General features: G+C 70.3%; 81 protein-coding genes and 1 pseudogene (2 of these 82 only partly in view). 12 read left to right on the top strand and 70 right to left on the bottom strand.

The genetic code is table 11. The features are described from left to right. From AMYTH_RS46165 to AMYTH_RS0132595, 5 genes are all read left to right on the top strand, one after another. A protein-coding gene (locus tag AMYTH_RS46165) for a hypothetical protein (RefSeq protein ID WP_051362887.1) crosses the window boundary here: on the top strand, window positions 1-643 show its 3' end. Its footprint begins 1,589 nt before the window's first position; only the last 643 of its 2,232 coding nucleotides appear in the window; its start codon lies beyond the left edge, outside the window; the stop codon is at window positions 641-643. A gap of 241 nt (window positions 644-884) precedes the next feature. Next, on the top strand, window positions 885-1,052 hold the full coding sequence (locus tag AMYTH_RS49195) for a hypothetical protein (protein WP_157360697.1): 168 nt from the start codon (window positions 885-887) through the stop codon (window positions 1,050-1,052). Between the two features lie 60 nt (window positions 1,053-1,112). Continuing rightward, entirely contained in the window at window positions 1,113-1,277 is a 165-nt protein-coding gene (locus AMYTH_RS49190; RefSeq protein ID WP_157360696.1) for a hypothetical protein, read from the top strand. A 22-nt stretch (window positions 1,278-1,299) separates the two neighbouring features. Continuing rightward, window positions 1,300-1,458 carry a hypothetical protein gene (locus tag AMYTH_RS49185; RefSeq protein WP_157360695.1) on the top strand — a complete coding sequence of 53 codons (159 nt, stop codon included), beginning with the start codon at window positions 1,300-1,302 and terminating at the stop codon, window positions 1,456-1,458. Between the two features lie 411 nt (window positions 1,459-1,869). Then, window positions 1,870-2,178, top strand: a complete 309-nt coding sequence (locus AMYTH_RS0132595; protein ID WP_027933748.1) for a hypothetical protein — start codon at window positions 1,870-1,872, stop codon at window positions 2,176-2,178. A gap of 53 nt (window positions 2,179-2,231) precedes the next feature. Here the strand turns inward: AMYTH_RS0132595 and AMYTH_RS0132590 are convergent, their stop codons facing one another. From AMYTH_RS0132590 to AMYTH_RS49170, 27 genes are all read right to left on the bottom strand, one after another. Further along, entirely contained in the window at window positions 2,232-2,582 is a 351-nt protein-coding gene (locus AMYTH_RS0132590) for a hypothetical protein (RefSeq protein ID WP_027933747.1), read from the bottom strand. Between the two features lie 11 nt (window positions 2,583-2,593). Continuing rightward, complete coding sequence (locus AMYTH_RS47280) at window positions 2,594-3,295, bottom strand: peptidoglycan-binding domain-containing protein (RefSeq protein ID WP_051362886.1); 702 nt, start codon at window positions 3,293-3,295, stop codon at window positions 2,594-2,596. Next, complete coding sequence (locus AMYTH_RS49180; RefSeq protein ID WP_157360694.1) at window positions 3,295-3,438, bottom strand: hypothetical protein; 144 nt, start codon at window positions 3,436-3,438, stop codon at window positions 3,295-3,297. The genes AMYTH_RS47280 and AMYTH_RS49180 overlap by 1 nt, the downstream gene beginning before the upstream one ends. A gap of 15 nt (window positions 3,439-3,453) precedes the next feature. Continuing rightward, window positions 3,454-4,071 carry a hypothetical protein gene (locus tag AMYTH_RS46155; RefSeq protein ID WP_051362885.1) on the bottom strand — a complete coding sequence of 206 codons (618 nt, stop codon included), beginning with the start codon at window positions 4,069-4,071 and terminating at the stop codon, window positions 3,454-3,456. After that, the gene (locus tag AMYTH_RS0132570; RefSeq protein WP_157360693.1) at window positions 4,068-4,301 is read right to left on the bottom strand and encodes a hypothetical protein; all 234 of its coding nucleotides are present in this window, start codon (window positions 4,299-4,301) and stop codon (window positions 4,068-4,070) included. Before AMYTH_RS0132570 ends, AMYTH_RS46155 begins: the two co-directional genes overlap by 4 nt. Before the next feature lie 45 nt (window positions 4,302-4,346). Next, a complete protein-coding gene (locus AMYTH_RS0132565; RefSeq protein ID WP_027933745.1) occupies window positions 4,347-4,643 on the bottom strand; it encodes a hypothetical protein in 297 nt (98 codons plus the stop codon). Window positions 4,644-4,663: 20 nt separating this feature from the next. After that, window positions 4,664-5,176 (bottom strand): hypothetical protein, encoded by a 513-nt coding sequence (locus tag AMYTH_RS0132560; RefSeq protein ID WP_027933744.1) that lies wholly within the window; start codon window positions 5,174-5,176, stop codon window positions 4,664-4,666. A 26-nt stretch (window positions 5,177-5,202) separates the two neighbouring features. Continuing rightward, window positions 5,203-7,977, bottom strand: coding sequence for a hypothetical protein (locus AMYTH_RS0132555; protein ID WP_027933743.1), 2,775 nt, complete (start codon window positions 7,975-7,977; stop codon window positions 5,203-5,205). Further along, window positions 7,977-11,366 (bottom strand): hypothetical protein, encoded by a 3,390-nt coding sequence (locus AMYTH_RS0132550; RefSeq protein ID WP_027933742.1) that lies wholly within the window; start codon window positions 11,364-11,366, stop codon window positions 7,977-7,979. The genes AMYTH_RS0132555 and AMYTH_RS0132550 overlap by 1 nt, the downstream gene beginning before the upstream one ends. Before the next feature lie 135 nt (window positions 11,367-11,501). Then, window positions 11,502-11,939, bottom strand: coding sequence for a hypothetical protein (locus tag AMYTH_RS0132540; protein ID WP_027933741.1), 438 nt, complete (start codon window positions 11,937-11,939; stop codon window positions 11,502-11,504). A gap of 3 nt (window positions 11,940-11,942) precedes the next feature. Continuing rightward, entirely contained in the window at window positions 11,943-12,350 is a 408-nt protein-coding gene (locus AMYTH_RS0132535; protein ID WP_209440806.1) for a hypothetical protein, read from the bottom strand. A 10-nt stretch (window positions 12,351-12,360) separates the two neighbouring features. Further along, window positions 12,361-12,789 carry a hypothetical protein gene (locus tag AMYTH_RS0132530; protein ID WP_027933739.1) on the bottom strand — a complete coding sequence of 143 codons (429 nt, stop codon included), beginning with the start codon at window positions 12,787-12,789 and terminating at the stop codon, window positions 12,361-12,363. After that, window positions 12,789-13,559 (bottom strand): hypothetical protein, encoded by a 771-nt coding sequence (locus tag AMYTH_RS0132525; RefSeq protein WP_027933738.1) that lies wholly within the window; start codon window positions 13,557-13,559, stop codon window positions 12,789-12,791. The genes AMYTH_RS0132530 and AMYTH_RS0132525 overlap by 1 nt, the downstream gene beginning before the upstream one ends. Before the next feature lies 1 nt (window position 13,560). Next, window positions 13,561-13,803, bottom strand: a complete 243-nt coding sequence (locus AMYTH_RS0132520) for a hypothetical protein (RefSeq protein ID WP_037322850.1) — start codon at window positions 13,801-13,803, stop codon at window positions 13,561-13,563. Beyond that, window positions 13,800-14,267 carry a hypothetical protein gene (locus AMYTH_RS0132515; RefSeq protein WP_027933736.1) on the bottom strand — a complete coding sequence of 156 codons (468 nt, stop codon included), beginning with the start codon at window positions 14,265-14,267 and terminating at the stop codon, window positions 13,800-13,802. The genes AMYTH_RS0132520 and AMYTH_RS0132515 overlap by 4 nt, the downstream gene beginning before the upstream one ends. Next, entirely contained in the window at window positions 14,267-14,641 is a 375-nt protein-coding gene (locus tag AMYTH_RS0132510; protein ID WP_027933735.1) for a hypothetical protein, read from the bottom strand. The genes AMYTH_RS0132515 and AMYTH_RS0132510 overlap by 1 nt, the downstream gene beginning before the upstream one ends. Window position 14,642: 1 nt before the next feature. After that, the gene (locus AMYTH_RS0132505) at window positions 14,643-15,689 is read right to left on the bottom strand and encodes a hypothetical protein (RefSeq protein WP_157360692.1); all 1,047 of its coding nucleotides are present in this window, start codon (window positions 15,687-15,689) and stop codon (window positions 14,643-14,645) included. A gap of 96 nt (window positions 15,690-15,785) precedes the next feature. After that, entirely contained in the window at window positions 15,786-15,962 is a 177-nt protein-coding gene (locus AMYTH_RS49175) for a hypothetical protein (RefSeq protein ID WP_157360691.1), read from the bottom strand. Further along, window positions 15,959-16,387, bottom strand: a complete 429-nt coding sequence (locus AMYTH_RS0132495) for a hypothetical protein (protein WP_027933733.1) — start codon at window positions 16,385-16,387, stop codon at window positions 15,959-15,961. The genes AMYTH_RS49175 and AMYTH_RS0132495 overlap by 4 nt, the downstream gene beginning before the upstream one ends. A 17-nt stretch (window positions 16,388-16,404) precedes the next feature. Then, window positions 16,405-16,842, bottom strand: a complete 438-nt coding sequence (locus AMYTH_RS0132490; RefSeq protein WP_027933732.1) for a hypothetical protein — start codon at window positions 16,840-16,842, stop codon at window positions 16,405-16,407. A gap of 86 nt (window positions 16,843-16,928) precedes the next feature. Beyond that, on the bottom strand, window positions 16,929-18,326 hold the full coding sequence (locus AMYTH_RS0132485; RefSeq protein WP_027933731.1) for a phage major capsid protein: 1,398 nt from the start codon (window positions 18,324-18,326) through the stop codon (window positions 16,929-16,931). Beyond that, window positions 18,323-19,330 (bottom strand): head maturation protease, ClpP-related, encoded by a 1,008-nt coding sequence (locus AMYTH_RS46150; protein ID WP_051362884.1) that lies wholly within the window; start codon window positions 19,328-19,330, stop codon window positions 18,323-18,325. Before AMYTH_RS46150 ends, AMYTH_RS0132485 begins: the two co-directional genes overlap by 4 nt. Continuing rightward, window positions 19,330-21,438, bottom strand: a complete 2,109-nt coding sequence (locus AMYTH_RS0132475; protein ID WP_157360690.1) for a phage portal protein — start codon at window positions 21,436-21,438, stop codon at window positions 19,330-19,332. Before AMYTH_RS0132475 ends, AMYTH_RS46150 begins: the two co-directional genes overlap by 1 nt. Next, the gene (locus AMYTH_RS0132470) at window positions 21,435-21,644 is read right to left on the bottom strand and encodes a hypothetical protein (RefSeq protein ID WP_027933729.1); all 210 of its coding nucleotides are present in this window, start codon (window positions 21,642-21,644) and stop codon (window positions 21,435-21,437) included. Before AMYTH_RS0132470 ends, AMYTH_RS0132475 begins: the two co-directional genes overlap by 4 nt. 135 nt (window positions 21,645-21,779) lie before the next feature. Continuing rightward, entirely contained in the window at window positions 21,780-22,511 is a 732-nt protein-coding gene (locus AMYTH_RS0132465; RefSeq protein WP_027933728.1) for a DNA-methyltransferase, read from the bottom strand. Between the two features lie 164 nt (window positions 22,512-22,675). Next, entirely contained in the window at window positions 22,676-24,004 is a 1,329-nt protein-coding gene (locus AMYTH_RS46145; RefSeq protein ID WP_037322848.1) for a phage terminase large subunit, read from the bottom strand. Further along, window positions 24,001-24,438 (bottom strand): hypothetical protein, encoded by a 438-nt coding sequence (locus AMYTH_RS49170; protein WP_157360689.1) that lies wholly within the window; start codon window positions 24,436-24,438, stop codon window positions 24,001-24,003. Before AMYTH_RS49170 ends, AMYTH_RS46145 begins: the two co-directional genes overlap by 4 nt. Window positions 24,439-24,444: 6 nt before the next feature. Between AMYTH_RS49170 and AMYTH_RS0132450 the strand changes: the two genes are divergently transcribed. Then, window positions 24,445-25,020 (top strand): hypothetical protein, encoded by a 576-nt coding sequence (locus tag AMYTH_RS0132450; protein ID WP_209440805.1) that lies wholly within the window; start codon window positions 24,445-24,447, stop codon window positions 25,018-25,020. Here AMYTH_RS0132450 and AMYTH_RS0132445 read toward each other — a convergent pair. Genes AMYTH_RS0132445 through AMYTH_RS0132420 form a run of 7 tightly spaced genes read right to left on the bottom strand, consistent with a single transcriptional unit; the run spans window position 25,017 to window position 28,068 of the window. Next, window positions 25,017-25,280 (bottom strand): hypothetical protein, encoded by a 264-nt coding sequence (locus AMYTH_RS0132445; protein WP_027933726.1) that lies wholly within the window; start codon window positions 25,278-25,280, stop codon window positions 25,017-25,019. The two genes, AMYTH_RS0132450 and AMYTH_RS0132445, sit on opposite strands and share 4 nt — an antisense overlap. Next, a complete protein-coding gene (locus tag AMYTH_RS0132440) occupies window positions 25,277-25,819 on the bottom strand; it encodes a hypothetical protein (protein WP_027933725.1) in 543 nt (180 codons plus the stop codon). The genes AMYTH_RS0132445 and AMYTH_RS0132440 overlap by 4 nt, the downstream gene beginning before the upstream one ends. A gap of 23 nt (window positions 25,820-25,842) precedes the next feature. After that, a complete protein-coding gene (locus AMYTH_RS46140; protein ID WP_051362883.1) occupies window positions 25,843-26,289 on the bottom strand; it encodes a RusA family crossover junction endodeoxyribonuclease in 447 nt (148 codons plus the stop codon). Further along, window positions 26,286-26,924, bottom strand: a complete 639-nt coding sequence (locus AMYTH_RS49165) for a hypothetical protein (protein WP_157360688.1) — start codon at window positions 26,922-26,924, stop codon at window positions 26,286-26,288. The genes AMYTH_RS46140 and AMYTH_RS49165 overlap by 4 nt, the downstream gene beginning before the upstream one ends. Then, window positions 26,921-27,202 carry a hypothetical protein gene (locus AMYTH_RS0132430; RefSeq protein ID WP_027933724.1) on the bottom strand — a complete coding sequence of 94 codons (282 nt, stop codon included), beginning with the start codon at window positions 27,200-27,202 and terminating at the stop codon, window positions 26,921-26,923. The genes AMYTH_RS49165 and AMYTH_RS0132430 overlap by 4 nt, the downstream gene beginning before the upstream one ends. Further along, window positions 27,195-27,806 (bottom strand): hypothetical protein, encoded by a 612-nt coding sequence (locus tag AMYTH_RS0132425; RefSeq protein ID WP_157360687.1) that lies wholly within the window; start codon window positions 27,804-27,806, stop codon window positions 27,195-27,197. The genes AMYTH_RS0132430 and AMYTH_RS0132425 overlap by 8 nt, the downstream gene beginning before the upstream one ends. A gap of 55 nt (window positions 27,807-27,861) precedes the next feature. Further along, window positions 27,862-28,068 carry a hypothetical protein gene (locus AMYTH_RS0132420; protein ID WP_027933722.1) on the bottom strand — a complete coding sequence of 69 codons (207 nt, stop codon included), beginning with the start codon at window positions 28,066-28,068 and terminating at the stop codon, window positions 27,862-27,864. A 225-nt stretch (window positions 28,069-28,293) separates the two neighbouring features. Here AMYTH_RS0132420 and AMYTH_RS46135 point away from each other — a divergent pair, with 225 nt between their 5' ends. After that, window positions 28,294-28,494, top strand: coding sequence for a hypothetical protein (locus AMYTH_RS46135; protein WP_051362882.1), 201 nt, complete (start codon window positions 28,294-28,296; stop codon window positions 28,492-28,494). Window positions 28,495-28,566: 72 nt separating this feature from the next. After that, a complete protein-coding gene (locus AMYTH_RS47275; protein ID WP_051362881.1) occupies window positions 28,567-29,043 on the top strand; it encodes a helix-turn-helix domain-containing protein in 477 nt (158 codons plus the stop codon). A gap of 137 nt (window positions 29,044-29,180) precedes the next feature. On the opposite strand, the gene AMYTH_RS49160 is transcribed toward AMYTH_RS47275, so the two are convergent. From AMYTH_RS49160 to AMYTH_RS46085, 31 genes are all read right to left on the bottom strand, one after another. After that, window positions 29,181-29,519, bottom strand: coding sequence for a hypothetical protein (locus AMYTH_RS49160; protein WP_027933721.1), 339 nt, complete (start codon window positions 29,517-29,519; stop codon window positions 29,181-29,183). Next, the gene (locus AMYTH_RS0132400; RefSeq protein ID WP_027933720.1) at window positions 29,516-30,076 is read right to left on the bottom strand and encodes a hypothetical protein; all 561 of its coding nucleotides are present in this window, start codon (window positions 30,074-30,076) and stop codon (window positions 29,516-29,518) included. Before AMYTH_RS0132400 ends, AMYTH_RS49160 begins: the two co-directional genes overlap by 4 nt. Next, window positions 30,073-30,489, bottom strand: a complete 417-nt coding sequence (locus AMYTH_RS47270) for a hypothetical protein (RefSeq protein WP_027933719.1) — start codon at window positions 30,487-30,489, stop codon at window positions 30,073-30,075. The genes AMYTH_RS0132400 and AMYTH_RS47270 overlap by 4 nt, the downstream gene beginning before the upstream one ends. Window positions 30,490-30,500: 11 nt before the next feature. Beyond that, on the bottom strand, window positions 30,501-30,758 hold the full coding sequence (locus AMYTH_RS0132390) for a hypothetical protein (RefSeq protein WP_027933718.1): 258 nt from the start codon (window positions 30,756-30,758) through the stop codon (window positions 30,501-30,503). After that, on the bottom strand, window positions 30,755-30,991 hold the full coding sequence (locus AMYTH_RS0132385) for a hypothetical protein (protein WP_027933717.1): 237 nt from the start codon (window positions 30,989-30,991) through the stop codon (window positions 30,755-30,757). Before AMYTH_RS0132385 ends, AMYTH_RS0132390 begins: the two co-directional genes overlap by 4 nt. Next, entirely contained in the window at window positions 30,988-31,236 is a 249-nt protein-coding gene (locus tag AMYTH_RS0132380; protein WP_027933716.1) for a hypothetical protein, read from the bottom strand. Before AMYTH_RS0132380 ends, AMYTH_RS0132385 begins: the two co-directional genes overlap by 4 nt. After that, window positions 31,236-32,375 carry a hypothetical protein gene (locus AMYTH_RS0132375; protein WP_027933715.1) on the bottom strand — a complete coding sequence of 380 codons (1,140 nt, stop codon included), beginning with the start codon at window positions 32,373-32,375 and terminating at the stop codon, window positions 31,236-31,238. The genes AMYTH_RS0132380 and AMYTH_RS0132375 overlap by 1 nt, the downstream gene beginning before the upstream one ends. Beyond that, window positions 32,372-32,647: a DUF7352 domain-containing protein gene (locus AMYTH_RS0132370; protein WP_037322845.1), complete on the bottom strand. Its 276-nt coding sequence runs from the start codon at window positions 32,645-32,647 to the stop codon at window positions 32,372-32,374. Before AMYTH_RS0132370 ends, AMYTH_RS0132375 begins: the two co-directional genes overlap by 4 nt. Continuing rightward, complete coding sequence (locus AMYTH_RS46120; protein ID WP_051362880.1) at window positions 32,647-32,991, bottom strand: hypothetical protein; 345 nt, start codon at window positions 32,989-32,991, stop codon at window positions 32,647-32,649. The genes AMYTH_RS0132370 and AMYTH_RS46120 overlap by 1 nt, the downstream gene beginning before the upstream one ends. Before the next feature lie 3 nt (window positions 32,992-32,994). Continuing rightward, entirely contained in the window at window positions 32,995-33,516 is a 522-nt protein-coding gene (locus AMYTH_RS0132360; RefSeq protein ID WP_027933713.1) for a hypothetical protein, read from the bottom strand. Beyond that, on the bottom strand, window positions 33,513-33,761 hold the full coding sequence (locus AMYTH_RS49155) for a zinc finger domain-containing protein (protein ID WP_157360686.1): 249 nt from the start codon (window positions 33,759-33,761) through the stop codon (window positions 33,513-33,515). Before AMYTH_RS49155 ends, AMYTH_RS0132360 begins: the two co-directional genes overlap by 4 nt. Beyond that, window positions 33,758-33,997: a hypothetical protein gene (locus AMYTH_RS0132355; RefSeq protein ID WP_027933712.1), complete on the bottom strand. Its 240-nt coding sequence runs from the start codon at window positions 33,995-33,997 to the stop codon at window positions 33,758-33,760. The genes AMYTH_RS49155 and AMYTH_RS0132355 overlap by 4 nt, the downstream gene beginning before the upstream one ends. Further along, a complete protein-coding gene (locus AMYTH_RS47265; protein ID WP_027933711.1) occupies window positions 33,994-34,248 on the bottom strand; it encodes a hypothetical protein in 255 nt (84 codons plus the stop codon). Before AMYTH_RS47265 ends, AMYTH_RS0132355 begins: the two co-directional genes overlap by 4 nt. Further along, a complete protein-coding gene (locus AMYTH_RS0132345; protein WP_027933710.1) occupies window positions 34,245-34,580 on the bottom strand; it encodes a hypothetical protein in 336 nt (111 codons plus the stop codon). The genes AMYTH_RS47265 and AMYTH_RS0132345 overlap by 4 nt, the downstream gene beginning before the upstream one ends. Then, window positions 34,577-35,539, bottom strand: coding sequence for a hypothetical protein (locus AMYTH_RS47260; protein ID WP_051362879.1), 963 nt, complete (start codon window positions 35,537-35,539; stop codon window positions 34,577-34,579). Before AMYTH_RS47260 ends, AMYTH_RS0132345 begins: the two co-directional genes overlap by 4 nt. Next, window positions 35,539-35,895, bottom strand: a complete 357-nt coding sequence (locus AMYTH_RS47255) for a LexA family protein (protein ID WP_027933709.1) — start codon at window positions 35,893-35,895, stop codon at window positions 35,539-35,541. The genes AMYTH_RS47260 and AMYTH_RS47255 overlap by 1 nt, the downstream gene beginning before the upstream one ends. Before the next feature lie 308 nt (window positions 35,896-36,203). Next, entirely contained in the window at window positions 36,204-36,437 is a 234-nt protein-coding gene (locus AMYTH_RS0132330; protein WP_027933708.1) for a hypothetical protein, read from the bottom strand. Then, the gene (locus tag AMYTH_RS51335; protein WP_051362878.1) at window positions 36,434-36,811 is read right to left on the bottom strand and encodes a response regulator transcription factor; all 378 of its coding nucleotides are present in this window, start codon (window positions 36,809-36,811) and stop codon (window positions 36,434-36,436) included. The genes AMYTH_RS0132330 and AMYTH_RS51335 overlap by 4 nt, the downstream gene beginning before the upstream one ends. Continuing rightward, window positions 36,808-37,350: a hypothetical protein gene (locus AMYTH_RS0132320; protein ID WP_027933707.1), complete on the bottom strand. Its 543-nt coding sequence runs from the start codon at window positions 37,348-37,350 to the stop codon at window positions 36,808-36,810. The genes AMYTH_RS51335 and AMYTH_RS0132320 overlap by 4 nt, the downstream gene beginning before the upstream one ends. Further along, a complete protein-coding gene (locus AMYTH_RS0132315; RefSeq protein WP_157360685.1) occupies window positions 37,350-38,057 on the bottom strand; it encodes a hypothetical protein in 708 nt (235 codons plus the stop codon). Before AMYTH_RS0132315 ends, AMYTH_RS0132320 begins: the two co-directional genes overlap by 1 nt. After that, complete coding sequence (locus AMYTH_RS49150) at window positions 38,054-38,224, bottom strand: hypothetical protein (protein WP_157360684.1); 171 nt, start codon at window positions 38,222-38,224, stop codon at window positions 38,054-38,056. The genes AMYTH_RS0132315 and AMYTH_RS49150 overlap by 4 nt, the downstream gene beginning before the upstream one ends. Then, on the bottom strand, window positions 38,221-38,514 hold the full coding sequence (locus AMYTH_RS0132305; protein WP_027933705.1) for a hypothetical protein: 294 nt from the start codon (window positions 38,512-38,514) through the stop codon (window positions 38,221-38,223). The genes AMYTH_RS49150 and AMYTH_RS0132305 overlap by 4 nt, the downstream gene beginning before the upstream one ends. A 2-nt stretch (window positions 38,515-38,516) precedes the next feature. After that, entirely contained in the window at window positions 38,517-38,648 is a 132-nt protein-coding gene (locus tag AMYTH_RS50970) for a hypothetical protein (RefSeq protein WP_267283908.1), read from the bottom strand. After that, window positions 38,645-39,490 (bottom strand): exonuclease domain-containing protein, encoded by an 846-nt coding sequence (locus tag AMYTH_RS46095; protein WP_063630412.1) that lies wholly within the window; start codon window positions 39,488-39,490, stop codon window positions 38,645-38,647. The genes AMYTH_RS50970 and AMYTH_RS46095 overlap by 4 nt, the downstream gene beginning before the upstream one ends. Then, window positions 39,490-40,608: a hypothetical protein gene (locus AMYTH_RS47245; protein ID WP_051362877.1), complete on the bottom strand. Its 1,119-nt coding sequence runs from the start codon at window positions 40,606-40,608 to the stop codon at window positions 39,490-39,492. The genes AMYTH_RS46095 and AMYTH_RS47245 overlap by 1 nt, the downstream gene beginning before the upstream one ends. A 4-nt stretch (window positions 40,609-40,612) precedes the next feature. Next, complete coding sequence (locus AMYTH_RS0132285) at window positions 40,613-41,479, bottom strand: PD-(D/E)XK nuclease-like domain-containing protein (protein WP_027933704.1); 867 nt, start codon at window positions 41,477-41,479, stop codon at window positions 40,613-40,615. Window positions 41,480-41,576: 97 nt separating this feature from the next. Then, window positions 41,577-41,987 carry a hypothetical protein gene (locus tag AMYTH_RS0132275; protein WP_027933703.1) on the bottom strand — a complete coding sequence of 137 codons (411 nt, stop codon included), beginning with the start codon at window positions 41,985-41,987 and terminating at the stop codon, window positions 41,577-41,579. Further along, complete coding sequence (locus tag AMYTH_RS0132270) at window positions 41,984-42,601, bottom strand: hypothetical protein (protein WP_027933702.1); 618 nt, start codon at window positions 42,599-42,601, stop codon at window positions 41,984-41,986. Before AMYTH_RS0132270 ends, AMYTH_RS0132275 begins: the two co-directional genes overlap by 4 nt. 86 nt (window positions 42,602-42,687) lie before the next feature. Next, a complete protein-coding gene (locus tag AMYTH_RS49145; protein WP_157360683.1) occupies window positions 42,688-42,861 on the bottom strand; it encodes a hypothetical protein in 174 nt (57 codons plus the stop codon). Window positions 42,862-42,893: 32 nt separating this feature from the next. Beyond that, complete coding sequence (locus AMYTH_RS0132260) at window positions 42,894-43,079, bottom strand: hypothetical protein (protein WP_027933701.1); 186 nt, start codon at window positions 43,077-43,079, stop codon at window positions 42,894-42,896. Next, window positions 43,076-43,318 carry a helix-turn-helix domain-containing protein gene (locus tag AMYTH_RS46085; RefSeq protein ID WP_167344623.1) on the bottom strand — a complete coding sequence of 81 codons (243 nt, stop codon included), beginning with the start codon at window positions 43,316-43,318 and terminating at the stop codon, window positions 43,076-43,078. The genes AMYTH_RS0132260 and AMYTH_RS46085 overlap by 4 nt, the downstream gene beginning before the upstream one ends. 54 nt (window positions 43,319-43,372) lie before the next feature. Between AMYTH_RS46085 and AMYTH_RS49140 the strand changes: the two genes are divergently transcribed. Then, entirely contained in the window at window positions 43,373-43,999 is a 627-nt protein-coding gene (locus AMYTH_RS49140; RefSeq protein ID WP_157360682.1) for a helix-turn-helix domain-containing protein, read from the top strand. 76 nt (window positions 44,000-44,075) lie between these two features. Then, window positions 44,076-44,465, top strand: a complete 390-nt coding sequence (locus AMYTH_RS0132245) for a hypothetical protein (protein ID WP_027933699.1) — start codon at window positions 44,076-44,078, stop codon at window positions 44,463-44,465. 21 nt (window positions 44,466-44,486) lie between these two features. On the opposite strand, the gene AMYTH_RS0132240 is transcribed toward AMYTH_RS0132245, so the two are convergent. From AMYTH_RS0132240 to AMYTH_RS48200, 3 genes and pseudogenes are all read right to left on the bottom strand, one after another. After that, window positions 44,487-45,893, bottom strand: a complete 1,407-nt coding sequence (locus tag AMYTH_RS0132240) for a recombinase family protein (RefSeq protein WP_051362876.1) — start codon at window positions 45,891-45,893, stop codon at window positions 44,487-44,489. Window positions 45,894-45,897: 4 nt separating this feature from the next. Beyond that, window positions 45,898-46,233 carry a recombinase family protein gene (locus tag AMYTH_RS46080; RefSeq protein ID WP_037322841.1) on the bottom strand — a complete coding sequence of 112 codons (336 nt, stop codon included), beginning with the start codon at window positions 46,231-46,233 and terminating at the stop codon, window positions 45,898-45,900. 35 nt (window positions 46,234-46,268) lie between these two features. Further along, window positions 46,269-46,394: pseudogene (locus AMYTH_RS48200) on the bottom strand (VOC family protein); the annotation flags it as partial. Window positions 46,395-46,488: 94 nt separating this feature from the next. Here AMYTH_RS48200 and AMYTH_RS0132225 point away from each other — a divergent pair. Then, the gene (locus AMYTH_RS0132225; RefSeq protein ID WP_020417004.1) at window positions 46,489-46,941 is read left to right on the top strand and encodes a MarR family winged helix-turn-helix transcriptional regulator; all 453 of its coding nucleotides are present in this window, start codon (window positions 46,489-46,491) and stop codon (window positions 46,939-46,941) included. Between the two features lie 63 nt (window positions 46,942-47,004). Further along, complete coding sequence (locus AMYTH_RS0132220) at window positions 47,005-47,388, top strand: VOC family protein (RefSeq protein WP_027933696.1); 384 nt, start codon at window positions 47,005-47,007, stop codon at window positions 47,386-47,388. Here the strand turns inward: AMYTH_RS0132220 and AMYTH_RS0132215 are convergent. Further along, window positions 47,385-48,242, bottom strand: coding sequence for an amidohydrolase family protein (locus tag AMYTH_RS0132215; RefSeq protein ID WP_027933695.1), 858 nt, complete (start codon window positions 48,240-48,242; stop codon window positions 47,385-47,387). The two genes, AMYTH_RS0132220 and AMYTH_RS0132215, sit on opposite strands and share 4 nt — an antisense overlap. Further along, window positions 48,239-48,488: the final stretch of a benzoate-CoA ligase family protein gene (locus tag AMYTH_RS0132210; protein ID WP_027933694.1), read on the bottom strand. 1,313 nt of this gene lie beyond the right edge of the window; 250 of the gene's 1,563 nt are visible here — the last part of the coding sequence; the start codon falls outside the window, past its right edge; the stop codon is at window positions 48,239-48,241. Before AMYTH_RS0132210 ends, AMYTH_RS0132215 begins: the two co-directional genes overlap by 4 nt.

Below are 48,488 nucleotides of genomic sequence, written 5' to 3'. Positions count from 1 at the left end.
GCGCGCCGCGCGCGCCGCGCAGGCCCTGCACGACCAGGCCCGCGCGGTCAACATCCACTTCCTCGAGTTCGCGCAGAACCCGACGAACCGCAACCTGCCCGTCCTCGTGCGCGAGGGCGCGATGATCCGCGCCAGCCTGTACGTCGGCACCGAGTCCATCGCCAAGATGGCCCTCGGCGAGGCAGCCGTCGACACGGGCGCCGCGCCGCACGCCCTGCGTGCCGGGCTCGACCGCGGCACCGTCGTGCTCGCGCCCGGCGAGTCGATGGACCTGCCGAACGGCGCGACGCATACCACGGTCCGGACCCACTACATCTCGACGGAGCAGGCCTACGACATCGCCGACCGCGCGAAGGCCTTGCGCGCGGCAGCGGCGGCTCGGCCGGCAGCGCGGGACCTGCTCGACGACGTGCTTGCCGTGCTCGGCACCGAGTCGGCGGTGCGCGCGGCGGACGTGCCGCGTCGGCTGCGCGAGCTGGCGCCGGGCTACCGGGCGTACGAGGACCTGACTGGGGAGGCGCTGGTCGAGCAACTCGAGCAGCTCGGCGTGAAACGCGGCAGCCAGGGCGGCTACCCGATGGTGCGCACGGAGCGTGTCCGTCAAGCGGTCGCCGCGCGCGGTCAGGAGGACGACCTGCAATGACGGAAACGGGTAGCTTGATCAGGTGCGGGATAGGGCTTCCACCCCGCTCACCTCGATCACCTTCCTCACATTTCCCCTGTTCAGGACGGGTGACCAGCCCAGGTGGCCGGCATGGTGAGGATTCACCTCGCTTCATCGTGATCACCCTGGCCGTCACCCAATGATCCACCCGTGTTGCAAGTACAGAAAGTGACGTCGTCGAGGTACTCGCCCGACGGCTCGACCTGTGAGAGGAGGCGAGATGACGGAGATCCCGGAGGACGAGCGGCCCGCGATTGAGGCGCGTCATCACCGCGACCAGTACGACGCACAGGAGGTGGCGCGGCTTCGGCAGCTCGGCCGCGACATCGGCCAGCCGAAGGTCTATGAGAAGCGGGTCCAGAAGCTCCTGAAGGAGCGCGGGTACTGAGCCGCTAGAGCCCTAAGCCGCAAGTCAGGGCGGTTTTCGGGGGCGGAAGGGAGCGATGGGATGAGCAAGAAGCCAGCGCCGGTGGACGAGGCCAAGGTGAAGCAGGTGATGGACGCCCTCGCGAAGGGGATCGCCGAGGAGAGGAACGGACCTCGGCCGCCGACGAAGACGGAGATCGAGGACGCGCAGTGGATGCGCGACAACCGGCCGATCTACCCGGCGTGAGGGGCTGGCCATGGAGTTGGGGATGCGGGAGTGGCTGTTCGGCACGGTGCACGCGTGCGTCGACCGGCTGGCGCTGTGCGGGAAGCGGATGAGCGCGACGGCGAAGATCGCGCGGAACTCGCGGATCGACTGCGGCAGGTGCGTCCGAGAGCTCAACCGGCGCTACGCGGGCAAGCGGTAGGGAGACGACGATGCCTGCTCATTGGATGCGAGCGCAGAACAAGGACGGCAGCGCGGTCACCTGGTGCGGCATCCGCTACGCGAGGGGCCGGTGGCGAGACCGCTGGTTCTACTGGGGCGATTGCCGCGCCTGCGTCCGGGCGCACCGGGCAGCGAAACGGTGAGCCAGCATGCCATGTGACCACCCCGCCCAAGCGCTTCACGTCACCTTCGTCGGCCGGCGCCGCTACGACTGGCGGGCGACGTGCCGCAACTGCAACTTCCGGTGGCGGCCAGAGGTGCCGGACATACCCGCCCAGGTCGAGAAGCGGGTCGCCGGCGTGGCCGCACACATGACGTGGCACGGGTTCGTGCTGGACTATCGCCCGCTTGGGTCTGGTCGGGACGCAGGCCCCGAACGAGAATCGAACACATGAGCGAGTTCGTGTCCTCGCCGATCATCGGCGTCGAGCGGTGGGAGCCGGGCGAGAAGCGGCCGTCGGTCGGCCGCGTGCCGCCCGAGCGCTGCCCGTTCGCCAACCACGACCTCAGCGCGCCGGGCTCGTTCCGCGAGGGATGGAGCCCGGACGACGGCGGCATGGTCGAGTACACGTGCTGGGCGTGCTACCGCGCTCGCGCGCCACAGTCCTCATGGCGTGTGGCCCGCGACGAGGACGCGATGTGGCAGGCGGCCGGTCTTCCCCGGCCCGCCCGGAAGCGCCCGAAGTACCAAGGCACGTAGAAGGCCCCGCGCCGCACAGATGCCGGCGCGGGGCCTCACGTGCACTCGACCCGTCAGGTGCCGCGGCGCAGGAGCGCAGCTTGCTGCTCGGCGCTCTTGCCGTACGCCGCGAGGGTGTCCAGCACCGAGGCCACGTCGGCCGCGCTCACGGTCAGCTTGTTGTAAGTCGGCGCCTTCGATGAGCCGAGCAGCAATGCGGCCAGCCAACTCGGTACCCGCGGTTCGACCCAGCGGACGAACACGTACACGACCACCAGGGCGACCAGCTCGGTCACCCGCCCGCCGAGCCCGGACAGCCAGCCCGTCACGACGTCCGGGAGCCCGAGCCCGACCAGCCACGCCACCAGCGTGGCCCACGCGCCCGGCACGATGGTCCGGACGATGGAAGTGAGCTTGTCGCTCATGAGAAGTCCTCTCAGTATCCGAGCCGGGCCCAGGTCCTGGGCCCGACGATCCCGTCGACGACCAGGCCGGATCGCCGCTGGAACTCCTTGACGACCGCCTCGGTCTTGGCGCCGAACACCCCGTCGACGGTCAGCTTCGAGTAGGCCGGGTAGCCGCGGTTGAGCGTCTGCTGCAGCTGGGTCACCGCCGCGCCGGTCGAACCGCGCCGGATGGTCGGCTTGCTCGAGCTCCCGCCCGTCGACGGCGGCGGTGCCGGGGTGGCCGGGCCGCCGCCCGCGATGCCCCACCCGGCCCGGTCGTCGTAGGCGCCGGTCTGGGTCAGGCTCACGTGCACGTGGCTGGTGTGCGGGTTGGAGCCGGTGTAGACCTTCCAGCCCGAGAAGTCGGGCTTGGTGATCCGGCGGTTGAAGATCACGTAGCCGCCGCCGATCAGCCGGTGGTCGCCGGTGCGGCCGTCGTGGCCGGTCAGGCCGCGCTGCCGCAGGTACTCCGCGAGCCACCCGGCGTCGATGCCGTCGACGTCGATGTCCAGGGCGCGCACCACGCCCAGGCCGTCCTCGCGGTCGATGACCCACGGGTTGTGGTCGGACGATCGGGAGGCGTGCGCGGCGTCGCCGATCGTGCCGTCGCTGGTCTTGTCGCGGTTGGGCCACCTGGTGTTGACCTCGTTGCGGAGGTCGACCAGGGCGTAGGCCAGGCGCCAGTTCACCATCAGGCGTCACCGCCTGCGGGCTCGTCCGCGGGACGGCCGGTGTCGGCGGGCGCATCGGCGTCCTCGCCGGCGTAGGCCCAGGGGTCCTCGTGGGTCTCCTCGCCCGCGGTCACGGCCGTGGGCTCCTCCTGCTGCTCGGGCATCGCCCGCTCCTTCCTCTACGGTTCTTCCGTTGGCGGCTCGGCGTCGTCAGCGACGCACACCCACCAGGTCTCGTCGCCCTGCTCACGCGACTGAGCTGTGTAGCCCTCCGGGCAGGTCGGTCCGGGCGGCCCCTGTGCGCCTGGTGGGCCAGCGGGTCCCTGCTCGCCGGGCGGTCCGGCGGGCCCGGCAGGCCCCTCCGCGCCGTCCTCGCCGTCAGCCCCGTCCTTGCCATCCGTTCCGTCGGCCCCGTCCTTGCCGTCTGCGCCAGCGGCCCCTGCAGATCCCGGATCGCCCTTGTCGCCCTTGTCGCCCTTCTGGCCAGGCGGCCCTGCCGGTCCGGCAGGGCCGCGTGCGCCGGTCGCCCCTGCAGGGCCGCTGGCGGGCTGGGCCACCGGCACGGCGCCGAGCGCACGGACTTGGTCGGCGAGCTGCTGGGCGGCGGCCGAGTTCTGGTCCGACCGCGCGGACAGGTGCTCAACCTCCCCGCGCAGGAGCTCACTGCGCACGAACATCGCGATAGCGGCCGCGGCGAGAAGCGCGAACGCGAGCCAGAGCAGGCGGTGCATCCGGCTGTCCCGTGCCCGAGATGCAGCAGGGACGACGATCGTGTCCTTCACGCGGTCAGGCGTCACGACTCGTCACCCCGCTTCCGCAGCTCCTCGAGGAGCTGGTCGATCGCCTCGCGGCGCTCGTCGTCTTCGTCCTCGTCGTCGTTCCCGAGGACCCGGTCGATGGCGTACTGCGCTGCTTGCTCGCGCTCCTTGGCCGACCCCCGTGTGAGGGCGAGGACCCCGATGACGAGACCGCTGACCGCGGAGATGACCGCCGCGATGCTGGTGAGCAACGACGCGAAGTCACTCAAGGCCACCTCCATCCATTCCAGACATGACGTGTGAATTTCCCTGGCTCAGCTCGGTGTTGGCGTCGTGCTGCTGATGGCGTAGGAGTAGGGGCCGTCGCCCTCGACGATCTGGTAGCGGCCGGCGGTGATGCGGGCATCGGAGAACACCGAGTAGCCATCGCGGCTGATCCAGTCGCCCGGGGCGACGGTCATGTACCCGGTCTGCTCGGGCCGGACGGTGATGCTGCCGTCGTCGTTGAGCCGGACTGGGGCGCCGACGAACTCCTCGATCTCGGCGACGTCGCCTGCCCACTGGCGGACTTCAGTGACGGGCGGGGCGTCGGTGATTTTGATGGTCGGCACGGTCTGTCCCTTTCGGTGCGTTAGGAGATGAGGGGGCGGTCCCAGACGGCGTACATGAAGCTCATGCCCTCGATCGTGTTGCCGATGACGTTCTGGGTGGACCCGGAGTTCTGCCAGGTCGAGAGCCGCAGGATGTCCCCAACGTTCAGGGGGGTTTCGCGGTGGCTGCCCAGCGGCGAGGGGTCGTTCAGCGTGTTGAAACGCGAGGAGTCGAACGCCTTGGTCGCGGTGTTCGTTGGCACGCCGGTGTTATTCCGGGTGAGCGAGGCGACTCGCTTCCCGTCGACGTCGGTCACGGCGTAGTGCAGCTCGAACCCGATCCGGTAGATCCCGTCCTTGCGGATCGTGATGCGGGTCGGGTTGGCCGCGGACCACATCGGGTTGCCGTTGGCGTCTGTCCAGTTGATCCCGTCCACGCCGGACCACGAGACGTCCGTGTCGACGCTCGTCGTGATCGCCTGAGTGCCGGTCATGACCACGGTGCAGGCCGGCACGTCGAGTGCCTCGTTGAGCCGCTGCGCGGTGGTCTTCATGCCCGCGAGAATCACGGTGTCGCCTCCTATGCTTCGGTTCCGGCGCCCGCGTAGACCGGGTTGGCGAGCGTGACGGGCGTGAGTGCGGTGTGCGCCTTGACGACGCCGTTGATCGAGCGCTGGACGGTGAAGGTCTGCGGGCTCGTGGTGCCGGTGATGGCGGTGACGCGCATGACCTCGCCGCCGACGCGGATGTCGAACGGGAACTCGGAGCCGTAGGTCGCGGAGTCGATCCACCGCGGGCTGCCGGGGGCGGTCGCGACAAAGAACGCGGTCGCGGTCGCGGTGAGGGCGGACACCAGCTCGGACGCGTCGGAGTCGGCGCGGCTGTCCGCGCCGTCCGCGGTGCCGACGTTCCAGGGCTCGCCGGGTTGGCAGGTGAAGACCAGGTCGTGGGTCATGTTTCCGATCAGCTCCGTCGAGCCGAGCGTCAAGACCAGCACGCGATCGGGGTCCAGGTGGTCGATGGCGATGAGGTCGCCGATCTGCAGATCGAGCGCCTGGCGCCGCAGGTCCGGCTTGCTGGCGTTGACGCGCTCGTTGTGCAGGGCGATCGGGATCCGCGGGTAGCGGGCGGCGTCGACCGTGCCTAGGTGCAGCGCCCACCCGGCCAGGTCGGGGAGGTAGCTGTCGTAGCGGACGTTGTAGCTCGTCGACGAGGAGTAGGTGCCGACGCCGCCGTCCTCCGGCCGAGTGGTGCTGAGGCGCCCTTCCGTCTCCGTGGCACGGTAGAAGCCGCCGTTGTTCCGCTGGGCGGTGACGTCGTTGGTGAGGTTCTGGTCGTCGTCGACCGGCTGCGGCGGCTGCGCCAGCTCGCCGTTGCTGGCGTCGAGCAGGAGCACCGGCTGCTGCGACAGGAGCGACGGGTAGGTGCGGTAGGTGAGGTCGGTGGTGGCGCGGTTGTCGAACAGCAGCCCGAGGTCCGCCCGAGCGGATTCGTCGAGGACGTCGGTGAGGCTCGCGATGGGCTGAGGGCCGAGGCGTGTCCACGGCTCGGTGGCTTCGGTGCCGCGCTGGACGGCGACGTCGAACCCGTTCTCGGTGCCGAGGCGGCTGATCCGGTCGGGCGCGTACTCGCCGCGCATGCCGTCGATCATCGGCCCGAAGGTGAAGACGCTGTCCTCGATGGGCTGCACCGCGACGTGCCCCACGGCCATGCCGCTGATGTCCTTGTCAGGGCCGATGAACACGTCGGACACGTGGCCGAGCGTCTGGTTCGAGATGACGCCGGTCCCGCCGTTGCCCTGGTTGACCCCGGCCTCGACACGCCAGATGCCGTACTCGATGTTCGCCCCGACCTGGCGCAGCTCGATCGACAGCAGCCAGTTTTTGCCGTTGAAGTCCTGGGTCAGCCAGTCGCCGGTGTGGACGAGGGTGACGGTGCGGTCGAAGGCAGTCATCCGCAGAGTGCCGCCGAAGCTGGCGCCGTAGACGATGCGCCACCGGTAGATGCTGCCCGTGGTGTGGATGGTGGCGATCGCTTCGAGGTCGGCGAGCCCGGTGTCCGGCACGTGGATGAGCATCCGGACTTGGCCGTAGCCGTCCGCGTGGTTGGGCACCTGTCCCCACAGCGTGCCGTCGGCCAGCTGCGCGATCGGGGCGGACCCGGCGAACCCGGAGTAGGCGCCGGCGTTGACGGTGCCCTGGGTGATGGTCATCGGGGCCACGCCGCGGATCGGCGAGGCGAACTGAGCACTGTCCCGCCCGTCCTCCAGCGGCCAGTACGCCACAGGCGGGTTGTCCGTGGTGGTGACGTAGGCGCGCCGAAGCGACGACTGCAGCGGCGAGTCCCCCGCCTGCAGGCGGCGGAGGATGCCCGCGGCCTCGACGTCGACCCAGCGGGCTTTCCCGGTGGTGTCGCGGTTCGGGACGATGTCGGCGATCTCCCCGGCGAACCGCGGGTGCATGACCTCGAAGTTGTCGTAGCTGAACACGAGCGGCGTGTTGGTGTTGCCAGCCGCGAGTGCGGACCGGACACCGACGCTGCCCGCGGCCGGGAACGTGGTGTCGCGGACCCGGACGCCCCAGCCGTACGGCTCGGGCTGGCCGGCCCGCCAGATCTTGGCCCGGATCTCCTGGCCTTCGGCGACCGCGCGGACGGTGAAGGAGGTGCCGGCGGTGTCGTAGAACAGGCCCGTGGGGGTGGCGCCGACGAGGCTGGTGTAGGTGTTGGCGACGACCTTGTAGAGGTCGAGGGTGATGGCGCCGGTGGTGGGCGCGACCGACACGCGGACGGTGTAGTAGTTCGAGATGTCGACGAGCCGCAGGACCAGGTTCGCGGGCTCGACCGCGCCGCCACTGGGTGCGCCGATGGGCAGCGTGAAGTTGACCTTCACGTCCGCGTCGCGCTGCTTGAACGTGGTGAGGTAGGTGACGCGATAGTTCGTCGCGGCGGACACGGAGTGCCGGCCGACGCCGGACGCGACGCTGAAGTCCGAGGCGACCCAGCCGATCCCGCCGAACGTCCAGCCGCCGCCGCGGTCCGCGGTGCCCCACCCGCCGGAGATGGTGCGGGTGAAGGTGTCGTAGGCGGTGCGGATCCCGACGCGGACCGGGGTGGCGCGGCCGAGCTTGCCGAAGTGCGGGCTGGCCGCGTAGCGCGGCTCGTAGCCGCGCGCGCCGATCGAGCAGTCCTCGCCGTTCTTGAGCCGGAAGCGGCACTGCGACGCGGTGGTCTGCTTGGTCGTCTCGTTCTGCCGGCCGCGGACGATCTCGATCCCGGCGTCCCCGCGGACGTCTCTCGTGACGTCGACCCAGTCGTCGAGGTACAGCTCGACGCGCTTGTCGATGAGCCCGGCCATCAGCGGGCTCCCATGATCGCGGTCTGGACGTTGCCGCCGTTGACGTGGACGTACTTCTGCAGCTCGGCGATGAGCGCCTGGACCAGCGGGGGCGCGCCGCTGGTGTCGAAGGTGACGATCGTGGGGCCAGTCGAGCTGGTGCGCGCAGGCTGGTTCCCGGGCGACGCCCGCCGGACCGGGGTCACCCCGCCGCCCGTGCGGGCGCCAGCTCCGATCACACCGGCGAAGAACTTGTCGAGGTCGCCGCCGTGGTACATCGCGGCGAGCTCGTCGTTGTAGGCGCGGACGTTCGCGCTGTTGCCGTAGAAGCTGAAGTCCTCGAAGACCTGGCCGCCGTTGCGCCAGTGGTTGTAGACCTCCTGCGCGGCGGCGATCAGGCCGCCGTCGGCCATGCCGCGCGCGTCCCCGGTCGGGTTGCCCATGGCCTGGTTCGCGTACGCGAGGATCGACTGCGACCGCTGTGAGCTGGGGTCGAGCGGGATGAACGCCTCGGGGACGCGCATGTTGTCGCCGATCAGGCGGGGCATGTTCGGCGGCACCACGGTCGCGATGTGCGGGATCTGCTCGATCACACCGCCTTCGGCCATCGGGACCGCGCCGGGGATGTCGACGCCGCCGATTGCGCGTGGCCCCTGCTTCATGCCGGTGGAGACACCTGCGTAGCCGGTGACGTAGTTGACCTCGATGTTCATGCTGCGCGTCTTGACGAGCTGCCCGATCTTGGCCTCCGCCGAGGCGGTGAGAGCGATGACCTCGACGTCGCCGTTGGGCAGGTTCCGAACCTGGAACCCGAGCGCTTCCAGCTTGGCGACGGCGTCCGCGGTGAGCGCCGTGGTGATGGTGGTCCACTGGTTCGGGACCGCGAGCACCTTCCCGCGCAGCAGGTCTGCGGCCTGCTGGGCTCCGGGCATGCCGGGCTGGGTGAACATCGTGGCGACGTTCGTGGGGAACAGGCCGTACTGGTTCGCGAGCGCCTCGGCCTGCTGGCGGGTGAGGCCCATGACGGCGTGCTGGTCGATGAACCGCTGCCGCTGGACCGCGAGGGTGTCGTTGACCTGCTTCGCCGCGGCGTCGTAGCTCATGCCGCCCTTGACCAGGTCGTCGATCGCGACGCTCGCGTTGGCGAACCCGCCCTGCAGGGTCTCCAGGGTGTCCTGGAGCGCGGAGCCGTTGCGGGTGGCGGTGTTGACCGTGCCGTCGGCGTTGAGCAGCGCCGCACCGAACCCGTTCGCCCGGTCCTCGCTGGTCTTGAAGTTGTCCCCGAGGCCGCGGAGGGAGTCGTTGATGGTCTGCGTGGCCTCTTCGAAGGAGGGCGTCCGGCCGGTCAGGGTGTCGAGGACCTGCTGCAGCAGCTTGCCCTTCGTGGTGACGTCCGCGGTCGCGTCGCCGAGCCCCTGGAACGCCGTGGACAGGTCCGTGGTGGCCTGCCGGGCGAGCTTCTGCGAGTAGGACAGCTGGCCCGCCGCGGTGCCGGCGTTGGCCGCGGCGGCGGCGCCCGCGTCCAGGGCGGCCTTGTACTGGGGCAGGAACCCGGTCAGCTCCTCGATCGAGCGGCCGGTCTGCTCGCTCGCGGCCTGCAGCGCGGCACCGGCCTGCTCGGCCTGCCCGTTCTGCACCATGCTCGCCAGCGCAGCGTCGAGCTGCTGGACGCGGTTCTTTGCGTCGTCGAGGCGGGAGTCGACGCCGATGAGGTTGCCGGTGAAGTCGGTGAAGCCCTCGACCCATCCGTCCTGGTCGTTCTTCAGGATGGTGAAGGCGTCGGACAGGTCTTTGAGGTTCGAGCCGAACAGCTTCGCGAGGTCGCCGGAGGCCTTGCCCTTGGCGATCCAGTCGTCGAGGGAGTCGGACAGCCCCTCCACGGTGGTCTGGCCGCGCTCCACATTGGACGCCATGACCTGGGCGGCGGCGCCGATCAGGCCGAGCACGAGCACGGTCCGGCCCGCGATGGTCTGGAACCGGCCGGCACCGCCCTCGGCGCCCTTCCAGGCGTCCTTGATGTTGATGCCGAACAGGTTCGCCATCTTCGAGGCGGCGTAGAGCTGGCCGGCCGCTTCGCCGAGCGGGGCGGGCAGCATGCCGATCAGGCCGACGAAGCCTTGCAGGATGCCGAGGCCGCCGGACACGGTGCTGATGAACCCGCTGGTGAAGCTGTACAGCGGCGACCCGGCGGCGGTCGCCGCGACCATCATGTCCTCGGCCACGTTGAGGGCGTCGCTGAACTGGTAGAGCGCGGGGGTGCCGTTGTCGGCGAGGTTCGCGGCGACGGTACCCAGGAAGCCGAGGGCGTCGCGGCCTATGTCGCCGAGCACGCGGAGGTCCGCGGCGGCTCCGTCGGCGCCCTCGGAGGCGTTGACGAAGAAGGCGGTGAGGCCGGAGCCGGTCTGCTCCGCGAGGTAGCCGAGCGCCGCCATCGGCTCACCGGCGCGCTGGCTCGCGACCACGAAGCCGGGGATGGCGTTCTGGGTGGCGTTCAGCAGGGAGTTGGTGAACGGCAGGAGGTAGTCGTCGCTGTTCTCGAAGATCTGCGCGATCTGCGGGGACAGCTGGGCGGCGCGGCCTCGGACCATCTCCGCGGACTTGACGAAGTCGTCGGCGAACGGCTCGGACCAGCCCCTCAGCTGCTCCTCCAGCTGGTCCCCCGTCTTGCTCCAGGCCTGCGTCACCTGGAGGTTGGACTGCTGGCCGGCGAGGGCGATCTGGGTGAACGCGAGCGGGACGGCGGCCAGCGCCCCCACAGCGAGCCCAGCAGCGCCCGCGGCAGCGACTGGCAGCCCGGCGAACATCAGCCCGAACTGCATCGCCTTGAACTGGGCGTTCGCGCGTTTGGCGACCTGCTCGGTGGCCTTCTCAACGTCGCCCGCCACCTTCGCGAGCGACTGGTTGTCCACCTCGACGGGCACTCGGACGGTGACCTCGTCCGAGAGGATCGCGGCCAGGGCCTCGACCTGCCGCTTGAACTCGGCAGCCTCGGCCACGTCGACGGGGATCTCGGCCCTCGCCGATCGCGTCGCCTGCTCCATCAGCCGGCCCAGCTCGCGCCGGAAGGTCTCGCTCTCGGGAGACACCGGGATTTCCAGCGCCTGCTTCGCGGTGGCCCTGAGCGACGCTTCGACCTTCGCCCGCCAGGCCGCGTCGATCGGGTTGTCCGCGGTGGCCGGCAGTTCGATCGGCTTCTGTGCGCGGGCGGCCTTCGCGGTGTCGTCGGCGATCTTCTTGCCGAGCCGCTGCCCGATCTTCGCGGTGCCCTGGTCGAGGGTGCCTGAGAATGAGCCCGCGAACTCGTCGCCCGCGCGGGTGCCAGCCGTGCGGGCGTCGCGCCGGACCTTCTCGAAGGTCTTGGCCGCGCCGACGTCCTTCGCGGTAACGCGGATCTCGACCTCGTTGGCCACCTCAGGCCACCTCCTCCCTCATTCCCAGGTGCTCGACGGCGAGCAGGTGCCATAGCGGGTCGGCTGGGGCGGCGAGCAGCTCGTGCGGCAGGCACTTGAACCGCTCGCACAGCCCCAGCACGCGCTCGGCGTAGATCAGCTCGCGAGGCTTTCGGACAGGCTCTCCATCGGAATCGACGCCTCCAGGGACGGATCGCCATCGCTGGAGGGCTTCCCTAAAGGGGCGTCGACCTTGTAGTGCCCGGCGTGCCAGCCGCGGACGAGCTTCGTGCAGAACGCCGGCTCGAAGCTGCGCATGGTCTCCCGCGTGATCGGGAGCGGCGCGTCGTCCGGGCCGATGTTCCACTCGACGATCAGGTCGACGAACCAGTCGAACACCGCGGCCATGCGCTGCTCGGCTTCGCGCACGGTGATCTCGCCGTCCTTGAGCGCGCGGAAGATGTCCGGCCACTCGTGCTCGAAGTGGAGGATCTCGGCGACCGAGCCCCACCGGGCCTTGACCACGAGGCCGTCCATGCCGGTGTCCTCGTCGAAGTTGAGGACGAGGACGGTCTGCGGTGGTTCGAATCCCATTCGTCAGCTCCAGACCGGGACCGTGCCGTCGGCCAGAGCCGCGGGCACTGCCCAGGTCAGCTCGCCGGAGTCGGAGCGGGTGAGCGGGTAGTCGGTGAGCAGTACCTCGTTGGTGAGGGTCTGCCCGGACACGCCGATGGACATCGTGCGCGGCACGCTGGTCGAGGTGATCGTCTTGAACACGCTGTGCGAGGCGTTCGCGGCGTCGTTGAACACCCCGTTCAGCGTCGCGCTGAAGTCCGCGAGCAGCAGCAGCCGCTCGTTCGCGGACTTGTCGATGCCCGTGACGTCCTGGGTGGCGCGCGGGGTCGCGAACTCCAGGTTGGTGATGTCGTTGCGGATGTCGCGCGGCGTGCCGGCGGCGTCGTCCACGCTGAGGGTGCTCCAGCCGAGACCCGATTCCTTCGCCATGGCGGCTCTCCTATCCCTTGTTGATCAGCTCGACGACGCGCTGCTGGTGCTCGCCGAAGTCCTCGACCCAGTCGGCCGGGCGGGTGTGGCGCCGGACGTGGCCGGTGGGGTTGCCTCGCCAGTCGCCGTCGCGCACGAGGTAGACCTCCGGGCGCGTGCGGTGGTCGGCGAAACAGCGCTGTCCGGACTCGAACGTGAACACGGTGAGCCCGGCGGCGTTGCGCTCCTCACGGAACGTGCGGCGCGACTGGGTGCGGATGTAGTCGGCCTGCCGCTTTCCGAGGTCGGTGGCCTCGTCGACGATGGTTCGCCAGCCGTGCCGCCAGTGCGCGCACCCGACCTCCTCGCACGCGGCCTTGACCTGCGTGTCGCGGGGTGAGGCGATGGCGTAGGTCTGGTAGTCCCGCACGGTGCCGACGGGCTGGATCCGGTTGATCATCAGAAGCTCACTTCCACGTCGTTTTTCGCGACCCCCACGGCGAACACGAGCTGGGTGAAGGTGCCGGCGGTGACCACGCGCAGGTACCGCTCGACGGTCTGATCGCGGGCGGTCTGGATGCGCTGCTCGGTGATCCCGGCGACGGCGGCGAAGGAGCCGTCCACGACGTCGGTCCAGGCGTCGGCCGCGCCGTTGTCGCTGGACTCCTGCAGCTTGATCGTGGCGCTCGTGCCGGTGAACGCGAACACCTGCAGGTATGCCTGCAGCCCGAAGGCGGTCGGCGCGACGAGGTCGACGGCGGGCCCGTTCGTGGCCGCGGTGTCGGTGCGCTTGCCGGGGGTGAGCTGGGTGCACCACTCCAGGCCGAACCCGTTGGCCTGCGCGGAGACGGCGAGGGTGAACGAGCCGTCGTCGCCCCGGCTGGGGTCGTAGTTGATCTGCTTCGACACCAGGCAGGCGGCTTGGCTGCCGAGCTGGGTGCCGCGGCAGTACATGACGTGCCGGTCGGCGGTGGGCAGCGACGAGAGCACGGCGTGCGCGCGGTCGCGGGTGACGCCGGGGTTGTCGGTAGCGCGCTCCGGGTTCCAGAACGCGGTGAACTCGATCGCCCCGTCCCGCAGCCCGCCGATGCGCTCGTTGGCCTCCTTGTCAATGCCGGTCACGTCGAGGGTCGCGAGCGGGCCGGCGATGTTGCCGACCTGCCCCACGTCGCCGGACACGTCGTAGCCGGAGACGTACAGGTTGTCCCCCAGCCCGGACTGCTTGCCCACGTCACGCCTCCTTCGGAGGAGCGATGACGAGCTGCCGGACGAAGCAGTCCTTCGCTTCCAGCAGTTTGCGGAGCCCGGCTGACAGCTCGGGCCCGTCGGGCAGCTGCGCGAGCATGGTCTCGGCCAGCTGTGCGCACGGGCCGGAGATGGCCTGCAGGTGAGCCGGGAGGTGCCGGTAGTCGAAGAGGGGCTGGAAGTGCGCCACGCTCGGGTGGCGGCGGCCGGCCCAGGGGTTCTCGGTCATGCGTTCTGCTCCCAAACGTCGTTGACGATCAGCGGGACCGTGATCGTCATGACTCGGTAGATCGTCTTGTCCTGGGTGAGGTAGCCCGCGATGCCCGAGAGCGGGATGCCGTGGGCGCCGAGCAGGTCCACGTCGCGCACGAGCCCGTCGAGGGTGAAGTCGTTGGAGTAGGCGAGCATCAGCTCGTTCACCGCGGCGGTCAGGTGCGGGTCGATCGCGTCCGGCGGGTCCGACAGCGCGTTCTGGTAGATCCGCACGTTCACCACGAACCGGGCCGACGTCGAGTTGAGCCCGGACCCACGGATCGGCTCGATCCGGTCCACCCAGATCGCCGAGGTGAGCCCGAAGCCGGGCGCATTCTTCGGCTCGTGCAGGTTGACCCGGTCGAACCACCCAGTTCGCAGGGCGTGGTCGGCGAGCGCCTCGATCAGCGCGACGAAGTCCGACTCGGCGAGCGCCGGCATCAGTTCATCCTCCCCACGAACCGAGCGAGCACCTCGCGGGCGAGCTGCGGCGCCTTCTCCCGGGTGGTGTGCGCGGCGCGGCGGAACGAGAAGTAGCCCTTGAACCGGGTGGTCTTGTTACGCTCGCCCACGCCCTCCAGCCAGGGCCCGTAGATCACGCCGCGATCGTTGACCACACGGGCACCCTCGTCCGCGACGACCTGCACCTGGGTCTCGTAGTACGGCGTGGGGTTCCGGATCGAGGTGTCGAGGTTCAGGTGCACCTCGGCCGATGCCTGCCCGGCAACCCGCTCTTCGATCGCGTCGAGCCCGTCCTGCAGCGCCAAGTCCGCCCGGCCGTCGAACAGCGGCCCGGACACGTGCACCTCCGCCATCTCAGATCACCCGCTTCCGGACCTTGCGGCCGTGCGCCGTGTAGACCTGCTCGCGCAGATCGGGGAGGCCACCGCCGTAGGTCTCGCGCGCGTTGTCGCCGGAGCCGGTGCGGGTGGCGTACCCGGCGCCCTCCCGCAGCACGGCCACGAGCGCCTCGGCGATGCACAGCTCCCGCACGAGGGCGGGCGGGTCGTGCCGGAACACCGCGGCCCCGTTGGCGTGGCTGGCCGCGCTCGTGCCCACGGCGGCGCGCTCCAGGGTCAGGGTGCGCGGCGCGTAGATCACGGCGCCGGTGGTGTGCGCGGCTAGTGCGGAGCCGTCCCAGGCTCGCTTCACGATCAGCGTGTTGCCGGCGACGTCGAGGATCCGCATCCGCTCGGCGTCGACGAGGACCGTCTCGCCCTCGGCGAACGCGGCGCCGTTGGCGACCGGGATTGCGGCCGTCGAGGCACGGGCGTCGATGTCGGCCTGGAGCGTCTGGCCGGTCGGCGTCATGGTCTTCCCGGTGACGATCAGCCGCTCGCTGCCGATTCGCAGCAGCGAGCCGACACCGACGGCGGCCGAGTTGGTCACGGCGACCGTGCCCGCGGTGCCATCCAGCGCGCCGGCGAGCGCCCCAGCCGGGCTCTCGTCGGCCCGGTACCCGAACACGCCGCTGATCTCGATGTCGCGCTGGGCGGTCGCACCGCCGCCGAACGACGCGGACCCGCCGAGGTCCAGCTCGATCCGCGTGAAGGGTGGGCCCGAGTTCGCGGGCTCCAGGAAGTACTGGTCCGCGCCGATCGCCACTCCCCCGCTCTGCAGCGCTGTGACGGCGACCAGCTCGTTGTCGTCGAGCCAGAGCCGGTACGAGGTGCCCATCTGCGGGTCGGGCCAGGGGAACGACCTGCTGCCGGTCCAGGGGTAGAACCGGCGGTGGCACAGGGCATCAATGCCGCGGGACGCCGAGGCGACGGCGCGGTCGACCTGCGCGTCGTTCCGCGCGGTCTCCTTGCTGTCCAGGGCGGACTTCACGTCCTCCCTCGTGGCATACCACGGTTCGGTCATGCTGGTGCTCACCTCGTTCCTGTGCCCTTGCTTTCTTGGCCGAGCACCCCGTGGAGTGCTGGGTTCGAGTCGGTATTCAGTTGTCCAGTCCGGCGGTCAGCCGTTGGGGCGCCAGCCGTCGAAAGGGCAGTGCAGGCTGCCGTCAGGTCCGGTCTGGAGCGGCTCGCCGTCGTTCGGACAGGCAACGGGTGGCCGGGCCTGCTCCGCCGCGCGCTCGGCCGCTGCCTCGTGCGCGATCGCGAGAAGCCCGTACCAGCCGCCTGCCTCGGTCATGCCTGCTCGCCGACGATTCCGCGGCGGTTCTTGCCGGCCTTCTCGGCGTCGAGGACGCGGGTGCGCTCGACGTCGTCGGCGCCGTCGAGGTACGCCAGCACCTCGGTCACGGTGTGGTCGCTGGGGTCGAACGGCTCGGCCCCCTCGCTCGCCTGCTCGCCCGTCGCCTCCTGCTCGACGGGCGGCGTGACGCGCTCGGTGGTGGGGTCGAACTCGGGCAGCGGCTCACGCTCGCCATGCGGGCCGTCGACGACCTCGCCTGGAACCTCGACCGTGGTCTCGGGGTTGGCGTTGGACGCTCCACCGTAGACGGTGATCTTGGGCATTTCCTGGCCTTCTTCCAGGTAGTTGGTGCTTGCGCAGTGCGGGCAGGCCAGGAGGCCCACCGCGTAGGCGGTGGTGCACTCCTGGCAGATCCACAGCATTGGTCCGACCTTCGTGCTCAGACGCCCATCGCCGGCAGGTTCGCCGGGGCGCGCTGCGCCACCAGGTCCCGGGTCACCGCGTTCACAGTGCCCGCGCCGGTCGAGCTGAGCCGGACGAACTTGTAGCCGTCGGACAGGGACGCGGCCTCGACCTCGCACACCATCGCGTTCTGGGCCGCAGCCGCCGCGGTGACGACCGTCGCGGCCGCGGCCTGCGTGCGGCGCGTCCACGCGTCCGACCCGTCGCCGGTGGCGGTGTGGTACTCGGTGAGCACCGGCAGGTTCTGCGCGCCGGTGCCCGCCGCGTCCCTCGCCTCCTGCAGCGTGTAGGTGTCGCCCACGGCGCCAGCGAGGTAGCACAGGAACGCCACACCGCCCGCCGCCTTGAGGTTGATCCACTTACCGTCGGCGGCCGGTGCCGTGTTGAACAGCCGGCCGAGAGCCTTCTGTGCCATGGGGTTGTGCCTTCCTGGTGGGGGTTGATTGCCACTTCGGAGCGAGAGCCGGGCGGGGTGTTAATGCCGCCCGGCCCCGGCAACGATCAGGCGCGGGCGGCCAGCTCGACGAACGGGGACAGCGCGGGGCCGCCGTTCTTCGGGGTGATGGCCGACTGGATCCACGGGCGGCCGTCGACGCGCTGGATGATGCGGTAGGCGGTCTGGTCGTTGCCGAACTTCCAGTCGGTCGACGAGGAGGCGGTCATGGTCTGCCGGTCACCGACGAGGTAGTAGGTGAGGTCGACGAACGCGATGTCGCCCTGGTCGCCGAGCACACTGGCCTGCTCGGTGACGATGATCGGCCGCCCGAAGATCGTCATCGGGGCGGCGCCAGCCGCGTTCGCGACGAACACCGAGTTGCCGCCGGTGCCGACCGACAGGCTCATCGTCAGCAGCTCGGGAAGCGCGTCCGGGGTGACCACCCACGCCGCGCGCTGCAGCGACGACGGCAGCATCCGGGCGTACATCTTGACGATGTTCTCGTAGACGATCGTGTCCGCGGCCTGCCCGGATTCGGCGCCGACGGCGACCGTGGCGGGGTTGCCGAGGTAGCCCAGGGGCTGGCCGACGCCGTTGCCCTTGGAGAAGGCGGCGTCCTCCTCGAACGACAGCGTCATCGGCCAGAGCCGCTCGATCAGCGCCGAGAACGAGATGATCGAGTCCTGCAGCAGCTCGTTCGGCACCACCGACAGGCCGGTCAGCTTCTTCGCGTCCAGGACGACGCGCCCGAACTTCGGGTTCGCGTCGACCAGCGCGGCCGACTCCTCACCCCAGTAGGCGATCATGCCGCCGAACACGCTGCTCTGGTTGCTGGAGACGTCGATCGTGGGGAACGGCACCCGCGCCGAGTCCATCGGCACCACGGTGGCCCGCGGTCGCACCGTCGCGGTCTCCAGCGACACCTGCAGCAGCTGGCTGCGCAGCGTCTCCGGCACCAAGAAGCCACCGTCCGCCGGCGACACCGACGAGGCGGCGTTGCGGATCTCCGTGCGCCGTGCGGAGGCCTCCGGGGACTCGTTGAGGTGCCAGATCGACTCGAGGTAGTCGACGGCGTTGTTGAACTTGTCGTCCAGGACCACGCCCGGGGCGTTCGGGTTGTGGTTGGCGCCCTGCCCGTAGGAGGTGAGCATGCCGCCCTTGCGGTTGCGGGCGCCGCCCTGCGGGTCGAGGTTGAGCCGGTTGATCCGCTCGACGTTGTCGCCGTCGAGGTCCTTCTCGCGGAGGTAGTCGGCCAGCTGCTTCTGCGTCTCGGCCTTGATCGCCTCGTGCAGGTCGGTGCCGGGGGCCTGCTGCTGGTCGGCGTAGGCCTGGATGAACCCGGCGAACGCCTCCTTGTTCTCGATGATCGGCTTGAGCTTGCCGGGGTCGCCGACCATCTCGGCGAGCTCGTCGGCGTTCTTCGGGATCGGGACGTTCTTCGGCGGAACGAGCTGGGTCGTCATGCCAGGCCTTTCTCTTGGAGGGACATCAGCAGCTCGTCCGTTGTGGACGGCTCCGGTTCGAGGAGGGCGGCGACGGCGTCGGCCCACGGGTCGGGTGGTGCTGGTTCCGAATCGGCGCCGGGCGCGGGGGCGGCCTCGGGTTCGTCGACGGCATCTGGCGAAGCGGCGGCCTGCCGCTCGGCGCCGCTGGCCTCGCTGTCGTCGCCGGACGTCGCTGCTGCAGCGTCCTTCGTGGCCGAGGGCTGTGTGTGGGTCACCCCAGGCTCGGAATCGGTGGCTTTCGGCGCAGCGTCGCGGCCTGCGTGGCGGAACTGGAACACCGACAGGTCCCACCGGGTAGCAGCCAGCTGGCTCTCGTCGGGCTCCTCCGGCTCGTCGCCGCCCTTGCGTTTCGGGGTCACGATCTCGTCGGCGAGCCCGGCGTCGATGGCTTCCTGCGGCGTGTACCACTGCTCGCCGCGCATCACGTCGCGCCAAGCCGCGATCTCACCACCGGCACGCTCGGCGTAGATCCCGGCGAGGGTCTCGGCAAGCGAGTCGAGGACACTGCCCATGTCGCGCATGTCGTCCGCTGCGCCGACGCAGAATCCCCACGGGTCGTGGATCATCATCTGGCTGGCCAGGCACATCCGGACCTTGTCGCCAGCCATCGCGATGAAGGACGCAGCCGACGCGGCGAGGCCTTCGACCGTGACGGTGACGGTGCCGTCGAGCTGGGCGAGCAGGTTGTAGATCGCGAACCCCTCGAACACCTCCCCGCCCGGGGAGTTGATGCGGACGTGGAGGTCGCCGCGGTGGCCCTTGAGCGCGGCGGCGACGTCGGCGGCGGACACTCCCCACCAGGAGTCGATCTCCTCGTAGATCCACAGCTCCGGGGTGGAGTCGTCGAGGGCGACGAGCCGAACACCGCGATCGCGGGGCGCCGCGGTCGCGCGAGGCCGCCGTTGTTCGCGGGCCCGGACGATGTCCTGCACGCGGCCGATCAGCCGCGGGTCGATGTCCATCAGCTCCCGCCTTCCGTGGTCTTGGGCCGCCACACGCCGACGACGGTGCCGCGGCAGCGCCACGTGCCCTTGCAGTCGATGTAGCCGCCGAACGGGTAGAGCTTCAGCAGCGGCGCCAGGTCGTCCGTGTTGGCGACCCAGCGGCCGTGGATCTCGCGACACGGGTCGCAGGTGTTGCGGTCCATCTGCTCGGAGGCGTAGAGCGCGCCGACCGGGCCGGACTTGAACGTGGCCTGCCGGGCCTGGTTCTGCGCGTGGGTGAGCCCCCCGCCCAAGGCCTGCGCCGACGTCGAGTCGGAAAGGCCTTCGAGGTGGGTCCGGACGTGGTCGGTGATCTCGTCGGGGTCAGCGTCAGGCCAGGCGATCCGGGCGGCTTCACGGCCGGCCGACTGGGCGTAGCGCTGCCCCTCGAAGGTGGCGATGGTCTGGGCCGCGTCCTGCAGCTCGGATTCGGTGGGCCATGCGGGGGTGAGGGTGACGTCGTGCTCTGCGGCCTCGTCGACGGCATGCCCGGCGGCGGTTTCGGCGAGCTCGCGCATCGCGTCGGCCAAGTGGCTGGCCGCGGTGTCGGTCTCGACGGTGAGGCTGGTGAAGGTGCCCTCGCCGCGCAGCACGGCGCGGATCTGGTCGAGGAGCTCGTCAATCCACGCGGCGACGACGCTGCCCCTCCACAGCTCCAGCAGCGCGACCAGCGCGGCTTCCCACGCAGCCTGGACCGGGCTGAGGTCGACGGCGTCGACGGCGTCCTCGTCGCGCTCGGGCCAGTCCCCCGGCGGAGTCGGGAAGTCCTGGCTCCGGATCCGGTGCGGGTACGGGGGGTCGCCCGCGAGTGCAGCCACCTGGGCGGGCCAGTTGTCGACGACCGGCACGGGCTCGTCCTGCGCGCCCGGCGCAGGCAGCTTCGGCGGCGCTGGCTTCTCCGGCTTCTCCCACACCAGCGCGTCCGGCAGTTCGAGCGCCTCCTTCACCGACTCGCCGTCGAACCCGGCATCGATGTAGGTCTTCGCCGCCGTGGCCTTCGCGGTCATCGCCGCGTTCTCGGCGGCCTCGTCCTCGGGCACCGGGTTGTCGAAGTCGAACTCGAGGTCACGCGCGGTGTCGCCGAACAGCGGCAGCAACATGGTGTTCAGCGCGTCCCGCCACCGCTCCAGCCGCGGCTTGACCAGCCATCGGGCGAACATCACCTCGCCGGCTTCGGCGTTGGCCCGGTTGACGTCCTGGGTGATGCCGAGCATGGCCTTCGGGAACCCGAACGCCTCCATCAGCGCGTCGCGGGTGACGCCGCGCAGGGCGGTGAACTCCATGTCCCGCTGGGTGTACTTGCGGTCGATCCACTTGCCCTGCTCCAGCACGGCGACGCGGTGGGCGCGGGCGACGCCGCGGTGCTGCTCGTTCCAGCGCTTCGTCAGCTCGTCGAACTCGGGGTCCGACAGGTGCTTGTCGACCTCGATGATCCCGCCGGGCTCGGCCGAGTTCAGGAAGAAGTTCTTGTTCCACTCGGCCGCGTAGCGGGCGGAGTGGACGTCGGTCAGGATGGCCTGCACCGGGCCGAGCCCGCGGTAGGGGTCGGACGGGTTCGGCCGGCGGGTGAAGATCACCTCGTCCAGCTCGAGCGGCACCTTTTCCCCGTCCGGCGAGGTGTAGATGTAGCCGGCCAGGAACTTGTTCGGGTGCGGGACCGGGGTCATGCGGTCGGGGCGCACGGGCCAGAGTTCGAGGGGGAGGTTCCGCAGGCGGGGGCTGCGGCCGACGACCCACCAGGTTTCGCCGGTCAGGTCGGCGTGCTGGGAGGAGGCTTCGAAGAAGGTGGCGCGGGAGTAGAAGGGGTTCGGCTTCGTCACGATGTCGAGCGCGGCGTGCCGGGTGATCTGGATGCGGTCTTCCTCGTTGCCCGATGCGGCCTTGCGGTAGAGCTTCCACTCGGTTCCGGCGATGGCTTGGGCGATGCGGTCGACGATGCCGAACACGGTGCCGTTGGTGGCCATCGTGTCGAGCTGGCCGATGACGTCGGCGCGGGACCCGAACATCGAGCCGAAGCCCATGGCCCGGCGGGGGGCGAGCGGGACGGGGCTGTCGTTGCGCGGCCGCGGCGCGAGCAGGCCCCTCACCGGCGACCGTCCGGGCGAGCGGATTTCGGTTCGAGCATGCGCCACTCGGCGACCAGACACGCGGCGCCGACGGCGAGCAGCCCGGCGGCGAGTCCGAACTGGAGGAACGCCGCGATGACGAAGCACACGAGCGCGACGAGGGACAGGATCGCGGGCGCGACACGGCTCACCGCTGGCTGCAGAAGGGCGATGAGCCGGTTGATCACACGCGCAGGATACCTGAACACATGAACACCTAGACAGATGAAAAGGTGTTGAGCCGTCGTGTCGCGATGCACCAGGCCGGGGCAGTGCAGGTCTCCCGGCTGCACCACCCCGGCCGGCAACCCCGTCCGTGCCTCCTAGTCGACGGGAGCCTGGATGTCGGCGAGCCGTTCAGTCGCTACCTGGTGGTAGTGCTCGGACAGCTCGATGCCGATGAACGACCGGCCCGACGCGAGCACCGCCTCGCCCGTCGAACCGGAGCCGGCGAAGGGGTCGAGGACGACACCGCCGGGGCGGCAGATCTGGACGAGTTCCGCCAGGAGCCCGTCGACGGGCTTCTGCGTGATGTGGCGGCGCTGGCGCCCGCCGGGCTGGCTGGCGGAGAACATGCCGGGCAGGTAGATCTCGCGCTGGTTGTCGTAGGGCCCGTTGGTGCCCCACAGGATGTACTCGCAGGCCGCGCGGAAGCCGCCACGGCGGGGCCGGTTGACCGGCTTGTACCAGGTGAGTGTGCCCTGCCAGGTCCAGCCGGCGACCTGCAAGGCGTCCGACGTGGCGGGCAGTTGGCGCCAGTCAGTGAACACGAGGCAGTGTCCACCTGAGACGGTGGCGCGGAGGGCGTGTTCGAGCACGAGGGATAGCCATGTGATGTAGCTGCGCTGGTCGCGGTTGTCGCCGGTGAAGTCGGCGAGGTCGTGCTGGGCGTCGCCGGAGACGTACTTCGCACGCGCGCTCCGGGACCGGCGCTCGCCGTTGGTGCGTCCGCCCGAGTTGTAGGGCGGGTCCGTGATCACCGCGTCGACGGTCGCGGGCGCGATCGTGGGCAGGATGGCGAGTGCGTCGCCGTGGTGCATGACACTGGAAGGCATGGTGCCTCTCCCCTTCAGGCGGGCGCCCGCACCGAGCAGGTCGGGGGGCGGTCGTGTGCCATGGAGGGCAGCAGCCGGAGGCTACTGGGGAGACACCTCACGTTGAGATGATCAAGCTACCTTCTCTGTCACCTGGGGGCAACAACCGATAGTCGCGTGGCGCATCACAGGAACCGCACCCGCGGCCGGCCGCCGAGGTCCCGCTCGGCGACCATGTACCGCAGCGCGTCGACGCCGTGGTCGTTCTCCTTGACCGGGGTCTCCTTCGGCGGCTTCCCCTCGGACACGTCCCACACGTACCCGGGGATCTCGTCCACGGTGGACAGCGGCTTCGCGGCGGCCTCCAGGTCCGAGTCGCGCTCGACGAGCGAGTCACGCAGCAGGAACAGGCGGGGCTTGCCGTCGCCGGCCGGGCGCAGGCGTGCCTGCACGGCCTGGATCCCGTCCGACACGGTCTTCTTCGCGGCCACCGTGCCGAGCCCGAGGTGGCGTTCGAGCGTGGCGCGATCCTCGGCGTCGTGGTCGCAGATCACCGCACGCGGCCGGGGTTCCCGCCACTTCCCCTCAGGCGCCACGATGTGCAGGATGTCCTTGGCGTGGTCCTCGACCAGGCGGCGGGTGCGGTAGATCTCCCGGTACAGGTACAGGCGGCCGTCGTGGTCCTCGGCCCAGCATTGCAGCACGAACGGATTGGTGAACCCGAAGTCCACGCTCCACCAGCGGGTCCAGTCGTCGGGGATGTCGAACCGGTCGACGTGGTGGATCGCCGGGGTCCAGTCCTCGTAGATCTGGCCCTCGGCGGCGACCCACAGGCCGTCCTTCAGGCGGAGCCGCCGGACGCCGGTGAGGGCGTCGAGCTTGGAGATGTACGCCTCGCCGACCTCGGTGCGGGTGCCGTCCTCGCGCACCAGCACGGGGTTGTCCTCGTGCCGGGACTCGATCATCCGCGTGACACCTTTGTCACAGCGCTTCTTGAGCCAGTGGGTGGCGGTGTCGGGGTTGGTGTCGGCGATGATCTGCTGGAACGACACCTTGCCGTTGCGGAGGCGGGTGGTGATGGCTTCCCAGTCGGTCTCGGTCAGCTCGATCGCTTCCTGGACGTAGACGATGTCGTATTCCGAGGACATGATCTTGGTGGGCTTGTCCATCCCGCCGACGTTGATCACACTGCCGTTGGTGTACCGGTAGCAGGCGGCTTCCTGCTGGGAGCCGCCGAACCAGCGGACGTGGCCGGCCGCGATGGACTCGGCGGCGACGTGCTCGCGGAAGGTGACCAGTGCGGTGTTGGTCATGGACACCTGGGTCTTGCGGACGATGAGGCCGCGCATGCCGGGGTTGAGCAGGCACATCAGGTGCAGCTTCTCCAGGCACGCGCGGGACTTGCCGGTGCCTGCCGGGCCCGAGAGCAGCACCTCGGGGTCCCGGCAGGCGAGCAGCCGCTTCGCCGCCCCGCGCGGCCGGTACCGGTGCTCGACGACGGCGGGCGCGGTCACTTCTCGATGACCCTCTGCGGCTCGCGGTTCTCGGTGGTCCGGGACCACCGCAACCCTTCCGCGTCCACGAAGGTCACCTCGGCGAACACCCTCGGCGGCTCGATCCGCTTTGACGGCTTGTCCTCCAGGCGCTCGAACAGGTGGCCGGAGGTGCGTTCGTCACCGGGCGCCACCACCCTCCAGAGTGCGCAGGGAAGGTCTGCCGCCGTCACACTTCCGCTGTCCATTTGTAGGACCCAGTTCGGCTCGGGGCCGTCCGTCTTGACGGTGAGGCGCGTAAGAACAATATCCGTAATCGGCAAGGTGCCGTGGTTCCCGTCCACGGCGAGGTGCCGCGTAGCGAGTGATCGCGGGCTGGCCGGGGGTGGAACTAGCACCCCCGGCCAGCTTTCCCAGCGTACCGCCACCCGTGATACTTGAATGTAGTCAAGCATTAAGGCATGATAGACGACATGGAGCCCTGGAACATCACACTCTCGGTGGTCCTCGACCGGCCAGTCCCGCGCGAACACGTCTTCCCGCTCGGCCGCCGCATCGCCGGCGAACACCTGCTGTCGGTCGGCGAGCACGAGACCGCGTTCACCATCACGATGACCAGCACCACCACCGACCCCCTCGACGCGCTCACCCAGGCGCGGGCAGCGCTGCTCGAGCAGCTGGCCAGCAGCGGCTACACGGTCACCGGGTGGGACGCGGCCGAAGCCCTCTCCTACGCCGAGGTCGAGCGGCGCCTGTCGAACTCGTCGATCCCGCCGATGGTGTCGGCCGCCGAATTCGCGGAGTTGTGCGGCGTGCGGAAGCAGTGGATCTACGACCTGGAGAGCAAGCGCGCGGCCGCGGCCCGCGAGGGCAAGCCGCACCCGTTCCCGACCCCGGTCGTGCCCGGGTACTGGTTGAAGTCGGCCGCCGAACACTTCGCCAAGAACCGCAAGCGGAAGCCGGGTCCGGCACCACGACCCGGCAACCGGTTGCTGGCGCCGCGCGACTACCCGAAGCCCATCGAGCCGCACGCCTAGGCGCCGGCCAGTACGGCCCGTTCGAACGGCCAGGGCCACCGCTGCTCGACGGTCACGGTGGTGCGCTTGACATCGTCGCCCTCGATCACAAAGCGGCCGTCCTCGTCGCGGACGAGCTGCTCGAACGTGATCCGGCCATCATCGACCACGATCTCAGCGGGAATCGGTACGAGGTTCGGGTCCACGCCGTGCGCGATCACCCAATCACGAGCGAGGTTCAGGTCGGCGTCGTTCGCGCCGCGCTCCACAACGATCTTCACTTCATTGCCTCCGTGTCGACGCCTTCGACGATGTATTTCACGGTCTGGTCGGTCTCGATCTGCTGCTTCACCGGCGTGTCGAGGCCGAGGATCGCGCGCCGGGCGGCCTGGATCTTCAGGAGCCGGTCGACGGCTTCGAGGAGCGGGCCGTCGTCGACGAGGGGCGCCCCGTAGCGGATCAGAAACTCGCCCTTGTCGTCCCGCTTCGGGTTGCCCTGCTCGTCGAGCACGAGGTCCTGCGCCCACACCACGCGGCCGTGGGACACCACGACGTGCTCGCGGTCGAGGACGCCCTGCACGGCGCGTTCCATCGCGTCGAGCTTGTGCAGCTCGGCGGCCCGGTAGGTGGCGACGGCCTCGAACTTGGTCTCGCGGATGGCCTCCCAGTACAGCTGGTGGGCGCGCTGCTTGGTGAAGCCGAGTTCGTCGCCGATCTGCTGGAACGTCTTGCCTTGGCGCTTGAGGTCGACGACGGCAGTGCGGACCTCTTCCGAGGCGATCTGTTCGTCAGCGGACCGGTTGTCGCTGTTGGTGGGCATGTCAACCTCCTTCGGTCAGTGTTTCAAGCGGGGGGCTGGTCGAGCCGGATTTCGAGCCAGAGGCGCCGGGGGCCGGGGTCGGTATGGATCTCGGGTGCGAACCACGTGAGGTGGCTCGGGTTGTCGTCCGGGATGAGGCCGGCGTCGACGAGCCCGTCGACGGCCGGCTTCTGGGAGGCGATGAGGTTGTCGGTGTCGCGCCGGCGTCCGTCGCCGGGCCGGTAGTGCAGTTGCACCGTGATGTGGTCCTGGCGGCCGACGCGGTGGCGTTTCATGGCGGCGAGCGCGGCCCAGCCGGTGCCTTCGCGGATCTGCTCGACGAGCTTGGCCTTCGCGAACGGGTTGTGGTTCTGGTTCAGAGTGAGCGGCTTGCCGGCAGGCAGCTTGGTCACCGGCCGCTTCCGGGACCGCGGGCGAGTGGGCTGGACCACGAGCGGCACGTCGACCTCGAACACCAGCTGCGCGGTCACCGGGTCACCTCATGTTCGCCCGGTGCCGGTGCACCAGCCGCAGGGTTCGTCGTTGCCGTCGGCGTCCTTGGTCCAGCCGGGGCTGGTCCGGCACATGGGGCATGGGTTGCCGCTGGTGTCGCGTTGGTCGCGGTTGTCCCGGCGTGGGAGCACGAGCTCTCCTCTCCTCGTTTCTGGTGCTTGCGCCGGACCGCGGCCCAGCCGCCGCATCGCGCGGCCGGGGTGCCGTTGGCCCGGTACGGCACGCCGTCGATGAACGGGGGCTGGTAGTCCAGTGGCGAGCCAGGCACGGTCGCGCCGGAGGGGTGTCGCCATTCGAGCGGGCGTCGCATGCCTTCGTGGCACCAGAACGGCTGGCCGGTGGCGGCGAGCCGTTCGAGGTCGTCGAGGTCGGCCGCGGCGTCCGGGGCGCCGGTCCGCTCGGGCGAGCGGGGCCGGTACGCGCAGCCGTCGCACATGCCGTCCCGTGTACCGGGCTCCAGGCCGGTGCGGGGCGGCATCTGGGCGAGGTCGTAGACGGGCTCCCAGCAGGTGCAGCCGCGGGCACCGTGCTGCGCGGAGCCCATGCAGCAGGGGACGTCGTCGTTGCCGACGTCGGGCCAGTCCCCTGCCTCGTGGTACGGGAGCGTCGTCATGGCGCTGGCACCTCGGCAGGCTCCCAGGGTTCGCAGTCGGGCGCGGCGCACCGGCTTGGGCCGGCGCCGAAGTCCGCGGTCCACTCGGTGGGCGAGTGCTGGACGAGGACGACGCCGACTGCTCCGGAGACCAGGTGCTGCACGAAGGCGCGCCGCGGTTCCCAGCCGATCGCGCGGGCGGTCTCGGCCGCGCCGTTCGGCAGGACGCGGGCGATCCGCGTGGAGTAGAGCGCGACCTCCAGATCGCGGTCGGGGTCGATCTCGATGCGGTCAGCCACGCGCGGCCTCCTCGAGCTGTTCGGGGGCCCGCTCGACGATCTCGACGGACTCGGGCAGCACGGCGTAGGGCATCGACTCGCCCGGCTGCCGCACGGCGAGCCAGCCGCGCCCGTTGATGTGCTCGTCCTCGACGACCTCGCCCTCGACGAGCGGGAACTGCGCGCCGCCGTAGCCCCGGACCGTGTCGCCGGGCTTGGCTCGCTCGGGTTGCGGAGCGGCGGCGGTGAGGCAGTGGCCGTGGTGCTCGCGGAGTTCGGCCAGCTCGGCGTCGCGGGCCCGGATGATCTCGCAGGCCTTCTCGTAGGCCCAGACGGTCGGGTACGGCTGCCGGTCGTGCGCGACCGCCAGGTCCCGCTCGCGCCGCGCCGCGGCCAGCGCTTCACCAGGTACGAGCCCGTGCGGGTAGGCCCGGCGCAGCGCGGTGCGGACCTTGCCGAGGTCGGCGGAGCGGATGTCGAAGCCGGTGCCAGTGTCGCCGCAGCGGTGGCAGAGGGCGTCGTGCACGAGGCCGAGCACGGTGGCGACCACGTCCTCCTCCGGGCTGTGGCCGCTCGCCGGGGAGCTGGCATATTCGCCGGCATTTTCGGTAGCAAGTTCGGTCACTTCAGTGTCCTTTCTGGAGGGTCGCCGCCCGGCGGTTCCGGGCGGCGACGGGTGGTCAGCAGTCGCGGGTGACGCTCGCTGGTCGGACGCCCGCGAGGCGGACGGGGAAGGCCCCTTCATCGGCGAGGTTCATGCGGCCGTCACGCCCGACGAAGGTGACCTTGAGCAGCGTCACCGGGCACTGGGCGGCCTTGCTGCCGTGGTAGCGAACGAAGTCGCCTTCCTCGACGCGGGCGCCGGCCTGGTCGGTGGTGGTGGCCATCTGGACCTCCTGGGTGGTTGGTGGGTGGGGTGTGTCCACCATAGCGCCGTAGCTTTCGTTTCCGCAAGTCTTGATACGAGTCGTCGACGAGCGAAGTCGACTAGCTATGTCGTGTACTGCCAGCAAGTTGCCTAGCTAGTCACCTTCCGCGACATGCCCCGACCCTTTCGTTTTCGCAAGTCGATGTGTTACGCTTCTTGCGGAAACGAAAGGAGGTGAGACAGGATGGACAAGGACGCGCGGAAGGTCCTCCGGGAGGCCGAGCGGCAGGGGTTCGAGATCCGGACCACGAAGCGAGGCCACCCCGTGGTCTACCGAGACGGGGTCTTCGTGACCACATACTCGGGGACACCGGGTGACCGGCGGGCGATCCGCAACTTCATCGCGGCGCTCCGGCGGGCGGGCTTCATCTGGCCCCCGAAGTGACGCGGAGGCCCCGGCCAGAGAGTGGCTGGCCGGGGCCGACCCCAGTATCGCCCACGGAAGGAACCCAGTGCCATGGCCGAATTCGCCCTGTACGTCGCCGTCGATCTGCCGGCCGACAGCCTGACCGAGGACCAGCTCGACGCGCTCGCCGAGGTCGGTGCCGGCTACCACGCCGCGTGGTCGCGGTCGCCGTCGGCATCCGGGTGGCTGGCGGTGCACCTGACGCTGCAGGCCGAGGTGCTGCGCCAGGCCACGGATCTCGCGTTCCTCGTCGTCCCGGACCTGATCAAGCGCGCCGGCCTCGGCTGGCACACGCCGGTCTACCTGGAGGCGATGACGGACGCCGAGTTCCAGGACCGGCAGGAGCAGCCGCCGATTCCGCCGTTGCTGTCGGTGGCGGAGGCGGCCGCGGTGCTCGGTCGGACCGAGCAGGCGGTGCGCCTGCAGGCCGAGAAGGGCCGGTATGGCGCGTTCCGGATCGGGAAGACGTGGGCGTTCCCGCGGTCCCTTGTGGAAGCTGCCGCGCGTCCGGAGCCCGCGAAGGGCTGAGATCGCCTCAGCGGGGTCGAGGAGGGGCCTGGCGGCCGGAGTGTCGCCGGGCCCCTCTTGCGTTGCGCCACGGCGCAACCGGCCCGCGATCCGGGCCGCTTGCGCGTGATCCGTCGACGCCGGGTTGGGCTGGGACATCAGAACGGTCCCTCGTCGCGCGCTGCGGGGTCCGCGGGCTCGGCGGGCGGCGGGCCCCACGGGGCCTCGGCGAGCTGCCGTCGATTGCGCCAGGCGTGGAATCGCCAGGTGATCCGCCACCACCAGCGCTGGAGCCGGGACGGGTTGCACTCCCGGCAACGCCGTCCGCGCCAGTCGGTGCCGCTGTCGTTGCAGTCGCAGCAGTACGGCTCCTCGCGCCCCGGCCGCAGGAGGTCGTCGTCCTCGTCGTACCAGTCGGGCTCGGCTTCCCACGGGTCGTGGTCGAGCTCGTCTTCGAGCTCGATCAGCGCGTCGAGTTCCGGGTCGTAGTCGGTCACGATGCCTCCCGGGTGATCGCGTCAGTGAGCAGGTCGAGCACCAGCTGCCAGGCGCGGCGGCGAGCGGTCCAGTGCTCGTCGACGTGGTCGCGGCAGAAGTAGCTGGTGTGCCAGCCGCCGGGATCGGGCCACAGCTCGTGCGGGCGCTGCAGCTGGCGCCACCGGATCGACGGCAGCGTGTCGACCCAGCCCGCGATCTCGGCGCGGCGCGGGTCATCGCCGATCAGGCCGGCCAGCTCCTCCCACGGCATGAGGTTCGCCGGGGTGCGGCTCCAGCCCCACGTCTCGCCGCACTCGCGAGCTCCCGCCCACCACTCGGCCGCCGCCTCGAACCCGAGCCCAGCGTGCGAGATGCAGTACGCCCACGCGCCGCCAGCACGTGGCTTGCGGCTGTCGCCGGGCCGCCAGCAGCGCAACTCGACAACGATCTGGAGTGCCTCGGGAATGGCGTCGCGCAGGCACGTCAGCGCGTCGACCACTCGCTGTCGTTCGGCTGAGACCACGGCGCCGAAGAGGTCCAGCTGCACCGGGGCTTGGGCACGCATGGTCGTCGTCATGATCCGGCGCTCCCTCCGGCTTTCGCGCCGGTGCCGCCGGTGGTGCCAGCCTTGACGCCGAACCCGCCGCGCTGGATGGACGAGATCGATCCGCCGGTCTTCGGCATGCCCTTCGCGACCGGCGCACCGGAGGGCACGTTGCGGATGCCAACGTTCGCGGGGACGCGCGACCCGACGGGCGGGATCACGGTGGCGCCGTTGGACATCGGCACCCACAGGAAGAACATGCCGGGCGTGCTGGCGTTGCCGGTGTCGTCCCAGTCGCCGCAGGCGTCGTCGTCGAGCCGGGTCCCGGTGGCCTGGTCGACGCAGACGGCGCCGTACTGGGCGTCGGGCGGGGTGGCGGTGTCGCATCCGGCGAGGAAGAGGGCGGCGACCGCGGAGACGTAGCCGAGGGCGGGGCCGCGGCCCATGCGCCGGCCGGTCACCTCGGCTGGCCTTCGGGCTGCCCGGGCGGGAGCGGCGGGTTACAGGAGTCGCAGCTGATGCGCTCGATCTCCGTGGAGTGCATCTCGGGGTCGTGCGGGGCCACCTCGGCGTACATCTCGGCGGTGGCGCGCGGCTGGTGCTCGCGGCACGGCTCGGACTCGGTCGGCATGCCGCAGACGCCGCACACGTGGCCGCCGGGCGGGATGGTGGCGTCCCACACGTCGGGGGCGTCGGTGGAGGTGGGGTCGGTCATCGAAGAGCCTCCTCGATCGCTGCGACGTTCTTGCACGGCCACGGCGTGAACGTGACGTGGGTGGCGCAGCCAGCGCACTGCGGGCCAGTGCCACGGTCGACCGGCCGGTGCATGTCGAGGACGGCGCGGAGGGCGTCGAACGCCTTCGGCGCGGCGGCTTCGAGGATCTGGAACGGCACCCCGCGGGGGTTCTCCTGCCCTGCGTACGCTTCGAGGGCTTCGCGCGCGGTCACTGCTGGGGTCCTTCCTGGCCCTCACGTGGCTCCCAGATCGTCCAGAGCCCACATCCGGGGCACTGGCGCTGATCGTGGGTGATGAGCATGTACTCGGCCCATTCGGCCCGGTCGATGTAGCCGGTGGGCTGCTGGTGCTCCTGGCAGCGTGGATCGCACCCTGGCCCCATGTTGATGGGGATGCAGCGCCGGTGCGGGCTGCCTGGCGGGTCTGTGACGCCTTCGCACAGGATCACGTTCGCCATCAGCTCTGTCCTTCCTGTGGCCGGGACACCGTGGCAGATCCACGCTGGATCGACACGATCTCCCCGCGACCGCTCGCCACTGCGCCGCAGCCCGTGTACGTACCGTCAGGCTCGACGATGCTGGTCCGGGTGTAGCCGTCGCTGAACAGCCGCATGGTCACCCAGTCGCCCGGCTCCGGACCGGGTTCGGGCTGTGGCTGGGAGACCTGGGTGAGAGCGGTGCGCACGTCGGCCACGGACAAGGTGAGCGAGTGCTCCGACCAGATCGACTCCTTCTCGGCCGCGGCGCACAGGGCGAGCACGGCGTCGATGCGGGCCTGGAGGTCGTCGCGCTCGGCTTCGACCTTCGTCGTGTAGGGCAGCACGGTGTTCTGGTGGTCGCGTTCCCAGCGGTCGGCCAGCTCCTTCCAGCCTTCCGCCTCCCGCTGCGCCTCGGCCAGTTCGGCGCGGAGTCGAGTGGTGTCGTCGTCTGCGAGTCGCTCTCGCACGAGTCGGCGGGCGTCTTCGGGAAGCGGGTCGACTTTGCTGCAGTGCCAGACGATGCCGTCCCAGTCCGCAGGGGCGTCCTTGGTGTACAGGCCGTGGGTCGGGCTCCACCACAGGGGCGGCATCTCGGCAGGCACAGAGGTGATGCACGAGCGCGTGGGTGTGTCGTCGTCTGCGGCCCCTTGCGGGGTGAAGTCCTGCACGATCTCGACGACGCGCTCCAACGCGGCGTGGTAGCCCGCGACGCGCTCCGGGTGCGGCTGAGGCCCCTCCGCATCCACCGCTACTTCGATGGCACGCTCATCGGCTTCCAGTTCGGCAAGAAGCTGCGCACGCCAGGCGGCCCGGTCTGCGGCCCCCTGCTCGGCGAGAACACCAGCCGAGACGAGCCAGTTGACGATCCCCGCGCTGACCACGTGTGAAGGCGCGTCGTAGTCGCGGTACTGATCGATAACGCGCGCGACCATGCCAGCGGTCTGCGCCATCAGGTCACCGAGGTCCGGGTGTGCGGCTCCCTGCTTCCGCCAGCCCGCGGCGAGCAGGGCGTCGGCGATGATGAACGAGTCGTCCCAGTCTGGGCCCTCCGCCTCCCGCGGTGCCGAGTCGAACACGAGCCGGGCCAGCTCGTCGCGGTGTTCGTTGTGGGTGGTCATCGGGACTCCTCGAAAAGGTGGAACACGAACGGGCCGGACTGCCAGGTAGCGAGGTACGTGGCGGCATCCGTGGGCATGGGCTGTCCGGTGCCGACGATGAACAGGCGGCGCCGCTCGACCGGCTGGGCCGGGTCGACCAGCGCCCACAGCTGCGGTTGGCCGTCCTGCATCTGCACCGTGAGGATCTGGGCGCCGCGGGGCATCGGGATCACGGGCTCGCCGATCAGGTTGAGCGGGAACTTCCACACGGTCCGGTCGTTGTGGGTGGTCATCACGCCTCCCGGCTCGCGATGACGGACGTGTCCAGCTCGATGCGGAGGTCGATCGGGCGGTTGCGGTGGGACAGCTCCATGTCGCCGGCTTCGAGGCGGCGCATGTTCTCGTCGATGTCGGCCTGGGTCTCGTACCCGATGCTGAACACCATGTTGTCGACGCCGCGCACCTGCTCGACGAGGTCGAGGATCGTGTACAGGACGGTGTTTCGTGGGTTGAACGGTTTGGTGCAGATCGCCCATCGCCCGTCGGCAGACACGGCCCGGACGGTGTAGCGGAGCTTCTCCTCGGCGAACTTGAGCTTGTCGCCAACGGCAAGGCGGAGGCGGTCGGTGGTGGTCATCGGTCAGGCCTCCTCGGTGAACGGGGGCAGCTCGACGGTCACGACGGCCGGCACCAGACCGGGAGCCTCGTCGACGTCGTCCGGCTCGGGCTCGGGCTCGGAGGCCTCGACCTGCCACGTCTTCGCGCGCGGCGCCAGGTGCCGCTCCCCGGGCAGCCACGAGTACGTGTCCGGCTCGGGCTCGTCGACGCGCTGCCCGACGTGCCACCTGATCCCGTCGTCGCTGGACTGGTCGTGGTCCTCGGCCTTGAGGCACCGGTAGGTGAACGGGCGCAACCGCTCGTGCACCGGGTGGTCGGCGTAGGGCTGGATTACCCAGCGGCACTGGCGCTCGTCCTCGTCGTTCCACTCCCCCGGCTCCTCGCGGCCGACGGCTTCCTCGGGCCACCAGGCGCCGCAGTCCTCGCAGCCGAACCCGCCGTCGTCCCAGTGGGTTTCCTCGCCGCAGATCGAGCAGTCCGGGGCGCGGTGCTCGATGGGCGGGGGCGGCACGCGCCGAGTGGTCTTCGGTTCGGTCGTGGTCATGCGGTCTCTCCTGGAGCTACGGCTGCCTCGGCGGGCTGCTTGCGGCTGGGGTGGAAGCCCTGGAGCGGGACCCGCGTGCCGTTCGAGCCGGGGCGGGTGCAGGGCTGGCGGACCGTGGCGTTGCAGTGGCTGCACGGGTTGAGGAGCGGGTTGTCCTGGATCTCAGCCGGGGCGTCGGCCGCGCCGGGCTGGTTGTCGAAGAGGCCGAAGCGCCCGTCCCGTCCTCGGGGCTTGCGGCGGCTCATGCCGGGCCTCGCTGGTCAAGGCGTCTTGGGTCAACCCGTCGCGTGCTGCCGCCGAGCGGGTAGCGGTGCAGGATCTCGGCGGCGAGGTTCGCGACTTCCTCCCACAGGGTCATCTCGGGGGAGGCGATCGCGGGGTGTTCGGTCCAGTTGTTGTTCGGGTCCCAGAGCGCGGCCAGCTCGTCGGTGATCTTCACGGCGGCGTCGCAGGGCGCGCAGTCGCGTCGGTGCAGGGTCACGATGCCTCCGCGAGGCGGGTGTCGTCGTTTTCCTGGTCGAGCCAGCGCTGGAGCATGTCGTTGGTGGGGCCTTCGGCGGGGAGTCCGACGAGGTTGCGGAGGTAGTGGAGTTGGTTGGTGGGGATGGGTGCGGTGTAGGTGCCTTCGGGGTCGCCGGTGCGGCGCCAGCGGGCGTAGTGCTTCTGGCAGTAGCCCTTGGCGGCGTGTTCGTCGGTGCAGGCGTCGACGGTGCAGATGCGGGTGGCGGTCACGAGGGCTCCTTCCGGGCGCGCTGGATGAAGTCGGTGATGTCGCTGGGCAGGAGGTGGCGGGGTTGGCCTGCGTCGGGTCCGTTGGGCCAGACCGGGCGCGGGCGGCGGGTGTGGAAGTCGCGGACGGCTTGCATGGCGGTCTGGGTGTCCCAGTTGCCGATGGCGGCTTGGGTGCCCCAGGCGTCGACGATGGCGGGGCCGGCGGTGGCGAGGGCGTGGTTGCCGGAGAGCTCGCACATGAGCGCGATGAGCCGGACGACGGCGGTGCGGGGCATGGGCGAGTAGGTCTCCCAGTCGGCGGAGATGGCTTCGAGGTAGCCGGGGAGGGTCACGTCGTCTCCTGGGTGGCGGTGGTGCGGCGTGCGGCGAGTTCGGCCTCGACGAGTGCGCGGCCGCGGGCGGCGCGGGCGGTGGCGTCGGGGTCGTGGTCGCAGAGTTGGGTGCCGATGTAGCCGGCGGGGTCGCAGAGGGCGCAGTTGGCGATGGCGGCGGCTCGGTCGGCGGCGCGTTGGCGGGCTTCGGCGGAGCGGGCGTCGTGGTGGGCGTGGCGCTGCTGGGCGTCCCAGGCTTCGGCGGCTTCGCGGGCGGTGGCGCAGCCGCGGCAGGGCGGCGGGTCGGTGTGGCCGAGGTGCTTGCGGCACTGGGCAGGCGGGCGCTGCTCGGTGGGGGGCGCCTCGCGCGGGTACGTGCTCGCGGGCGCGCGCGACCCCCCAACTGAACCACCTGCAAGAGGTTCCCCTTCCCCTTCCCCTTCCCCTTCCCCTTCCCCGCGGGGTTCCGGGAACTCGTCTCGATCCTTTACGGGTTCGGGATTGGTTCGCGAACCGTTCGGGATAGGTTCGGGATGGGTTACCGATTCAATCGGGAACAGTTCGTCAGCAACGGTGTTCGCGTCCTTGCGGCGCAACCGCCGAAGCTCGCCCGCGAGCGCCTTCCGCAGCTTCGGCGATTCCACCGTGAGGGCGGCCTTCAGCGCCGCCTTGAACACGTTCGGGATCTTCAGCACGCCGTCGTTGCGGATGAACGAGCGGATCAGCACCTCCTCGGTGTCCTCGTCGACCACCACGAATCGGTGCTCGGCCAGAGAGGCGAGCGTCGCGGCGATCTCTTCCTCGGTGGTGTAGTCGGATCCCTTGGCCCACTTGCGGACCTGCAGCGGAAGCACACCGGCCTGCGTGACGTTGCCCTGGGACAGCAGGAGGAAGTACAGGCGCTGCTCGAGCGGCGGCAGCTTGCGCCAGTCCAGGTCGGACCAGATGCGGGTGAAGACCCGCGCGTGCTCGCGTGCCATCAGATGGCCCCGCTCACGATGCGCAGGCCGCGGCCGATGCGCGGCTCGCGGGTGATGTAGCCCTTCGTGACGAGCCGGTCGATCCGGCCGCGCACGGTGCCGCGTGGCGTGTTCAGCGCGGCGGCCAGCTCCCGCAGCAGCGGCGGGCGCCCGACGGCCGCGATGTAGCCGGCGAGCACGTGCAGGGTCGAGCTTTCGGTGGGGGTCAGCTCGGGCAGCGGCCGGATCATCGCCCGGGTCGTGCTCGTGTTGACCTCGCACGGGAACGGCGTGCGGCAGGTCGGGCAGATGACGGTCTTCTGGCCGTCGTGGACGGCTTCGGCTGGCTGGTGCGCGGTGAGATGCTGGAGATCCACGCTCGCCCCCTTCGTTCGTTGTGGTGGATGCCGGGTCGCCCGCGGTGATCGGGACACAGCGGGCGGCCCGGCGGCTCGTGAGGTGGTGGCCCGGCGCAGCTCGACGGCCTGGTCCCCGAGGGGGAGTGGGGGGTCATGAGCCCGCTTTCGATTCCCGCCGCGGCACCCAAGCGCGGGCAGGTGACGTTGACGCCGGACACCGGGGTGCTACTGCTGCGGGTTCAGCGCCGCCGGGGCTGGCGCCGAGGAGGACCGGCACGCCGCCCTCGTCCCTCGATCCGAGGCCCGTGTCGGGTTGGGACGGTTCGTCAGCCAACGGATTTCCTTTCATTGGTTGGGCTGGACGTTCTCGCGCCGAGCTGCGGATCAGCGCCGTCGCGGCGCGGCCGCCGCTTCGAGCACGACCGCGACGGCAAGATCCCGAGGCGCCAGGCGGTGTCGACGGCGGCGGCACGGTCGTTCACCTCGAGGTTGCGGAACAGCGCGGTGATCCGCTCCCTCTCGACGTAGCGGCGCTCGAGGAGCTGGCGGGCGGCGGTCACGCCGCACCTCCCACGAGGTGCCGCAGCGCGGCCGGGGCCGCCATCGCGGCCTGGGTGCGGTTCTTCACGTCGAGCTTGCGGAACAGGCGACGCGCGTGGGTCTTCACGGTGTCGACCGAGAGGTAGAGGTCGGCGCCGATCTCCTCGTTCGTCATGCCGAGCGCCATGCCGGCGAGCACCTGGTACTCGCGCAGCGTGAGCAGCTGCCCGTCGGGCACGTGGCGCTCGTCGGTGTAGATCTGCTCGGCGGTGATCTGGCTGGGGCGGGTTGCGGTCGCGGGCCGTGGTGTGAGGTTGATGTGGTTGGCCTTGGCCCACGCGGTGAACAGCAGCAGCGTCGGCTTGTCCAGGGCGGGGGTGGCGAGTTCGTTCACGGGTTCCACTCCTGGTGGTCGATGCACGCGGGCCACCAGGCGCGGATGTCCGTGCCGGGGCCGTGGGTGCGGCGCGCGCCGTTCCCGGCGGCGCACTTTGCATAGGTGTTGTCGTGGTGCTTGAGCAGCTCGCGGAAGAGGCAGCTGCCGCAGCGCGGGCCAGGGGCGTTGCGGTCCGCAGGGGGCGGGGCGTCGGGGTGCAGGCGCAGCGGCCAGCCCAGGGCGGCGGTGAGCGGGTGCAACCCGCTGGTGAGGCACTCGCCCTGCCGCTCGCGGCGCCGCTCGGCCGCGGTCATCTCGGGTGCACGGCAGAGGGACCCGGCCGTGTAGACGTGCGGGCCGCCGGGCTGCCCGATGGTCCAGATGACCCAGAAGTGGTTGCGGTTGCTGACCTTGTCGAACGCGACCTGCACCACGCGGCCCCGCCACGTCGCGTCACCGCGGTACCCGACGCGCTCGTCGACGGCGAACATCGGCCGGTAGGCGCTGACTTCGCCGCCGGACCACAGGGGCAGCGCGTGCTGCTGGGTCTCGTTCATCAGCGCCCTCTCCCCCAGTCGGCCAGCTCGCCGCGGATCCGCTGGAACAGCGGTGCCCACGGCTCCGGCGGTGTCGGTGCGACCTCGCCAGACAGGTCGGCGATCTGGTTGCGCGGGTACGGCTTGCCGCACGCCGGATCCGTGCACGGCCCGATGGGCTGGCCCGGCTCCGCCGCCAGGTAGAGGTGCCGATGGCCTGCGCCCTCCGCGGAGGGCCGGTCGACGGCCTGTTCCAGCTCCGCGATGCGCGCCTTGAGCTTCGCGGCTTCCTCGTCGGCGACCGCCATGGCGCGGGCCAGCTGCTGTCGGCCCGCGCGCAGTTCGCTCGTCAGGCGGTCCACCTCGCCGCTGGCGCCGCGGAACTGGGCTTTCGCCTCGTTCGCTTCCGCTCTGGCGGCGGCGAGTTCGGCGCGCGCCTGCTCGAGTTCCTCGGCCAGGCGCTGCTTGTCGGTCTTGAGCCGGTCGCACGAGCGGGCGTGCCCGTCGACCGTGCGGCGCAGCTCGGCGATCAGGTCGTCCTTGTGCTGCAGCTCGGCGGCAGCCGTCGGGTCGGGCCGGGCCGGCGCGCTGGTCTCGATCAGCGGCCGGACGGCGTCGGCGAACGGCTTGATCGTGTCGTCGCCGAGCGGGTCGTAGCCGCGCTGGCGGGCGATCCGCTCGTCGGTGCGCTTCAGCACCGCGTACACATCGGGTTTCGTCGAGGTCATGGCAACGCCCTGGTTCGGTCCGCCCGGGCCTGCGCGGCAGCGAGCTTGTGCCCGACGTTGGCGACCTTGTCGGCGGCGTGGCGCAAGGGCGGGCAGGGGACGAGGCTGTCGAGGAGGAGCAGGGCGAAGGCGGTGTTGTAGGCCGCGGTCGCGAGCGCGTGGTTCACGGGGTCACCACCTGCCACTGCTCGCCGTCCCAGTGGACGAGCACGGAGCCGGGGATCCGTTCCTGGGTGAAGCGGGCGGCGTTCTCGCTCTGCGGCACGAGGGTGTAGTCCGGGTGCTGGACGGCCCACTCCTTGCCGGGATCCGGGCCGTCGATGGGCACGACGACGCGGGTGGCGAAGTCGGCCTCGTGGCCGGTGTCGAGCCGGACTCGGACGGTGTCGTGGCGCGGGATGACGGTGCCGTAGGTGACCCCGACGCGGACCCGCTGGCCGGGCTTGAGTTCAGGCATGGTCAGTACCTCCCGATCCAGTCGGCGAGGACCATGACCAGCAGCGGCCCGGCGATCGCGGCGATCAGCACGCCGACGGTCCACAGGCAGCCCTTGGCGGACACCTGCCCGGCGCCGGGGATGTAGTCCTTCACGTCGTCACCGCCCGGTTGGTCGTCGGGCAGGTGGGGCACGCCGAGCAGCAGGGGCCGCAGTCGTCCGGGTCGCAGCAGCCCGCGGCGCGGTGCAGCGAGCAGCACTGGACGTCGGCTGCGACGGGCCGGATCGGCCACTCCCGGGAGACGTGCACGGCGCGGGACGCTTCGACGCCCTCCTCGCGCAGCTTCACCCGGCGCAGGTACGCCTCGAACGAGGCGGCCTGCTCGGCGTACCACTCGGCCTGGCGGCCGTGCAGCTCCGGCAGCTCCATGCCCGCCAGCTCGCGGTACATGTTGGCCTGCTTCCACGCCACACGGGCGGCGGCGAGGGCGTCGGCCGCCGCGCCGTGCGCGTCTTCTTCGGACAGGTCGACGCCGTAGCAGGCCGCGGTGATGGCGAGCTTGCGCGAGCCCTTGCGGTAGCGGTCGTAGTGCTTGTCGATCACGAAGGGGTCGATCACCGTGCCGTGCTCGACCAGGCCCTCGCCCGTGTGGCGGCGCAGCTCGCGGTCGAGCAGGGTGAGGTCGAACGAGGCGTTGTAGGCGATGACGGGGTACATGGCCTGCCAGGCGATGTTCAGCGCTCCGGCGATCTCGGAGACGACCTCGGCGGCCGGGCGGCCGCCGGCGCGGGCCATCTCCGTGGAGATGCCGTGCACGGCGGTCGCCTCGGCGGGGACGTCGATGCCGGGGTCGGCCAACCACTGGTCGGTGTGGACGGCGCCGGACAGCGGGTCGATGGTGATGATCGCGGCGGTGACGATCCGGTCGTTCTCGACGTCGGTGCCGGTGGTCTCGGTGTCGAACGCGATCAGCGTGCCGCGGTGCCAGTCGCTCATCAGGCACCCGCCTGCAGGTCGGGGTCGTCCGGGAGCAACTGGTTGTCTGCGGCGGCTTCCTGGTCGCGGGCCCATTCCTCGTAGGCGTCGTTGTCGACGATCTCGCCCGCGACGATGCCCGGCGGGTCGGACTTGTCGGCCTGCTGCCCGGCGGCGGCTTCGAGGGCGTCGATCACCGCCCCCGCCTCGTCCTTGGTCAGCTCGGCTCGGGAGTTGACGGAGTGGCCGATGATGTCGCGGACGTAGGCGAGCGCGGCGGACCGTTCGGTGATGCCCGCCTGGCGCATGAGGGCGCCCATCTTCCTCTGCTGCGCCTGCGTGATCGGCTCGGACGGCGCGGTGCCCTCGGCTGGCGTTTCGAGGTCCGGCGCCGGTTCGGCCGTGGCCGCCTCGTTGGCGGGCTCGGTGCCGTCGGTGGTGTCCGCCGGGGCGGGGGTTGTTCCCAGCAGCGCCGCGGCCGACTCGCGCTTGGGTCGGTCGCGCACGATCTCGGCTTCGGCGCTGATGACCTGGAGTTCCTCGACGGTGTAGTCCAGGCCGGCGAGGGCGTCGGGGGCGATCCGGCGGCACACGTCGCCCAGCGCGCGGGCGTAGAGCATCGACTGCGGGTCGGTGAGGTACTTCTCGTTGCCGATGACCTTGCCGGTCTTGTCGTTGGTGCGGTACTTGCCGGTCTTCGGGTCGATCGTCGGGACGTACCCGGCCTGCTTCGCGCGCTCGATGGTCCAGGTGACGGTCTCGACGTGGTCGGAGCCGCGGCGCTGCCCGGACACGGTGGCGGAGGTGTCGGTGACCTCGACGGTGCGCACGGTGTGCCCCTTGGACATGACCAGCGCGGCCATCTGCCGGGCGTACATGCCGGGGTTGCCGTTGACCACGTACAGAGCGCGCAGGGCGCTCATGGGGTCGAGGCCGATCGCGGCGCCGTAGAGGATCGCGGCGGCCACGTCGTCGGGCTTGCCGCGCCACTGGTAGGGCACGAACGCCGTGTTCGCCAACGCTTTCGCGAGCTGGTGCGCGCCCTGCATCTGCTGGACGGTCCGCATGATGAGCGCGCTGCCGTCGTTGTCGAGGGCCGGAACGTTCGTGCCGCCGCTGTAGTGGGCGAGGTCGGTCATGGGATCAGAACTCCAGTTCGTCGAGGGTGTCGGCGCGGTACCAGGCCGGCGGCTGGATGGGGTGGATGCCGTCGCCGTAGCCGGGCCAGCGGCCGGTCTCCAGGCAGTCGGCGTACAGGTCGATCGCGAACCGGACCCGGTCCGCGGCCACGGCCAGGAACGCCGGTTCGAGCTCCACCACGGACACCAGGTGCGGCGGTTCCTTTTCCACGAGGACGTGGATGAAGCGCGGCGCCGTGTCGCGGCCGGTGACGATCGTGGTGCCCGTCCGGTAGTGGGCGCCCTGTTCCGGGTAGCCGAAGTCGACGGCGTGCCGGGCGAACCGGCGCGGGTCCGCGCTGCGCGCCGACTTCAGGTCGACCACGACGTTCGCCCGCTCGTGCCAGTAGTCCAGGCGCCCGCGGCAGCGGACACCGGTGGCCGGGTCGTCCCACAGGATCGACACCTCCGGCTCCGCGCCGGACAGCAGCGGCCCGGCGTCGGGGTGCCCGAGCACCGCGTCGGCCATCGCCGCGACCTCGGCGTACTCGTCCGACTTGAGCACGGTCATGCCGGCCGCGCGCGCCTCGGCCACGAAGGCCTTGGCCGCCTTGGTGGACACGGCTCCGTTCGCGGCGAGCAGCTCGTCGGGGATCACCGCGACGTCGAGCCCGACGCCGAGCACCTTGGCGTGCACCGCGTGCCCGAAGTCGAACGTCGACTTGGCGGGGGGTGCGGGATGGTCGGCATGCCAGCGGTACACCGCGGGCGCGTGCAGCATCCGCTTGACGCCCGTGGAGGACAGGCCGGGCAACCCGTGGTAGGTCTCCTCGGGCACCCCGCCGTACATGCCCGGCTCGGTGATCTGCGGACGCTCCAGGGTGGCGGTCATCGCCGATCACCTCCCACCGCGACGCCCAGGAGGGCCAGCAGGACGAGGGCACCGACGGCCAGCGCGGGCAGCGGCAGCAGGGCCGCGATGTCGGCGCTCACACCGCCTCCAGCACGCCGGTCGCGACGTACTGCGCGAGCTGGTCGAGGGAGATCTCGGTGGCCCACTTCGTCGGGTCGACCAGGCGGTGCAGCTCGCCGTCCTCGATCGCCCACACGTCCACGATCAGGTCGTCAATGCCGCCCCGGACCCGAACCTCGGTGCGGTGTCCCTCCTCGTCGTGCCGACGGAGGTACACCCGCGGCCCGGCCAGGGTCTTCGCCCACATCAGCACGGCGGGCGCGGCGCCGGCCTCGCCGAGGAACTCGCGAGCGCTGACCTGCAGCTCCGCGGCCACCTCCCTGTCCCCGCGGTGAACGATCACGTGCGACAGGTCGGGGAAGAAGCCGAGGTGCTCGGCGAGGACACGGAACAGCGTGCTCTGCGGGTGCAAGACGGTCGCGCTCATCGCAGGGCCTCCACCAGGTCGGCGGCGTGCTCCGGGACCTCGATCGCGATGTCCGCGTCACCGGGGACACGGCGCACGGCAGCGGGCGCGCAGTCGCGGCACGGTTCGATCTGCCAGAGCCGGTCGGTCGCGCTGACCCGCATGACCGCGACCGCGTTCTCCATCCCGCACCAGTCGCACGGCCAACCCACGAAGTGCGGGTCAACCTCGAGCAGCAGACCGCGCGCGCCCGCGGCTTCGATGAGGGCGACCATGTCGGCGTGCCGCGGGATCGGCATGGTCTGCTCCACCTGCGAGACCACGGCGGGCAAATCGGCCTCGTCTGCCTCCTGCGCGAACCAGCTGCGCACCCGCGCGGTCAGCCGCTCGAGCCATGCCCAAGCGCCGAAACGCGGGCCGGGCACCGGCAGGTCGGCGGGCAGGGCGCCGGAGATCGGCAGCAGGTCGACGACGGTGGTTTCCTCGGGCGCGTGCTGGCGATGCGTGGTGTCGGCCTGGACGGGCTGGTCGCCTCGGACGCTGCGCCACACCTCGATGAACGGGACGGTGGCGTAGCCGTCGGCATTCGCCGCCCCGTTGGGGTCGTGCTTGCCGGGTACGATCGTGCTGGTCACCGGGTGCTCCTTCCTGTGGGGTTCCGGTGGTCTCGGCCCGTCTTCCGCGGTAGCGGCGCGGAGGCGGGCCCCTTCATCGGTGGGGATCAGGCGGCGCGGAGCCGGTTGATGCGGCGAGACTTGCGGCCGCGCCGGTTCTTCGCCCTGCGTGCGCTCACCCGCTCGGGCCGGGCGGTGCCGCCGTACACGTGCTTGTTCTGCAGTCCGGACAGGACGCCGAGGCCGTAGCCGCCCTGCTGGCCGTCGAGTTGGGTTTTCACGGTGGTCTCCTTCGTGGGGTTGGGTGGATGGATCAGGCGGCGCGGTCACGACCAGGGCCGGTGCCGGCCCCGCCGACGGGGTGAGTTGTGCCACCGCCTGTGGGCTGGAGCAGGAACGCGATGTCGTCGATGACGCCTTGCGGGTAGGCCAGCGGTCCCCAGCCGTCGACGAGCTCGCGCGCCGCGGCGCGGATGTGCGCCCTGTCCTCCGGTTTCACGCCGCGACCTTGAGCTGCTCGTGGTCGATGAGCCTGCTGGTCGGTACGTACAGCTCACGAGCGATGCGGTTGACCAGGGATTCCTTGGCCCGCTTTCGGCCGGCCTCGACGTTCCCGAGGTGAGAGGGCGAGCAGCCCACACGGCGAGCGAGCTCGGGACGGCTTAGACCGCGCCCCTTGCGGATCGCCGCCATCACGGTCCCCTTGACGGGCACCATCTCGTCGTTCCTCTTGACCATGCACATCACATTACATCGCTTCACATCACTTCAGCAACTAGTTGCAGTGAAGCGATGCGAAGCGCTAGCGTTACCAGAGCGATTGGAGGTGAACGGATGCGCCATGGACATCAAAGACGCAGGTCACGGCCGATTGGCCGCGTAGACAGCATCAGACCAGCACGTCATGCTGTACACGTGACACGAAGTGATGCGAAGAGACTTGCCGACGCAGTGAAGGCAGCACGCGGAGCCTTGCGACTGTCGCAGCGGGAGTTTGCCGAGCGAGGCGGTCTCAGCATCCCAAGCGTGCAGCGAATCGAGTACGGCCAGATGACCCGGCCGCGGCAGCCCACCTTCGATGGGCTCGATAACGCTGTCCCGTGGTGGCCCAGAGGAACGGCCCGCGCGATCTTTCACGACGACGCGAAGGTGCCCGACCTACCCGCCGGTATCGATGCGAATTCGCATCAGGATCGAACATCTGATCTATATGAGAATCGCAACACTGGAGAACTTGACGACCGCGCGATTCTAGAGCGGCTAATCCAGCTCGTCCCGTCTGTGCGCAGACGACGAGGCGACGAGCACGCGGACCGCCTCATCAGGGAGATCATGTCGCTCGCCGTCGAGGCGGATCTGGTCACGCTCGCCGTCGAAGGGCTCAAGCAAATCGATACAAAGAATGCGGCGAACGGGTGACAATCGGCGGTCCAAACTCCCCCAGATGAGGGGTCCGTGACTCGCGCTGCGTAACAACGGAACCGTTCAGGTTGAAATGATCTACGTCCTGGCAGAAACAATGATCAACGGCGGTCGATACATGACGCTCCTGCGCACCACCTTCACCGGCCCAGTCACGGGCCTCGCCCTCGCTGCGTTCGTCGTCGAGACCACGCTCCTCCTCACGGAGCTGGTTCCCGTGGACGCGACGACCTACCTCATCACCCTTACTGCGACCATGACCGCCCTCGTCGCGCACGTCGCGGCCTTTCAGCGCGAGGCACGCGCCGAACGCGCCGAGGAGCGTGCCGAACGAGCGGCTCTCTACGACTACGTCGACGGCCGCTTCGACGACTACGAGATCGACGGCCTCCGGGCGCTGCTCGTCAGCCGCGTTCCGCAGGCACGGAGCGAAGAGGCCAAGCTCTACCGCATCTACCCTTGAGCTGCGCCGCTTTCGGCCGGATCACCCGTGGGATCCGGCCCGGCGCGGCTCGATCACCACGGAAGCCGGATCGAAGTACCGACCACCGGGAAGACGTCCCTGCTTGGTCCTCAGCAACGTCACCTTCACGAGCCGGCCGATGACGGCACGCTTCACGTCGATCGGAAGCCGGTCGGACTGAAACTCGGCGACCGGATCCGGAGCGTTCATCACCAGCGCGAGCGGCTGACGATCACCATGCCGCTCCAGGCGCGCCTCCACCGCATCGAGATCGGCCTGCCACTGCTTCGACGCCACGACGAACGACTTCAGGTCGATGTCGTGGTTCGCGAGGGCCTGCCGCGCGGCGTCCAGCTCGGCGCGGATCGACGCCGCTTCCGCGTACAGCGCGGATAGGTCCTCGCTGCCTGGAGGCGCGAGGCGCAGAGCGCCATCCTTCGCCAGGTGGCCCAGGATCTCAGCGACGGTCGACGTGACGTATTCGTCGACCGGAATTGATCCGCGGATGAGCTGGTGGCGACCGGGCTTCTTGCAGCGGTAGTGCGGCCGGCCGCCGCGTCCACCCGTGTGGGCGTGCACTGTTGACCCGTCCTCGCACAGGCCGCATAGGTACAGGCCTGAGCCGAGGTACTTCCGGTCCCGCGTGAACGCCGTCTGTCTGGACGGATCACTCAGCAACCGCCGCACCGCCTGCCACTCGTGCTCGGGAACGATCGCGGGCCACTGCGCCGGGCCGACGATCTCCCCGTTGTACTCGACGAGGCCGGCGTTGCGGGCGCGCAGCAGGAGTCGTCGGACGGTGGTCTGCGACCATTCCTTCCCGCGGGCTGTGAGCAGGCCGCGCTCGTTCCATTCGGACGCGATGGCCAGCAGGGAGCCGCCCATCAGGACGCGGCGAACCGCGGCGACGATCTCGCTGGCCTCCGACTCGCGCACCGTGACGCCGTCGTCTTCGAACCCGAACGGCCTGCCGCCGCCGAGCCAGCGCCCCTCGGAGGCAGCGGCGGACTTCGCGAGCTTCATGCGCTCGATGGCGTGTTCGACTTCGTGCTCGTTCCAGGTCGCGACGGTCTTGGCGACCGCGCGGCCGGTGGCGGTGGTGAGGTCGATGTCGCCGGAGGTGACGGTGCGGATCTGGACCTTGTGCAGGTTGACGATGTCGATGAGCTGCTGAAGGTCCTTGGTGCGTCGATACAGCCGGTCGGCATGCCAGGCGACGAACGCGTCGATCTTGCCCAGGCTGATGGCGTCGAGGAGTTGCTCGTAGGCGGGGCGCCGCTTTCCGGAGTGCGCGGAGATGTCGTTGTCGACGAGGACGTCGACGACTTCCCAGCCGAGACGTTCGGCGAGTTCACGGCACTCGGTCTCCTGCCGCTGGACGCCAGCGGCTCGCCCGGTCGGGTCGGACGAGATGCGGCAGTAGATCACAGCCCTAGTCACGCGGCTGGTCGTCCTCTCGGGGTACCTCGACCCCGGCGTTCACGGGCTGAACGGTGCGGATCTCGGCGAGAGCGTGGAGATCGACCAGGTTGCCGTGCAACTGGTCATGGGAGAACGCGAGGACTACGTCGCCTTTGCCGGCCCGGAGATCGTTGAGCAGATCCTCATACTGGGCACGCGGATAGCTGACGTCACGGTAGACGCCGACGACCTGCCATCCGAGTTCGGCGGCGAGCTGACGGCATTCCTCTTCCTGGCCCGCAACGGAACCTCTGCGGTCAGTGACGACGCGGGTGGCCGCATGGCAGTAGATCAGCGCTCGGGTCATTCCCGAAGTCTAGACCACCGTTAGTTGACTTTCGAGTCGTCGAAGTTGACCGTCGTCTTCACCAGGCGCAGGCCGAGCGTGCGCAGGTAGAAGTCGGCGTTGCGCTGGGGGTCGCCGCCGATCGCGGTCACGTGGTGCAAGCCGCTCGTCTTGATGGACATCGTCTGCTCCTTTGCCGGGGCTTCAACCTAACCCCCAGAACCTCTCGCCAGCAAGATATATTCCGGGAAGAGTTCCGGTCGGTATAGTCATGGGGTGACCACTCCCGGCGATGACGAGATCGTGACCTGGTGGGGCCTCGTGATCGAGGGGTACCTCGCCACGCAGGATCGACTCATGGGCGAGATCGCCGAGCGGTTCGGCCTGGCGCCGGCGCCGTTCGACATCCTGCTGCGGCTGGTGCGCACGCCCGGCCACCGGATGCCGATGACGCGCCTGGCCACCGAGGCGGCGCTGTCCAGCGGCGGGTTCACCAAGGTGGCGGACCGGCTGGTCGCCGCCGGGCTGATCACGCGCAAGCCGAGCCCGGACGACCGGCGCGTGACGTTCGCGTGCCTGACCGAGCACGGCCGCGAGGTGGCGGAAAAGGCGCGCCAGGCGTGCGCCGAGATCCTGCGGCGCCGCGTGCTGGAGCCCTTGGGGCCGGAGGCTTCGCAGGCGCTCGCCGACGCGATGCGAACGTTGCGTGAAGTGAACGGCACCAGCTGAAACCCCCGTTGCCTCCAGCGGATTGGCGGCGCACGATTAGTGCTCTCGTGAAGGAGGCGGGCCATGCTCACCAAGTCGACCATCACGCACATGCTTCCCGCGCAGGACGCCGATCGTGCCCGGCACTTCTACGGTGACCAGCTCGGCCTGCGCCAGACCGACACGGGACCGGACGGCACCTGCTACTTCGAGGCCGGTTCCGGGCACGTGATCGGTCTGCGCCCGCTGCCGGACGCCAAGCCGAGCGAGAACACGGTCCTCAGCTTCGAGGTCGAGAACATCTCCGCGGAGGTGCACGACCTCGAGGAACGCGGGGTGCGCTTCGCCGACTACGACTCCGGCGACCTGCGCACCGAGGGGCACATCGCCACGCTCGGCAAGGAGAAGGCGGCCTGGTTCGCCGACTCCGAAGGCAACTGGCTGTGCCTGCACGAGGTGGTGCGTTAGATCCCCAGGCCGGGGTACAGCTTCGCGGCGTTGCCGGACAGCACGTCCCGCACGACGGCGTCCGGCAGGCCCAGCTCCAGCAGCGCCCGGACGTTCCGCGCGGCGCCCGGGACGCCGGGCCAGTCCGTGCCGAACACGAACCGCCCCGCCAGCCGGGTGAAGTCGAACCGCGCGTAGTACTCCGGCAGCTTCCGCGGCGGCAGGCCGGACAGGTCCAGCCACACGTTGTCGCGCGCCAGCGCCAGGAACGCGGCCACGTCGTACCACCAGCCGCGGCCGCCGTGGGCGAACACGAACTGCACCGACGGGAAGTCCTCGACGACGTCGGCCATCAGCTCCGGGTTGCCGAAGCTCGCGCGGGCGCCGGGGAAGCTGCTCGTGCCCGAGTGGATGATCACCGGCACCCCGCGCTCGGCGCACACGTGGTACGCGGCGTACAACTCCTTGTCCCCCGGCGAGAACGCGCCGTGCACGGGGTGGATCTTCAACGCCACCGCGCCGAGGTCCAGCTGCCGCTCCACCTCGGCCGCCACCGGGTGGTGCAGGTACGGGTTCACGTTGGCCACCAGCCGGAACCGCGTCGGGTTCTCCGCCACCAGCGGCAGGTTGTCCTCGATCGGCTGGATCCCGGTCGCGCGCGGGCTGTACTCGCAGAACAACAACGCGCGGTCGACACCCTCGGCCTCGAACAACGCGTCCAGCCGCGCGGGCACGACGTTCCCATCCGTGTCGTAGGCGGACCGCCAGTCGTGCGGGCCGGAGAACCGCTCCGCCCACTCCAGCCACGCCGGTTTCAACGTGCTCAGCCGCGGCGCGTGGACGTGCGCGTCGACCACGGTGTAGCCGTCGATCACGTGAGCGCCCCCGGCCGCAGCGAGTCCCGCACCAGCTCGCGGATCACGTTCCGGCGGATCTTGCCCGTCGCGGTCTTGGGCAGCTCCTCGACACCCACCACGGCACGTGGCCGTTTGAACGCGGCGAGCCCCTCGCGGCAGAAGTCGATCAACGCGTCCGGATCGACGGTCCGCCCGGCGGCCGGCACGACGCAGGCCACCGGCTTCTCGATGCCGTCCGCGTCCGGCGCCGCCACCACCGCGACC

Source organism: Amycolatopsis thermoflava N1165, from assembly GCF_000473265.1.
In the GTDB taxonomy this organism is placed as follows: domain Bacteria; phylum Actinomycetota; class Actinomycetes; order Mycobacteriales; family Pseudonocardiaceae; genus Amycolatopsis_E; species Amycolatopsis_E thermoflava.
The sequence above is the reverse complement of the archived record's forward strand: the minus strand, read 5'-3'. Positions and strand labels throughout refer to the sequence as shown.

Excerpts from the sequence above, each read along its gene's own strand:
- AMYTH_RS49195 (WP_157360697.1), top strand. The coding sequence starts at position 885 with ATGACGGAGATCCCGGAGGACGAGCGGCCCGCGATTGAGGCGCGTCAT.
- AMYTH_RS49190 (WP_157360696.1), top strand. The coding sequence starts at position 1,113 with ATGAGCAAGAAGCCAGCGCCGGTGGACGAGGCCAAGGTGAAGCAGGTG.
- AMYTH_RS49185 (WP_157360695.1), top strand. The coding sequence starts at position 1,300 with ATGCGGGAGTGGCTGTTCGGCACGGTGCACGCGTGCGTCGACCGGCTG.
- AMYTH_RS0132595 (WP_027933748.1), top strand. The coding sequence starts at position 1,870 with ATGAGCGAGTTCGTGTCCTCGCCGATCATCGGCGTCGAGCGGTGGGAG.
- AMYTH_RS0132590 (WP_027933747.1), bottom strand. The coding sequence starts at position 2,582 with ATGAGCGACAAGCTCACTTCCATCGTCCGGACCATCGTGCCGGGCGCG.
- AMYTH_RS47280 (WP_051362886.1), bottom strand. The coding sequence starts at position 3,295 with ATGGTGAACTGGCGCCTGGCCTACGCCCTGGTCGACCTCCGCAACGAG.
- AMYTH_RS49180 (WP_157360694.1), bottom strand. The coding sequence starts at position 3,438 with ATGCCCGAGCAGCAGGAGGAGCCCACGGCCGTGACCGCGGGCGAGGAG.
- AMYTH_RS0132560 (WP_027933744.1), bottom strand. The coding sequence starts at position 5,176 with ATGAAGACCACCGCGCAGCGGCTCAACGAGGCACTCGACGTGCCGGCC.
- AMYTH_RS0132555 (WP_027933743.1), bottom strand. The coding sequence starts at position 7,977 with ATGGCCGGGCTCATCGACAAGCGCGTCGAGCTGTACCTCGACGACTGG.
- AMYTH_RS0132540 (WP_027933741.1), bottom strand. The coding sequence starts at position 11,939 with ATGGGATTCGAACCACCGCAGACCGTCCTCGTCCTCAACTTCGACGAG.
- AMYTH_RS0132535 (WP_209440806.1), bottom strand. The coding sequence starts at position 12,350 with ATGGCGAAGGAATCGGGTCTCGGCTGGAGCACCCTCAGCGTGGACGAC.
- AMYTH_RS0132530 (WP_027933739.1), bottom strand. The coding sequence starts at position 12,789 with ATGATCAACCGGATCCAGCCCGTCGGCACCGTGCGGGACTACCAGACC.
- AMYTH_RS0132520 (WP_037322850.1), bottom strand. The coding sequence starts at position 13,803 with ATGACCGAGAACCCCTGGGCCGGCCGCCGCCACCCGAGCGTGGCGCAC.
- AMYTH_RS0132515 (WP_027933736.1), bottom strand. The coding sequence starts at position 14,267 with ATGCCGGCGCTCGCCGAGTCGGACTTCGTCGCGCTGATCGAGGCGCTC.
- AMYTH_RS0132510 (WP_027933735.1), bottom strand. The coding sequence starts at position 14,641 with ATGGCGGAGGTGCACGTGTCCGGGCCGCTGTTCGACGGCCGGGCGGAC.
- AMYTH_RS0132505 (WP_157360692.1), bottom strand. The coding sequence starts at position 15,689 with ATGACCGAACCGTGGTATGCCACGAGGGAGGACGTGAAGTCCGCCCTG.
- AMYTH_RS49175 (WP_157360691.1), bottom strand. The coding sequence starts at position 15,962 with ATGACCGAGGCAGGCGGCTGGTACGGGCTTCTCGCGATCGCGCACGAG.
- AMYTH_RS0132495 (WP_027933733.1), bottom strand. The coding sequence starts at position 16,387 with ATGCTGTGGATCTGCCAGGAGTGCACCACCGCCTACGCGGTGGGCCTC.
- AMYTH_RS0132490 (WP_027933732.1), bottom strand. The coding sequence starts at position 16,842 with ATGGCACAGAAGGCTCTCGGCCGGCTGTTCAACACGGCACCGGCCGCC.
- AMYTH_RS0132485 (WP_027933731.1), bottom strand. The coding sequence starts at position 18,326 with ATGACGACCCAGCTCGTTCCGCCGAAGAACGTCCCGATCCCGAAGAAC.
- AMYTH_RS46150 (WP_051362884.1), bottom strand. The coding sequence starts at position 19,330 with ATGGACATCGACCCGCGGCTGATCGGCCGCGTGCAGGACATCGTCCGG.
- AMYTH_RS0132465 (WP_027933728.1), bottom strand. The coding sequence starts at position 22,511 with ATGCCTTCCAGTGTCATGCACCACGGCGACGCACTCGCCATCCTGCCC.
- AMYTH_RS49170 (WP_157360689.1), bottom strand. The coding sequence starts at position 24,438 with ATGCTTGACTACATTCAAGTATCACGGGTGGCGGTACGCTGGGAAAGC.
- AMYTH_RS0132450 (WP_209440805.1), top strand. The coding sequence starts at position 24,445 with ATGATAGACGACATGGAGCCCTGGAACATCACACTCTCGGTGGTCCTC.
- AMYTH_RS0132440 (WP_027933725.1), bottom strand. The coding sequence starts at position 25,819 with ATGCCCACCAACAGCGACAACCGGTCCGCTGACGAACAGATCGCCTCG.
- AMYTH_RS49165 (WP_157360688.1), bottom strand. The coding sequence starts at position 26,924 with ATGACGACGCTCCCGTACCACGAGGCAGGGGACTGGCCCGACGTCGGC.
- AMYTH_RS0132420 (WP_027933722.1), bottom strand. The coding sequence starts at position 28,068 with ATGGCCACCACCACCGACCAGGCCGGCGCCCGCGTCGAGGAAGGCGAC.
- AMYTH_RS46135 (WP_051362882.1), top strand. The coding sequence starts at position 28,294 with ATGGACAAGGACGCGCGGAAGGTCCTCCGGGAGGCCGAGCGGCAGGGG.
- AMYTH_RS47275 (WP_051362881.1), top strand. The coding sequence starts at position 28,567 with ATGGCCGAATTCGCCCTGTACGTCGCCGTCGATCTGCCGGCCGACAGC.
- AMYTH_RS0132400 (WP_027933720.1), bottom strand. The coding sequence starts at position 30,076 with ATGACGACGACCATGCGTGCCCAAGCCCCGGTGCAGCTGGACCTCTTC.
- AMYTH_RS47270 (WP_027933719.1), bottom strand. The coding sequence starts at position 30,489 with ATGGGCCGCGGCCCCGCCCTCGGCTACGTCTCCGCGGTCGCCGCCCTC.
- AMYTH_RS0132390 (WP_027933718.1), bottom strand. The coding sequence starts at position 30,758 with ATGACCGACCCCACCTCCACCGACGCCCCCGACGTGTGGGACGCCACC.
- AMYTH_RS0132380 (WP_027933716.1), bottom strand. The coding sequence starts at position 31,236 with ATGGCGAACGTGATCCTGTGCGAAGGCGTCACAGACCCGCCAGGCAGC.
- AMYTH_RS0132375 (WP_027933715.1), bottom strand. The coding sequence starts at position 32,375 with ATGACCACCCACAACGAACACCGCGACGAGCTGGCCCGGCTCGTGTTC.
- AMYTH_RS0132370 (WP_037322845.1), bottom strand. The coding sequence starts at position 32,647 with ATGACCACCCACAACGACCGGACCGTGTGGAAGTTCCCGCTCAACCTG.
- AMYTH_RS46120 (WP_051362880.1), bottom strand. The coding sequence starts at position 32,991 with ATGACCACCACCGACCGCCTCCGCCTTGCCGTTGGCGACAAGCTCAAG.
- AMYTH_RS0132360 (WP_027933713.1), bottom strand. The coding sequence starts at position 33,516 with ATGACCACGACCGAACCGAAGACCACTCGGCGCGTGCCGCCCCCGCCC.
- AMYTH_RS49155 (WP_157360686.1), bottom strand. The coding sequence starts at position 33,761 with ATGAGCCGCCGCAAGCCCCGAGGACGGGACGGGCGCTTCGGCCTCTTC.
- AMYTH_RS47260 (WP_051362879.1), bottom strand. The coding sequence starts at position 35,539 with ATGGCACGCGAGCACGCGCGGGTCTTCACCCGCATCTGGTCCGACCTG.
- AMYTH_RS0132320 (WP_027933707.1), bottom strand. The coding sequence starts at position 37,350 with ATGAACGAGACCCAGCAGCACGCGCTGCCCCTGTGGTCCGGCGGCGAA.
- AMYTH_RS0132315 (WP_157360685.1), bottom strand. The coding sequence starts at position 38,057 with ATGACCTCGACGAAACCCGATGTGTACGCGGTGCTGAAGCGCACCGAC.
- AMYTH_RS0132305 (WP_027933705.1), bottom strand. The coding sequence starts at position 38,514 with ATGCCTGAACTCAAGCCCGGCCAGCGGGTCCGCGTCGGGGTCACCTAC.
- AMYTH_RS46095 (WP_063630412.1), bottom strand. The coding sequence starts at position 39,490 with ATGAGCGACTGGCACCGCGGCACGCTGATCGCGTTCGACACCGAGACC.
- AMYTH_RS47245 (WP_051362877.1), bottom strand. The coding sequence starts at position 40,608 with ATGACCGACCTCGCCCACTACAGCGGCGGCACGAACGTTCCGGCCCTC.
- AMYTH_RS0132285 (WP_027933704.1), bottom strand. The coding sequence starts at position 41,479 with ATGACCGCCACCCTGGAGCGTCCGCAGATCACCGAGCCGGGCATGTAC.
- AMYTH_RS0132275 (WP_027933703.1), bottom strand. The coding sequence starts at position 41,987 with ATGAGCGCGACCGTCTTGCACCCGCAGAGCACGCTGTTCCGTGTCCTC.
- AMYTH_RS46085 (WP_167344623.1), bottom strand. The coding sequence starts at position 43,318 with ATGGTCAAGAGGAACGACGAGATGGTGCCCGTCAAGGGGACCGTGATG.
- AMYTH_RS49140 (WP_157360682.1), top strand. The coding sequence starts at position 43,373 with ATGCGAAGCGCTAGCGTTACCAGAGCGATTGGAGGTGAACGGATGCGC.
- AMYTH_RS0132245 (WP_027933699.1), top strand. The coding sequence starts at position 44,076 with ATGATCTACGTCCTGGCAGAAACAATGATCAACGGCGGTCGATACATG.
- AMYTH_RS46080 (WP_037322841.1), bottom strand. The coding sequence starts at position 46,233 with ATGACCCGAGCGCTGATCTACTGCCATGCGGCCACCCGCGTCGTCACT.
- AMYTH_RS0132220 (WP_027933696.1), top strand. The coding sequence starts at position 47,005 with ATGCTCACCAAGTCGACCATCACGCACATGCTTCCCGCGCAGGACGCC.